This window comes from Fructobacillus cardui (assembly GCF_963580785.1).
GTDB lineage: Bacteria > Bacillota > Bacilli > Lactobacillales > Lactobacillaceae > Fructobacillus > Fructobacillus cardui.
In genome coordinates this window covers 57033-107078 of sequence record NZ_CAUZLS010000006.1, presented here as the reverse complement: position 1 = coordinate 107078, position 50046 = coordinate 57033, and the positions used below count along the sequence as shown (strand labels likewise).

Annotated in this window: 51 protein-coding genes, 2 tRNA genes and 1 pseudogene (1 of these 54 cut by a window edge); 38 read left to right on the top strand and 16 right to left on the bottom strand. The window is 43.1% G+C overall.

All coding sequences use genetic code 11. The annotated features are described in order from the left end of the window. From AABI20_RS07610 to AABI20_RS06345, 3 genes and pseudogenes are all read left to right on the top strand, one after another. A pseudogene (locus AABI20_RS07610) lies at positions 1-102 on the top strand (IS30 family transposase); the annotation flags it as partial. A 75-nt stretch (positions 103-177) separates the two neighbouring features. Continuing rightward, entirely contained in the window at positions 178-612 is a 435-nt protein-coding gene (locus AABI20_RS06350) for a response regulator (protein WP_338347147.1), read from the top strand. Next, positions 515-934, top strand: coding sequence for a LytTR family transcriptional regulator DNA-binding domain-containing protein (locus AABI20_RS06345; protein ID WP_338347145.1), 420 nt, complete (start codon positions 515-517; stop codon positions 932-934). Before AABI20_RS06350 ends, AABI20_RS06345 begins: the two co-directional genes overlap by 98 nt. A gap of 100 nt (positions 935-1034) precedes the next feature. Here AABI20_RS06345 and AABI20_RS06340 read toward each other — a convergent pair whose 3' ends face one another. The 10 genes from AABI20_RS06340 to dnaA all read right to left on the bottom strand — a co-directional run bounded on the left by AABI20_RS06340 (position 1035) and on the right by dnaA (position 13462). Further along, the gene (locus AABI20_RS06340; protein ID WP_047975506.1) at positions 1035-1874 is read right to left on the bottom strand and encodes a transporter substrate-binding domain-containing protein; all 840 of its coding nucleotides are present in this window, start codon (positions 1872-1874) and stop codon (positions 1035-1037) included. A gap of 45 nt (positions 1875-1919) precedes the next feature. Further along, a complete protein-coding gene (locus AABI20_RS06335; RefSeq protein WP_338347142.1) occupies positions 1920-2660 on the bottom strand; it encodes an amino acid ABC transporter ATP-binding protein in 741 nt (246 codons plus the stop codon). Continuing rightward, positions 2650-3333: an amino acid ABC transporter permease gene (locus AABI20_RS06330; protein ID WP_047975508.1), complete on the bottom strand. Its 684-nt coding sequence runs from the start codon at positions 3331-3333 to the stop codon at positions 2650-2652. Before AABI20_RS06330 ends, AABI20_RS06335 begins: the two co-directional genes overlap by 11 nt. Next, positions 3314-3970, bottom strand: a complete 657-nt coding sequence (locus AABI20_RS06325; protein ID WP_047975509.1) for an amino acid ABC transporter permease — start codon at positions 3968-3970, stop codon at positions 3314-3316. Before AABI20_RS06325 ends, AABI20_RS06330 begins: the two co-directional genes overlap by 20 nt. A 458-nt stretch (positions 3971-4428) precedes the next feature. Further along, the gene (gyrA, locus tag AABI20_RS06320; protein WP_047975510.1) at positions 4429-7005 is read right to left on the bottom strand and encodes a DNA gyrase subunit A; all 2577 of its coding nucleotides are present in this window, start codon (positions 7003-7005) and stop codon (positions 4429-4431) included. A 32-nt stretch (positions 7006-7037) separates the two neighbouring features. Continuing rightward, positions 7038-9032 carry a DNA topoisomerase (ATP-hydrolyzing) subunit B gene (gene gyrB / locus AABI20_RS06315; protein ID WP_288847067.1) on the bottom strand — a complete coding sequence of 665 codons (1995 nt, stop codon included), beginning with the start codon at positions 9030-9032 and terminating at the stop codon, positions 7038-7040. Positions 9033-9055: 23 nt separating this feature from the next. After that, positions 9056-10174, bottom strand: coding sequence for a DNA replication/repair protein RecF (gene recF / locus AABI20_RS06310; protein WP_047975512.1), 1119 nt, complete (start codon positions 10172-10174; stop codon positions 9056-9058). Continuing rightward, positions 10165-10566 carry a S4 domain-containing protein YaaA gene (gene yaaA / locus AABI20_RS06305; protein WP_047975513.1) on the bottom strand — a complete coding sequence of 134 codons (402 nt, stop codon included), beginning with the start codon at positions 10564-10566 and terminating at the stop codon, positions 10165-10167. The genes recF and yaaA overlap by 10 nt, the downstream gene beginning before the upstream one ends. 205 nt (positions 10567-10771) lie before the next feature. Further along, complete coding sequence (dnaN, locus tag AABI20_RS06300) at positions 10772-11905, bottom strand: DNA polymerase III subunit beta (RefSeq protein ID WP_047975514.1); 1134 nt, start codon at positions 11903-11905, stop codon at positions 10772-10774. A 177-nt stretch (positions 11906-12082) separates the two neighbouring features. Beyond that, on the bottom strand, positions 12083-13462 hold the full coding sequence (gene dnaA / locus AABI20_RS06295; protein ID WP_047975515.1) for a chromosomal replication initiator protein DnaA: 1380 nt from the start codon (positions 13460-13462) through the stop codon (positions 12083-12085). 508 nt (positions 13463-13970) lie between these two features. Here dnaA and rpmH point away from each other — a divergent pair. From rpmH to AABI20_RS06260, 7 genes are all read left to right on the top strand, one after another. Beyond that, positions 13971-14105 (top strand): 50S ribosomal protein L34, encoded by a 135-nt coding sequence (gene rpmH / locus AABI20_RS06290; protein ID WP_047975516.1) that lies wholly within the window; start codon positions 13971-13973, stop codon positions 14103-14105. A 97-nt stretch (positions 14106-14202) separates the two neighbouring features. Next, positions 14203-14565 (top strand): ribonuclease P protein component, encoded by a 363-nt coding sequence (gene rnpA, locus AABI20_RS06285; protein ID WP_047975517.1) that lies wholly within the window; start codon positions 14203-14205, stop codon positions 14563-14565. After that, positions 14549-15397, top strand: a complete 849-nt coding sequence (locus AABI20_RS06280) for a membrane protein insertase YidC (protein ID WP_288847035.1) — start codon at positions 14549-14551, stop codon at positions 15395-15397. The genes rnpA and AABI20_RS06280 overlap by 17 nt, the downstream gene beginning before the upstream one ends. Positions 15398-15582: 185 nt before the next feature. After that, positions 15583-16506 carry a magnesium transporter CorA family protein gene (locus tag AABI20_RS06275; protein ID WP_047975519.1) on the top strand — a complete coding sequence of 308 codons (924 nt, stop codon included), beginning with the start codon at positions 15583-15585 and terminating at the stop codon, positions 16504-16506. A 78-nt stretch (positions 16507-16584) separates the two neighbouring features. Next, complete coding sequence (locus AABI20_RS06270) at positions 16585-17091, top strand: MscL family protein (protein WP_047975520.1); 507 nt, start codon at positions 16585-16587, stop codon at positions 17089-17091. Between the two features lie 22 nt (positions 17092-17113). Then, positions 17114-17287, top strand: coding sequence for a hypothetical protein (locus tag AABI20_RS06265; protein ID WP_200898281.1), 174 nt, complete (start codon positions 17114-17116; stop codon positions 17285-17287). Positions 17288-17418: 131 nt separating this feature from the next. Then, a complete protein-coding gene (locus tag AABI20_RS06260) occupies positions 17419-18312 on the top strand; it encodes a prolyl oligopeptidase family serine peptidase (protein ID WP_338347140.1) in 894 nt (297 codons plus the stop codon). 62 nt (positions 18313-18374) lie between these two features. Here the strand turns inward: AABI20_RS06260 and AABI20_RS06255 are convergent, their stop codons facing one another. Beyond that, complete coding sequence (locus tag AABI20_RS06255; protein WP_047975714.1) at positions 18375-20228, bottom strand: FAD/NAD(P)-binding protein; 1854 nt, start codon at positions 20226-20228, stop codon at positions 18375-18377. Between the two features lie 472 nt (positions 20229-20700). Between AABI20_RS06255 and tyrS the strand changes: the two genes are divergently transcribed. The 5 genes from tyrS to AABI20_RS06230 all read left to right on the top strand — a co-directional run bounded on the left by tyrS (position 20701) and on the right by AABI20_RS06230 (position 25331). After that, a complete protein-coding gene (tyrS, locus tag AABI20_RS06250; RefSeq protein ID WP_338345116.1) occupies positions 20701-21948 on the top strand; it encodes a tyrosine--tRNA ligase in 1248 nt (415 codons plus the stop codon). A gap of 428 nt (positions 21949-22376) precedes the next feature. Then, positions 22377-23288, top strand: a complete 912-nt coding sequence (locus AABI20_RS06245) for an ABC transporter ATP-binding protein (RefSeq protein WP_047975196.1) — start codon at positions 22377-22379, stop codon at positions 23286-23288. Positions 23289-23305: 17 nt separating this feature from the next. Continuing rightward, positions 23306-24094: an ABC transporter permease subunit gene (locus tag AABI20_RS06240; protein ID WP_288847039.1), complete on the top strand. Its 789-nt coding sequence runs from the start codon at positions 23306-23308 to the stop codon at positions 24092-24094. Positions 24095-24211: 117 nt separating this feature from the next. Beyond that, entirely contained in the window at positions 24212-24514 is a 303-nt protein-coding gene (locus AABI20_RS06235; protein WP_047975194.1) for a hypothetical protein, read from the top strand. Between the two features lie 472 nt (positions 24515-24986). Continuing rightward, positions 24987-25331 (top strand): hypothetical protein, encoded by a 345-nt coding sequence (locus tag AABI20_RS06230; protein WP_338347135.1) that lies wholly within the window; start codon positions 24987-24989, stop codon positions 25329-25331. Between the two features lie 140 nt (positions 25332-25471). On the opposite strand, the gene AABI20_RS06225 is transcribed toward AABI20_RS06230, so the two are convergent. The 4 genes from AABI20_RS06225 to AABI20_RS06210 form a co-directional block, all read right to left on the bottom strand. Beyond that, the gene (locus tag AABI20_RS06225; protein ID WP_288847043.1) at positions 25472-26227 is read right to left on the bottom strand and encodes an ABC transporter ATP-binding protein; all 756 of its coding nucleotides are present in this window, start codon (positions 26225-26227) and stop codon (positions 25472-25474) included. Next, positions 26220-27119, bottom strand: a complete 900-nt coding sequence (locus AABI20_RS06220; RefSeq protein WP_047975191.1) for an ABC transporter permease — start codon at positions 27117-27119, stop codon at positions 26220-26222. Before AABI20_RS06220 ends, AABI20_RS06225 begins: the two co-directional genes overlap by 8 nt. After that, positions 27119-28120 (bottom strand): tryptophan ABC transporter substrate-binding protein, encoded by a 1002-nt coding sequence (gene trpX, locus AABI20_RS06215; protein WP_288847045.1) that lies wholly within the window; start codon positions 28118-28120, stop codon positions 27119-27121. Before trpX ends, AABI20_RS06220 begins: the two co-directional genes overlap by 1 nt. Positions 28121-28456: 336 nt before the next feature. Then, positions 28457-29062, bottom strand: a complete 606-nt coding sequence (locus tag AABI20_RS06210; protein ID WP_047975189.1) for a nitroreductase family protein — start codon at positions 29060-29062, stop codon at positions 28457-28459. A gap of 85 nt (positions 29063-29147) precedes the next feature. Here AABI20_RS06210 and AABI20_RS06205 point away from each other — a divergent pair, with 85 nt between their 5' ends. From AABI20_RS06205 to AABI20_RS06190, 4 genes are read left to right on the top strand one after another with little or no spacing between them, the layout of a single operon-like run. Next, on the top strand, positions 29148-29585 hold the full coding sequence (locus AABI20_RS06205) for an Rrf2 family transcriptional regulator (protein WP_047975188.1): 438 nt from the start codon (positions 29148-29150) through the stop codon (positions 29583-29585). A gap of 48 nt (positions 29586-29633) precedes the next feature. Further along, complete coding sequence (locus AABI20_RS06200; protein ID WP_047975187.1) at positions 29634-30050, top strand: fluoride efflux transporter FluC; 417 nt, start codon at positions 29634-29636, stop codon at positions 30048-30050. After that, entirely contained in the window at positions 30043-30393 is a 351-nt protein-coding gene (locus AABI20_RS06195) for a fluoride efflux transporter FluC (RefSeq protein WP_047975186.1), read from the top strand. Before AABI20_RS06200 ends, AABI20_RS06195 begins: the two co-directional genes overlap by 8 nt. 35 nt (positions 30394-30428) lie before the next feature. Beyond that, a complete protein-coding gene (locus tag AABI20_RS06190) occupies positions 30429-31322 on the top strand; it encodes a DegV family protein (RefSeq protein WP_288847047.1) in 894 nt (297 codons plus the stop codon). A gap of 94 nt (positions 31323-31416) precedes the next feature. Here the strand turns inward: AABI20_RS06190 and AABI20_RS06185 are convergent, their stop codons facing one another. Continuing rightward, complete coding sequence (locus AABI20_RS06185) at positions 31417-31764, bottom strand: iron-sulfur cluster biosynthesis family protein (protein ID WP_047975184.1); 348 nt, start codon at positions 31762-31764, stop codon at positions 31417-31419. A gap of 152 nt (positions 31765-31916) precedes the next feature. On the opposite strand from AABI20_RS06185, the gene trhA reads away from it, so the two are divergent. From trhA to atpA, 19 genes are all read left to right on the top strand, one after another. Further along, entirely contained in the window at positions 31917-32567 is a 651-nt protein-coding gene (trhA, locus tag AABI20_RS06180; RefSeq protein ID WP_288847049.1) for a PAQR family membrane homeostasis protein TrhA, read from the top strand. Between the two features lie 20 nt (positions 32568-32587). Continuing rightward, positions 32588-33235 carry a carbonic anhydrase family protein gene (locus tag AABI20_RS06175; RefSeq protein WP_288847050.1) on the top strand — a complete coding sequence of 216 codons (648 nt, stop codon included), beginning with the start codon at positions 32588-32590 and terminating at the stop codon, positions 33233-33235. 142 nt (positions 33236-33377) lie between these two features. Further along, a complete protein-coding gene (locus tag AABI20_RS06170; protein WP_338347133.1) occupies positions 33378-34766 on the top strand; it encodes an MFS transporter in 1389 nt (462 codons plus the stop codon). Between the two features lie 121 nt (positions 34767-34887). Further along, complete coding sequence (locus AABI20_RS06165) at positions 34888-36774, top strand: M13-type metalloendopeptidase (protein ID WP_338347132.1); 1887 nt, start codon at positions 34888-34890, stop codon at positions 36772-36774. A 264-nt stretch (positions 36775-37038) separates the two neighbouring features. After that, positions 37039-37121: transfer RNA gene (locus tag AABI20_RS06160), tRNA-Tyr, on the top strand. Positions 37122-37150: 29 nt separating this feature from the next. Beyond that, positions 37151-37222: transfer RNA gene (locus AABI20_RS06155), tRNA-Gln, on the top strand. A gap of 203 nt (positions 37223-37425) precedes the next feature. Then, on the top strand, positions 37426-38643 hold the full coding sequence (locus tag AABI20_RS06150; RefSeq protein WP_047975180.1) for a phosphoglycerate kinase: 1218 nt from the start codon (positions 37426-37428) through the stop codon (positions 38641-38643). A 201-nt stretch (positions 38644-38844) separates the two neighbouring features. After that, positions 38845-41214 (top strand): RNA polymerase recycling motor HelD, encoded by a 2370-nt coding sequence (gene helD / locus AABI20_RS06145; protein ID WP_338347130.1) that lies wholly within the window; start codon positions 38845-38847, stop codon positions 41212-41214. A gap of 2 nt (positions 41215-41216) precedes the next feature. Further along, positions 41217-41921, top strand: coding sequence for a nucleoside/nucleotide kinase family protein (locus AABI20_RS06140; protein WP_047975178.1), 705 nt, complete (start codon positions 41217-41219; stop codon positions 41919-41921). 145 nt (positions 41922-42066) lie between these two features. Beyond that, the gene (locus AABI20_RS06135) at positions 42067-43575 is read left to right on the top strand and encodes an MDR family MFS transporter (RefSeq protein WP_338345128.1); all 1509 of its coding nucleotides are present in this window, start codon (positions 42067-42069) and stop codon (positions 43573-43575) included. Between the two features lies 1 nt (position 43576). Beyond that, positions 43577-44248, top strand: coding sequence for a DUF4811 domain-containing protein (locus AABI20_RS06130; protein ID WP_288847056.1), 672 nt, complete (start codon positions 43577-43579; stop codon positions 44246-44248). Between the two features lie 206 nt (positions 44249-44454). Further along, on the top strand, positions 44455-44655 hold the full coding sequence (locus tag AABI20_RS06125; protein WP_047975175.1) for a cold-shock protein: 201 nt from the start codon (positions 44455-44457) through the stop codon (positions 44653-44655). 128 nt (positions 44656-44783) lie between these two features. After that, positions 44784-45497: a 2,3-diphosphoglycerate-dependent phosphoglycerate mutase gene (gpmA, locus tag AABI20_RS06120; RefSeq protein WP_047975174.1), complete on the top strand. Its 714-nt coding sequence runs from the start codon at positions 44784-44786 to the stop codon at positions 45495-45497. Between the two features lie 78 nt (positions 45498-45575). After that, positions 45576-46859: a solute carrier family 23 protein gene (locus tag AABI20_RS06115; RefSeq protein ID WP_338347128.1), complete on the top strand. Its 1284-nt coding sequence runs from the start codon at positions 45576-45578 to the stop codon at positions 46857-46859. Between the two features lie 204 nt (positions 46860-47063). Continuing rightward, a complete protein-coding gene (gene atpB / locus AABI20_RS06110; RefSeq protein ID WP_047975172.1) occupies positions 47064-47786 on the top strand; it encodes a F0F1 ATP synthase subunit A in 723 nt (240 codons plus the stop codon). Between the two features lie 102 nt (positions 47787-47888). After that, a complete protein-coding gene (atpE, locus tag AABI20_RS06105; protein ID WP_047975171.1) occupies positions 47889-48116 on the top strand; it encodes an ATP synthase F0 subunit C in 228 nt (75 codons plus the stop codon). Between the two features lie 24 nt (positions 48117-48140). Continuing rightward, the gene (gene atpF, locus AABI20_RS06100) at positions 48141-48647 is read left to right on the top strand and encodes a F0F1 ATP synthase subunit B (protein WP_421823415.1); all 507 of its coding nucleotides are present in this window, start codon (positions 48141-48143) and stop codon (positions 48645-48647) included. Positions 48648-48656: 9 nt separating this feature from the next. Beyond that, entirely contained in the window at positions 48657-49199 is a 543-nt protein-coding gene (gene atpH, locus AABI20_RS06095) for an ATP synthase F1 subunit delta (RefSeq protein ID WP_288847064.1), read from the top strand. A 12-nt stretch (positions 49200-49211) separates the two neighbouring features. Then, positions 49212-50046 carry the 5' portion of a F0F1 ATP synthase subunit alpha gene (gene atpA, locus AABI20_RS06090; protein WP_168778879.1) on the top strand. It continues 680 nt past the right edge of the window, so 835 of the gene's 1515 nt are visible here — the first part of the coding sequence; it begins with the start codon at positions 49212-49214; its stop codon lies beyond the right edge, outside the window.

Below are 50046 nucleotides of genomic sequence, written 5' to 3'. Positions count from 1 at the left end.
TTATATGAGGCGGTTGAACTCATTAACAAGCGGCCCATGAAATTACATCATTATCAAACACCATTGGAAGTTTTTACGGATGCGTTCGAATTAAACTTGTAATCTGCCTTAACTAATAGTACTTATCAATTTCATCCATTTATTTAGAAAGGTTTCTAAACGGGAAAGGAGGCGAATATGGCTTGCTATATTCTAACAACAAAGAAGCGTGACCAGCGCTTGTTCCGTAAAATTTTAACCGATCCACATATTTTTGAAACTCCACGAGAACTTTTACTCGCGATTCATTCAAATAAAAGAGGTCCAATTTTAATTATTGATTTGGAAATCCGTGGTCACGAAAAAATTGGCTTTCAAACTGCCGAATTAGTTAAGAAGAACAATCCCAACGCCCAAATCATTCTCTTAGCGGAAGACAGTCGATTGGCTAACTACTGTTTCGAGTACCAAGTAGGGGTTTTAGACTTCATTATTAAGAATGACCGTGATTTAGCTTTTCAAAAGCGTCTTTTACGTGCCATTGAAAAAGCTCAGTACAATCTTCACAAAATTTTTTTATACAAAACCAATTTTTGTGCGTTTTCCAAACGGAACACGGTCAATTTTAATTGACCTAACACATATCATTTATATCTCATGTGAAAAGGGGACTCATCACCTTATTTTGCATGAACACGACCGTATCACAAAAATCAGGGCCACACTTAAAACCGTTGTCCCACTCCATAAAGATATTTGTCAAATTCACTCAAGCTTTGCGATTAATTTAAACTACTTAAAGGACTACCAACCCAAGAAAAAAATTATTACGCTCTCAACCGGCAATGCCTTACCCGTTTCTCGTCGCTATGCAAGCGAAGTCCGAATGCACACGACTTGGTTTACTCAACCACCAAGCAAAGATGAAAATCCAAACTTCAAGCGCAATGATTAAAAAAAAAACATCACGACCACGGATAGTGTGGTTGTGATGTTTTTTTGAAAACTGATTTAAACGATTGGATAAACAAAGGGGAGGGATAAGTCATTCAAAATTACTTATTAATCGTAATATCACTTGCCTTAACATCATCCCCAAAGAACGGTGCCAAGTTCTGTTGATAATCGCCCGTAAAGAAGCCGTTGTTGTTCAACTTCTTAATTTCATCGTTAGTCCAATTCAAAACACTCTTGTTACCCTTTTGAACACCTGGGGCGATATAGGCTTGGTCACCTAATTGCTTAATGCCGACCTGATAGTCTGGGTGATCCTTAACCCAGGCAAAGAGATATGAATTATCATCCGTAATGGCATCTGCTCGTCCGTCGCTCAAGGCAGCAAACTGTTGTGTCTTTGAGTCAAACTTCAATAACTTGGCATTTTTGTACGTTTGCGTAAAGTATGTTTCAGCCGTTGTTCCCTTGTTGACAATCAAATTCTTACCGTTTAACTGATTAACGTTGGTAATTAAGCTTGCTTTCTTTGAAGCGACACCGATTGAAACCTTCATGTATGGTTTGGCAAAATCAATTACTTGCTTTCTTTCTGGCGTGACCGTGAAATTAGCGAGGGCAATGTCGGCCTTGCCAGAATTAAGAGCATCAACTCGGGCATTGGCGTTAACCTGCACGTACTTAACCTTAACGCCGAGGTCTTGGCCGATTTTCTTAGCCAAAGCAATATCGTATCCCTGACGATTACCGTTTTGATCAACCCAACCGTAAGGTTTCAAATCACCAAAGACAGCAATTTTAATTTCACCAGATTTTTTAATTTGCTGAATAGTGCGACCATTTTGACTTGAACTGTCCTTTGAGGTGAGCGCATGGACACTAAAAATACCAACAATAATAACCAACACAGCTACTAATGACCAAATAATTTTCTTTTTCATTGTTTTTCTCCTTATTAATCTTAATTAATACCTAGTTTCTTTGTTCTAAAAAGACATACTCTCCAAAAAAACGCGAGCCCGTTTTGTTTGTGGTTCCTGAAAGAATTTTTGCCCAGCTTGTTCTTCCACAATTTCACCGCTATCCAAAAAGATGACCTTGTCAGCAACTTGTTTGGCAAAATTCATTTCATGGGTGACCACAACCATCGTTAAGTCCTGCTCGGCTAATTGTTTGAGAATTCCCAAGACCCCACGAACCATTTCCGGATCAAGTGATGCCGTTACTTCATCAAAGAGCATTAGTTTTGGATTTAAAATCAGCGCACGCACTATGGCCACTCGTTGCTTTTGACCCCCGGATAATTGCCGTGGATAATAATTTTCAAATTTTTCTAATCCGACTTCAGCAAGTAATTGCCTTGCCTGGCCAAGAACTTCTTTTTCATTTCTTTTTTGAACTTTCAATGGTCCTAAGGTAATGTTTTGCATCACCGTTCGATTCGGAAAGAGATCATAACTTTGAAAGACCATGCCAATTTCATGTTTGATGACCGCAAAGGCTTTTTTATCATGTGGGTCAATCTTTTGACCGAAAATTTCTAAATCGCCGCTATCAAATGATTCGAGCCCATTAAAAGTACGAATCAACGTTGATTTCCCTGAACCAGATGGCCCCAGAACCACGGTTACCTTATTTTTGGGAATGGTGAGGTTAATATCTGTTAAAACGACTTTGTCGCCAAATTTTTTATTTAAGTGCCTTACTTGAATTATTTCATCTGTCATTAGCAACGACTTTCCTTTCAATTTTCTTGCTTAACCAGGTGAGGGTGCCATTGATTGAAAAATAAAAAAGGGCAATTAGACCGTAAACGACAAGTGGTACCGCTCGATTCGACGAATTGGCTTCAATGATTTGCTGGCCAACCGTAATGACTTCCGTCACAGATATCAATAACAAGATAGAAGTTGTCTTAATAATCCGCGTACTCAAATTAATATATGCTGGCAAGATATTGACCAAGCTTTGAGGTAGCAGGACGTAGCGATAACTCTGCCAAGTCGTCAGTCCAATTGCATAGGCACTTTCTTTTTGTCCCTTCGCAACCGACTGAACCGCGGCACGGACAATATCTGAAAATTCGGCGCCAAACCATAGTGAGAAAACCAAAACGCTCACTACTGTTGCGGGTAAATTGAAATTTAAATCCCGCGGAAAAGTGTAATAAAACAAAAAGAGCAGGGGAATCGTTGGCACGATTCGAAAAATTTCCAAATAAGTGCGGAAAAATCCTCGTTCAACCCCTGTAACGTTCGACCACAACAAACCCAAAAAGCCACCAAGAATTGTGCCAAAGAAAATGGACAAAAAAGAAATTTCAATCGTCACACCCAACCCCTCAATCAATCGACTAAGGTTCGTTCCAGCCAGAATAAGATTAATTGCTGAAGTTAACACGGCGCAGCCTCCTTTCAAACCAAGAAAGTCCCAGCGAAAGGGGAATTAAAATAATTGCATAACTAACAACCATCATTAATAAATATTCATTACTGCGATAATTTTGACCAATCAGGTCTAATGCCGTATTGGTAATCTCGGGAATGGCAATCACTGTAAAGATGGACGTTTCCTTAATTAAAAAAATAATATTGGCACCAATCGCTGGCAGCGAATACAAAATTCCTTGCGGAAAAATAACATATCGTGCCAGTTGCCAGGTACTTAATCCAACCACTTGCCCTGATTCCACCTGAATCTTAGGCACTGCCTCCAGGCCACCTAAGAAAGCATCGGCCATATAAGACCCACCTAGAAAAATCAGGCCAAGGATGGCTGTCTGCTCGGCCGGTATTTTTAAACCAATGCCCGGCAAGCCATAGTAAATAAAAAATAGTTGGATTAGTAACGGCGTATTTCGTGAGACGGCTATATAAAGCCGCAATACATGGTGGCCAATAACTTGATAGTAAAGCCAAAACGCAACAACAATTCCTAGCAAAAGGGCACCGATAATCCCAATGGTGGCCAATTTTAACGTTAGAAAAAAGCCGTTAATAAAAGCCGGAATTGCCTGTTGGATGTATATCCAAGACATAAAATTCTCCCTATTTCCACAACGAGAATCAACGGTATCCTCAAAAAAAAGCCACAAAAAAAGCAACTCCAAAAATTGAAGTTGCCTTTCAATCGCATCTTGCTCCATTCCAAAAGTCATCTAATACTACTGGTAGCTATTATCAAACAATGCAACGAAAATCTATGCGTAACTTATTTTGAGGACCATCTTCTCAACTTTTGTGTTTATCACGTTCTCGATATGTTCGTTGCATACACATTCGCATGAGTGGTCCTCCTCTTTTCTCTTAATCTAAAATGATTATATATTGATGAGTTTAAAATGTCAACTTTCTCATTTTTATCCAAAATAAAATCATTAGTTTTAGCAAAAGAAAAGAAGTCAAAACCCTTGATAAGCTTGACTTCTGGTAAAAAAAACCACGGTCTTTCAATCAAGGACGATTCATCCTTCAATACCGTGGCGTTTTATTTTAATTATTGTTCAGAATCTGTATCGTTTTGGTCAGCCTCTGCTCGAGCAACTAAGTCACTAACTTGGTCGCTAACGGGGGACTGGCTATTATCTGCTTCTTCCTGGCTTTCAACCAAAGCAGCTTCTGGACTCTCAGCGTCCATCTCAACCGGTTCCAATTTCGTCAAGGTTGCTACCTTACTGTCGTCTTCCAAACGAATCAAACGAACGCCTTGCGTTGCTCGACTAGTTTGACTAACCGTATCAACGCTGAAACGAATCATGACGCCTTGATCAGTCGTGACCATGATGTCCTCATCGCCATCAACCGTGACCATTCCGGCCAAAGGTCCGTTCTTTTCGGTAATGGTTGCTGTCTTAATTCCTTTACCACCACGGCCCTTCACAGGGTATTCTGTGGCAGCTGTTTGCTTTCCATAGCCTTTTTGACTAATCACAAAAACCTTAGAGTCTGGCGTTAGGATATCGGCACCAATTACTTCATCCCCGTCACGCAAGTTGATTCCTCGAACACCCGCGGCGCCACGACCCATGAGACGGACCGCTTCTTCCGCAAAGGTCACAGAGTAACCATTCATCGTGGCAATCACAATATTTTGCAAGCCATCTGTCTGCAAGACCTTCAAAATTTCATCATCGTCGCGAAGGGTCAAGGCCTTCAAACCGGACGTCCGGATATGGGCAAAGTCTTGCACCTGTGTTCGTTTGACAACACCCTTACGGGTGACAAAGAAAAGGTTATCCTGGCTTTCAGCCGGATTACCGTTAACAGAAAGAAGAGTTTGAATCTTTTCATCTTCTTCAAAGTTCAAAAGATTAATTACGGGGATTCCCTTGGCCTGACGACCGTATTCAGGAATTTCGTAACCCTTCATCCGATAGACCTTCCCCTTGTTGGTAAAGAAGAAGAGGGAATCGTGAGTTGAAAGGTTCACCAACTGGTCTACAAAGTCTTCATCATTCAGATTCATTCCCTGAACACCACGGCCACCACGGTTTTGTGCCTTGAATTCACTCGCTGGCACTCGCTTGATGTAGCCGTTATTGGTCAAAGTAACAATCACATCTTCTTCTTCAATCAAATCTTCGTCTTCGATGCTGGTCACATCACCGACTTGTAATTCAGTCCGACGTAGGTCACCAAAGCGGTTTTGAATTTCAAGTAATTCATCGTAAATCAACTGATCGATTCGTTCCTGGTGGGCCAAGATATCTTTCAAATCAGCAATTAAAGCAACCAACTTTTGGTATTCATCCTCTAACTTATCGCGTTCCAAACCGGTCAACCGGACCAAACGCATATCCAAAATAGCCTGTGACTGCTTGTCAGAAAGGTCGTAACCTTCAATCAAGCGCGTCTTGGCTTCATCAGATGTCTTAGATGAACGGATAATATTGATAATTGCATCAATGTGGTCGAGGGCAATGCGCAAGCCCTCTAAGATATGTGCCCGTGCTTCGGCCTTCTTTAAGTCAAAGATCGTCCGACGACGAATAACAGAACGCTGGTGGTTCAGATAAGCAACCAGGATTTCCTTCAAACTCAGTGTCTTAGGGGCACCATGGTCGATGGCCAACATGTTGAAAGAGAACCCAGTCTGCAAAAGGGTTTGCTTGTACAAGTTATTTAAAATAACTGAAGCGGAAGAATCCCGTCTAACGTCAATTGAAATTCGCAAGCCTTCACGATCGGTTTCATCGCGAATACCGGTAATGCCTTCAATCTTCTTATCGCGAGCTAACTCCGAAATTCGTTCAATCAAGCGCGCCTTGTTAACGGCATAGGGGAGTTCGGTTACAATAATCTGCTCCCGACCTGATTTTGTCGTTTCAATATCGACCTTGGCCCGAATCGTAATCGTCCCACGACCAGTTTCGTAGGCCTTTCGGATCCCAGCCTTACCCATCACGATACCGCCAGTTGGGAAATCAGGACCAGGCAATGCTTCCATCAAATCAGCGGTTGTTGCTTCCGGATTGTTCATCAAGATATGCAAGGCCGAAATAACTTCACCCAAATTGTGCGTTGGGATGTTGGTTGTCATTCCAACGGCGATTCCCGTTGCCCCGTTGACCAAGAGGTTTGGGATTCGAGCAGGCAAAACCTCTGGCTCGCGTTCTTCACCATCGTAGTTCGGCACAAAATCGACCGTATCTTTGTTCAGGTCACGGACCATTTCCATCGCCACTTTCGACAAACGTGCTTCGGTATATCGCATGGCAGCGGCACTATCACCATCGACAGAACCAAAGTTTCCGTGGCCGTCAACAAGCATGTAGCGGTATGAAAAATCCTGTGCCATCCGGACCATTGATTCATAAATTGCTGAATCACCGTGAGGGTGGTATTTACCCATAACATCCCCGACGATACGGGCTGATTTCTTATGGGGCTTATCCGGCGTATTGCCTTGTTCAATCATCGAATACAAAATTCGACGATGAACGGGCTTCATTCCATCGCGGACATCAGGCAATGCCCGGGCCACGATTACTGACATGGCATAGGACAAGAATGATGTCTTCATTTGCTCGGACAAATGCGTATTTTGAATCCGAGTATCCATTTCTTCTGGCATTTCGTTTACTCCTCGTCAAACACGACCGACAATTAAATATCGAGGTCTTGAACAAAGACCGCGTTATCCTCGATAAACTGACGCCGTGGTGGCACATCGCCACCCATTAACATATCAATCACAGCATCGGCTTCTTCGGCATCGGCCGGGTCAACCCGTAACAACCGTCGATTAGCAGGGTCCATCGTTGTATCCGCTAACTGATCATAATCCATCTCTCCAAGACCCTTATACCGCTGAACCTTTGGCTTAGCATTACTTGGTAATTGAGCCAAGTAGTCTTCTAGTTCTTTATCGGAATCCAAATAAGTCATATTCTTGGAATTTCCCAAAGAAACACCGTACAAAGGTGGCTGGGCGATATAAATATAGCCAGCATCAACCATTGGACGCATGTAGCGGTAGAACAGCGTCAACAACAATGTTCGAATATGAGCGCCATCGACATCGGCATCCGTCATGATAATAATCTTGTGGTAATTGGCCTTTTCAACATTAAAGTCATCCCCAAAACCAGAACCCAAGGCTGTAAAGAGGGAACGAATTTCTTCGTTGGCCAGAACCCGGTCAAGCGTTGCTTTCCCAACGTTCAAGATTTTTCCACGAATTGGCAAAATAGCCTGTGTCAAGCGGTTACGACCTTGTTTAGCAGAACCACCGGCGGAATCACCCTCGACAATAAAGAGTTCTGAAATTTCAGGATCCTTTGAAGTATTATCGGCTAATTTACCAGGCAAGTTTGAAATTTCCAAACCAGACTGCTTTCGGGTCATTTCGCGAGCTCGCTTGGCTGATAAACGAGCCCGTTGTGCTAGCGAACCTTTTTCAACGATTTGCTTAGCGACAGCTGGGTTTTCCATCATAAAGCGTGAAAAAGTCTCAGAGAACATCCGATCAGTTGCCTGACGGGCATCCGAATTTCCCAACTTTGTCTTTGTTTGACCCTCAAACTGAGGGTCTGGGTGCTTAATTGAAACAATGGCCGTCATACCTTCCCGGACATCTTCTCCGGTTAATGATTCGGCCCCTTCTTTAATAATCTTTTGCTTCCGAGCATAGTCGTTAATCACGCGAGTCAAAGCTGTCTTAAAGCCGGTTTCATGCGTACCACCTTCATAGGTGTTGATGTTATTGGTAAATGTCTTCAGGTTTTCTTTGACACCAGTTGTGTATTGCAAGGCAACTTCAACGACGATGCCGTTTTCTTCACCTTCAACATAGACTGGTTGATCAAACAAAGCTTGCTTGTCTTCATCAAGGAAAGAAACGTATTCCTTAATACCACCCTCAAAATGGAAAGATTCCTTCAGTGGTTCATCCGAGCGCTTATCCTCGATTGAAATCCGCAACCCTTTGTTCAAGAAGGCTAATTCGCGAACTCGTGTTAACAAAGTTTGATAATTATAAACGGTTGTTTCTTGGAAAATATCAGCATCGGGCTTGAAGTGAACGATTGTACCTCGTTCGATTGGCAATGGCCCATCTTTTTTTGTCATCGGGGTTTTGACATGACCCGTTTGGAAATCCATATAGTAGAGTTGGCCATCACGAACAACTTGGACATCCAGTGACGTTGAAAGGGCATTAACAACAGAGGCTCCAACACCGTGAAGACCACCAGAAACCTTATACCCGCCGCCGCCAAACTTTCCACCGGCATGCAAAATCGTAAAGACGGTTTCCAAGGCTGGCTTGCCCGTCTTTGACTGGATATCAACCGGAATTCCACGACCATCATCTGTGACGGTGATGGAGTTATCCTTCTCGATTGTCACGGTAATATGGCTAGCAAAACCAGCAAGGGCTTCATCAATTCCATTATCGACAATTTCCCAAACGAGGTGGTGCAAACCTTGCGCCGTCGTTGTCCCAATATACATCCCTGGACGCTTTCGAACGGCCTCTAAGCCTTCCAAAACTTGAATTTGGTCCGCATTATAGGCATCCGCATCCGTATGCATTTGACTTGTTTCTTCTGGATTTACTGCGGCAACTTCTTGATTTTCTGGATACTCTTGCTCTGCCATCATTCTCCTTTACGCCATCATGGCTACTCTTCCACTTGAACATGACCGGCCTTGACGATAAAAATTTTAGGTTCCTTAATCAACTGACGAGCCACTTCCGTTAGGGAAGGAGCTGTGATAAAGGTTTGAACCTTGTCTTGAATGGCCATTAAGAGGTGTGTCTGCCGGTTGGCATCCAACTCACTTAAAACATCATCCAAGAGCAAAACGGGGTATTCACCCGTTTCTTGATGCATCAACTCGATTTCACCAAGTTTTAGGGCAAGGGCCGCCGTTCGCTGTTGTCCTTGTGACCCAAAAACCGCCACATTGGCTTGGTTCACATCAATAATAAAATCATCTCGATGTGGTCCTGCCAAAGTAGTGCCTTGCCGCTTCTCTCGATCGGCATTCTTCTCAAAGACCAACGAAAGGGCCTCTTGTACTTGGTCTTTTTGCATATCCTCTTCAACTGAAATCGCCGTTTGGTAATGCAAGGTCAAAACTTCTTTTTGACTCGCTACTTCCTGATGAATCTGATTTGCCTGAGCTTCTAATTTGTTTAAAAATTTCTGTCGCGCCAAAATAATTTGACTAGCGACGTCAATTAGCTGCTCCGTTAAGACATCTAAAAAGATTTGGTCACGCTGGCCACCCTGTGCCCAAGCCTTCAGATAGGCGTTACGATCTTTGAGAATTTTTTTATACTGGCTACTTTGCTGTAAATAGAGTTTGTTCATCTGTCCAAACTCGATATCGATAAAACGGCGCCTAACCGTCGGCGCTCCCTTAACCAAGTCCAGGTCTTCCGGAGCAAATAAAATGACGTTTAGTTGGCCAATGTAAGTTGACAGCCGGGATTGATCGAGGTGATTAACCCGAGCCTGCTTGCCTTTAGCCGACCAAGAAAGGGAAAGGGGGGTTTGACCGAAGCGATTTTTGATTCGCCCAGTAATTTTGGCCTCTTTTTGTCCCCACTGAATTAAATCCTTATCGGTTTTTGTTCGGTGAGAGCGGGCCAATGCCAGCGCGTAGATGCTTTCCAAGAGGTTCGTTTTTCCCTGGGCGTTTTCCCCTAAAAAGACGTTAATCCCGCTTTGGAAATGCAAATCAGTTTGATCGTAATTACGAAAATGGCTGAGGGACAGCTCGCTTAGTTCCAAGAGCCTGGTCCACTCGGCTTTTGATTCGATGACCGCTGAGCCGCTTTTTTATTCGCCCGTTGTTGACGAGAAATCGCTGTTTGGCGTTTCTTTTCCTTGTGCGCTGCTTGCTTTTGGCCAGCAGCAAACCGAGCTAAGATTGCCTGTTTTTCAGCCTCTTCGGCATCTTCCTCTGCGCTTTGATGATCAATCAAATAGCGCGCTCCTTGGAAGTCAACCTGGTCACCTGGGTACAATTTCTTGCCCCGACGATTTTCTTCTTCGCCATTTAACAACACTGATTGCTCAGCGAGAAAAGCTTTTGCCTGCCCACCAGAAGCAATAATGTTTTCCATTTTAAGCAACTGGGCCAGGGTAATATAAGCGGTTTTAATTGCTACGCGTTCAGCCATCGTTTTCCCCGATTTCTTGGTAAATACTTACCCCGTTATTATACCATACTTACGCTAATTTGCCCCTGAGAGCCGTTTTTAGCTCAATTTCTTTCTTTTGGGCATTCACACTAAACAAATAAAAAAGCAGTAGAAGGCTTTTTTGTGCAAAATGGCACAAAAAAAGACGGCCATCAGAATGAGCCGTCTTTTTCTAAAAAATTGATTAAAATGTGCGGACTGGTGTTACCAACTGAAGTTGTTTATTATCGGTTTCACCCTCAGGAATAATGATGAAGGGCCGTAAGTTCGTTGTAAACTTCAATTCAACAGTCTTTCCCTGCAAAACGCGCAAGGCATCACGAACATAATCCGGGTTAAAGGAAATTTCCAAATCTTCGCCAACAACCTTTTCAGCTGTTAACTCTTCTTTCACTTGACCAACTTCTTGTGAATTTCCAGAAAGTTGTGCTTGACCATCTTTAATGGTCAGCAAAATCACGTTATTGCGTGATTCGTGTGACAGCAGGGAAGCACGATCGATAGCACCTGATAAAGCAGCGGCATCAATTTGCAGTTCGGTAGTTGCTTCACTTGGAATCAAGCGATCAGTTTCTGGATAATTCCCTTCCAACAAGCGTGAATAGAAAGTTGTCTTGCCAAAGATAAAAGCAGCCTGGTTACTTGAAAGCTTAATTTCAACACGGTTTTGTCCATCTAACAACGATTGCAATTCATTAAAGGCTTTTGCTGGAATAATCACGGATACCTTATCGGTATTTTCAGTGCCAGTTAGCGTTACGATTCGTTGCGATAAACGGTGTGAATCAGTTGTGACGGCTTTAATTTGATTCCCATCCAACGTTAAATGGATTCCCGTTAAGATTGGCCGACTTTCTTGCGTTGAAGCCGAAATTTTTGTTTGCGCAATAATTTCAACTAATTGAGCAGCTGAAACTTTTAATGATTTGCTTTCTGATAATTCAGGTAATTTTGGATAAGCGGAACTTGGTTGGCCATTAATCTTAAATGATGCTGAGCCAGAAGTAATCAAAGCTTGCAAACCATCAATTTCAAGTGTCATCTTGTCGGCAGGCAAATGCTTCACGATATTAATAAAGAAAGTTGCTGGTAAAGTAATGCCACCTGTACTTTCAACAACCAATTCATTGGTGGTATCACTGGCTTCCAGTGCAATCTTAATCGAGATATCAGCATTTGATCCAGTTAAGACAAGATCTTCCTCAGTCAAATCCAATTTAATGTTTGTCAAAATCGGAATGGTTGTTCGAGATGAAATTGCGCGAGCAACATCATTTAAAGCTTTGATAAAGGCTTGACGGTTAATCGAAAATTTCATGGCGCACGGCCTCCTTTATGGTCGGTACATCTATATTATATTAGTATTATTTAACTAGTAGTAATAATAAGGGCTGTGGAAACGGGGGATTGATGAATGAGGCCTAATTTACTCACTTTTTGCCTGTTGATAACTTCGGGACTAACTTGAAAGAAAAGAAAGTGTTATCCACAAGGCTTATTTCCCGTTTTTTATCTCGTTTGCGAGGTCTTCAATCAGTTCCTTTGTTTTTGGTTCCGTTTCAACCTGTTCGGCTACCTTGTTGTAGGCGTGCGAAATGGATGAGTGATCGCGGCCACCAAATGATCGGCCAATATCGGGTAATGATTTGTTTGTCATGGTACGGGTGAGGTAAATGGCGATATGTCTTGCCGTGACTAAATCAGCCTGGCGTCGGGATCCCTGCATATCGGCAATTGTTTGCATAAAGTAGTTGGCGACGGTTTCTTGAATCCGTTCCACCGTAATCTTTTTGCCTTGGTCGATATTCAACTCGGTTAAGATTGATTGGGCCGTTTCAATGGTTGCCGGCTTGTTCATGAAGCGAATCTTGGCTTCAAACTTGTGAAAGGCTCCTTCCAAAGAACGGACGTTGGTATCAATTTTTTCGCCAATTAATTCCAGGACCTCGTTTGGAATATCGAGATCATTACGTTCCTGCAAGTTCCGCAAAATAGCGACTCGGGTTGGCAAATCAGGCTTTTGAATGTCCTGAGTAATGCCAGCTTCAAAGCGAGAGGTTAACCTAGTCAGCAAGTCAGGAATATCGGTTGGGTATCGGTCAGAAGTCATCACAATTTGCTTGCCGGCCTTCGTTAGGGCATTAAAGGTGTTGAAGAACTCTTCTTGCACTTTTTCCTTACCCGACCAAAACTGAATATCATCAATTAAAAGCATATCGAGCGATCGGTATGTTTTTTTAAATTTAGCCGTTGCATTGGAATCGGCCTTGTTTCCTTCACGAAGTGAATCTGTAAAGTCATTTAAAAAGTCTTCTGCTGTCGCATATTTGATGCTGGCATTTGGATGGGTAGTGGCGTATTCGTTACCAATGGACTGCATTAAATGTGTCTTACCCAAACCAACCCCTCCATAAATAAGGAAGGGGTTGTAAACTTTGCCGGGTGCTTCAGCAACAGCCAAGGCCACTGCTAAGGCGTTTTCGTTCCCGGCACCTTTGACGAATTTATCAAATGTAAAATCAGAATTTAAATCGTTTTCTTGGGAGAAAGGAATTTGGGTGGGTTCGTTGTAGCCGTTGAAATGAGCGTTTGTTTCGGATTCGCTGTCTTCTTCGACCTTTAGTTCTGGCCGAATGAAGTCACCGGTAATTTCGTTGGCATGTTGGACGAAGTCCATGGCATATTGTTGTGTATTCCATGCCTGGATGATATCAGCGGCATGGTCGGCAGGGACAGATAAAACAAGTTTGCCATCTTTAAAGCCAATTGGCGTAAGTGGGGCGATCATTGCTTCAAAACTGACAGGACCGGTTGTTTTGTAAAGTCTGAGACTGACCTCTTTCCAGAGGACGTCGGGATCAAGTTGTTTTGACATGTAAATCTCCAAGAAAAATTAGATAACGGATGAAGCTATGCTGAATATTATAGCAAAAAAAAGGGGGAAAGACTAGTTATCCACAGGAAAGCGAATAAAAAGAAAGTTATCCCGCTTGGGGACTAATAACTGTCTGTCATGTGGAGAAGAAAGGGAACAAATTTTCGGGTTATCCACATATCAACAAAGTTATCAACGTCGAAAAGGGGATTATGCTCGTTTTTCCTGACTTTTTCAACGTTATCCCCAGAAAGCAGTCCCCAACCTGTGGATATGTGGATAAGTCGGGCATAAGGTGTGAAAAGACAGTTATTGTCCCCTTGTGTCCACAACCTTGTGGTTTTCTTTTGGATAAAGCCGTGGAAAGCTGATTTGACCCGATTTTAAAATTTTTAGTATTTTAGCTGGAGACTTTGGTGCAAAACTTGCCTCAAAGGCGGATCCGTGGTATGCTTAGTCTCGAATTGCAAGAAATTTTGCAGACAAATTATTAATGGAGGAAATATAGATGAAGCGTACATTCCAACCAAAGAAGCGTCATCGCGAACGCGTACACGGTTTCCGTAAGCGTATGAGCACTAGCAATGGCCGTAAGGTATTGGCTCGCCGTCGTGCTAAGGGCCGTAAGGTATTATCTGCCTAATCAGGTCGCTGCATGCAGTGGCCTTTTTATTTTTATTGGATTTTTAATGCAGGGTTTTCCTGTGTACATAAGTGAACGGTGATTTAGGTAAGAGACCATGCGCAAGACATTTCGGATTAAAAAACCAGCCGAATTTCAAAACGTCTTTGACCACCATCAATCGGTGGCAAATAAGTATTTTGTCTTATATCGGTTAAAAAAACAGAATCAAAAACATTTCCGTCTTGGGCTTTCAGTTGGTAAAAAAGTCGGCAAGGCTCATGACCGGGTTTTTGTTAAAAGACGAATTCGACAAGCTTTTTTGGAATTAAAACCAAAGTTGGATTCACATGTTGATATTTTAGTGATTGCCAGACCAGCTGCAGCACACCAGTCCCAAGCTTTTATTAAGAAACAACTTGAACATGTTCTAAAGCTTGCGAAACTTTTAAAGGATGAAAATCATGACTCGAATCAATAAATGGGTAAAAACAATTGGTTTTTTGCCATTGCTCTTAGCAGCATTGGCCATTGTTGGCATTGTTCTTGCTGACCTTTCATATAGCGGCCATGTTGCCGGTTCTGGCCTGTGGGGTGGCTTTGTGGCCATCTTTATTCGCTCGATTTTGGGCGTTTCTTCTTGGTTCTCATCTTCATATGGACTTGGAATCATTGTTTTTACGGTCTTTGTTCGTTTCCTGATTTTGCCATTGATGGTTTATCAGGTCGATTCCATGAAGAAGATGCAGGGCTTGCAAGATGAAATTAAGGTCTTGCAGGATACTTATCCTGGTCGTGATACTGAGAGTCGACAGTTGTTAGCTGCCGCCCAGCAGCAACTTTACAAGGATCGTGGTATTTCCCCTTTTGCCTCAATGCTGCCTTTGTTAGTTCAAATGCCGGTTTTGATTGCCTTATACCAGGGAATTCATAATTCACCTGTGTTGCGTTCAGGTTCTTTCCTTTGGTTGAATTTGGGTCACCAAGATCCTTATCTCATCTTACCGATTTTGGCTGCCTTGTTTACCTTTGGTTCTTCTTGGCTGTCGACGCAGGCTAACCCTCAGCAAAACGCGATGACAAAGGCAATGCCATATGTCTTTCCATTCCTAATTTTGTTTACGGCTTTGGCTGTTCCTTCTGCCGTTTCTCTTTACTGGGTGGTTGGAAACTTGTTCCAGATGGTACAAACATTCTTCTTGCAAAACCCATTCAAGATGCGCCGCGAACGTGAAGAAGCCTTGGCTTTGGAAAAAGAAAAGGCGCGTAAGGTTCGCAAAGCCCAACGTTCAAAGAAGCGTAAAAAGCGTTAATTTTTATTGTTTAAATGAAATCACAGCAATGACTTGCTGTGGTTTTTTTCTTTGATTACTTTTATAGTAAAGAAGAGCGTTTGATGGTCTTAAAAGTTTGACGAACGATGGTTTAATTAGACTGTTTTTTTTGCTATGATATCTAATGTTATTTTTTTTGAAAATTAGTGAGGGGGAGGGTCATCATGATTGAGATGTTAAAGCAGACACCGAAGTTTTCTTGGTACCATATCACTGATATGAGTCCTGCAGACGAGAAAACTCTTTTGGACGACCATGGTTTAACAGAACAAATGATTGGCTATGCGGATGACCATAACGAAAGTGTTCGAATGGAATTTGATCCTGAAGCGGATGAGGCCTTGATTATTTTAGATGTCATCTCAGCTGAACCGGAACCAGTTTTGACCCGTCCTTTAGGGATTGTTTTGGTTAATGGTAATTTATACACTTTTGCGCATCGACCAACGGACTACATTAAGAAAAATTTTTTAACTGGTGATGCTACCTTTCATCGTTCGGATGATGATGAAATGTCGGTCTTTGAATTTATGGTGACGGGTATTTACCCATTAATGACGATGTTTGGTGATGAAATTACCGAGATTAACCGACAACGACGGGCGATTCAAGCACAGTTTAGTAGCCGTAAGCAACTAACGAAGCACACTAATGATTTATTGCATCTGCAAATTCAGATGATTTACCTCCAAAATTCGTTGGCAAACGATTTAATTATGTTTGACCAAATCCGACGTTCATATGAAAATCACGTTTTAGAAGCTGATTTGGATCGATTAGATGCCGTTCGGGTCGAGGTTGAGCAGGCGCGGGACATGGCTGGTTTAGCAATGGAAGTGATTAATGCTGTTGCAGATGCGACAGGATCACTGGGAAATCGGGATTTGAACTGGACGATGAAGGTCTTAACTGTCTATTCAATTGTCTTTACGATTCCAACGATTGTTTCCGGTTTTTATGGTGAAAACGTCGATTATCTGCCTTTTGCTCATGGTGCTTCGGGCTGGTGGGTGACCATCATTATCATGTTCTTAATGATGATTGGTGCGACCTATTTGTTCTATCATTATGGTTTTTTGAAAAAGTAGACAAAGACCCTGATTTTTATATCACATTGCCGTATAATAAATTTATAACAAGAATATTGCAAATGTTGTGAGGATATTATGTCGAGAAAAAAACGGAAAAATGAATTTATCGAGCAGCGAGATTTACTGTTTGAGAAGTCTTCTGCTGGCTGGGTTTCTTTCCGTCGCTTTTTGTTTGCACCGAATCTGTTGACCTTTGTGATTTCGGTCGTTGTTGGTAATGCTTTTGGTGGAGCAATCAAAGACTTAGTGAGCTTGTTAGCTAGCTTTATTTCCTTTGTTTGGCGATGGCTCTTTACCCCAAACCATCCGATGTACTTTGCGGCAACGCAACAAGCTTGGTCAGCGTTTATCACTTCGTTTTTAACAATGATTTCGATTGCGTTGGCGGTTTATTATACAATCCAATTTATTAATAATAAGTTAATTAATTCGGAGAGTGAAAAATGGGGTTATGATGAACCCCATGAGGATATGATGGCTTTGCAAAAATTGCAGCGAGAAAACAACGATTTGATTAAAAAGAATAATGAGCTGCAGGAAAAGGTTTTGCAGGCACTAGCAGAAAGCAAGCAAAAGAGTTAGTCTAAAAGGAGAGTGAAGAAGGATGAAGCAAACAACAGTTATTGTCACGATTGTCGCGTTGGTTTTGATGTTTATTTCGATTGCAAGTTGGATTTTCAAGCAGGAAGGTTTTTCTCTGGTTTGCGCCAATTTAGGGACGGTCATTTTGTTGATCGCCTATTTGTGGGATAATCGTCGCAAGGATGAAATTGATTAAGAAAAAGTAAAGAACATTGATATTTCTTAAAGCTAAGATTCTTTCTTGGCTTTTTCTTTACTTTTCTTTGATGGCGTTTCACGTGAAACATTTTCCGGCTGTTTCACGTGAAACACAGAAAGGATGGGGGAATGTTATTTAAAGATGCACAGGTGACAATCGATCCTGTTGAGATTCCTGATTACGTTGACCGTGTGATCAAAAATCAAAAGTACGGTTCAGAAGATTATCAGCTTTTCGATTTGTATCTACCAGCGGGTGACGGGTTGCACCCAATCATTTTGGACCTTCAGGGAGGCGGATTAGTTCGAGGGATGAAGTCATCCTTTAAATTAGGACCTTCATTGAAATTTGTTAAAGAAGGTTATGCCGTTATTTCAATGAATTATGCACTAATCTCGACCAAATCATTTTCTTTTCCAAAACAAGTAGCAGAAATTCGAGCGGTGTTGGCAAAAGCTAAAAAAGATGCAGAAAAGTATCAATTAGAAGCCAATAGTGTTGATTTGATCGGAGAATCTTCAGGCGCACAGCTGGCAATGCTGACAGCCTCATCCGTAACGGCCAAAGTGAAGTTAGGACGGATTGCAGCACCCGATGATTTAACTGATTTGCCAGAAATTAAACATGTAATTGCCAATTATGGACCTTATGAATTTGATCAATTCGCCCGACAGTTTCAAGAAGAGGGCATTCAACCTAAATATGCCGAATCTGGTCAAGCAATTTCGTTTGAAGGATTAGCCTTAGCAGGTTTAGCAGTCGATGGAAACCCAATCGGTGTTAGCCAGGCAAATCCAGCCAACTACTTCACTAAAAAGACGCCAGCTGTATTAGCTTATGCAGGCAGTGCTGATCAAGTTGTGCCTCATCAGCAAAGCCTTGATTTGATTGCTCGGTATCAGAAAATGACAGGAAAAAAAGCCATCTGCCATATCATCTCAGGTGGCCACCATGGTATTTTTGATTATGATACACCAACTATTTACCAAGAAAAAATGGCTTTCTTGAAAGATAAAGATTGAAACAACGGTTAAAAAGATTTTAGAACATAAAAAGAAGGTAGGAATTAAATCCTACCTTCTTTTTATTGGTTTAAAATTTGGTGAACGACGGTAGCTGCTTCAGTGAAAGCGATTGTTTGCACGTGTGGTCGGGGGATTACTGTAGTGAACCAACTTTGGCCTTCTAGAGGAACGCCAGTGACAAACAGGTTAGGAATTAACTGATTTTCCTTGTTATAAACAGTAAATGTTTTCAGATTAACTTTAATGGTATTAGCTAAAGGAGCAGTACCATCCTGGTTAATAATTCGATTATCACCAACAATTAAGCCGTGCTGACGGAGAGATTTTAGCAACGGACTTTTAGCTGTGCGGAAATCAGGCCGGCCGAGTCGTGCCTCAATGAGGGCAGTCCCTTGATAATGCTCATCAAATCGGTCAGTTGCGGTAAAGAATTGTTGATCATGATCGACACTGAAATTTGGACCGGCAATAGTGACTTGCTTAGCTTTAATTAAGGCCAAAAGTTGCCGTATTCGAATTAATGGCGGCCCAACCGATAGCTGTGAATCAAAAAGCTTGAAGTCAGTTAAGAGTTTTTGATAATCATCTTCATCAAAAAGACGGTCATTATAAAGTGTTCGTACAGTACCACGAACATCACGAAGAATGTCATAGGCGCCTGTTAGGGGTGATTTATCATTACCTAAGGCGGCAGAATCAATATCTTCTTTTAAGTGTTGAACGAAGAATTTCCGGAAAGCAGAAAGAGAAGTCACGTCACGGGAAGGGGTTGCTTCCTTTTCCCAAGAAATGTGCACATCTAATTTTAGATGAAACTTTTCGTTAACATGCTGCCAATTTTTTGGATTTTCTAGAAAATCTAAAATTTCTTCTTTTTCTGTATCAGAAAGCTTATCAAGCAGGTTTACTTGGTTAGTTAGATACTTGTAGGTCATCTCTTGATCTAAGACATGGCGGAAAGTATTGTAGGGTAGGTGACCACCGCAATCTTTCGCAATGCGCTGCATGCGTTCGAGCGTGAAGAATCGTGGTTGATACAGCTCGTTTGCTCCTTTTTGATTAAGCCCATGTGCTCGGGGTGGCAGGCCAGATCCAGAACCAATGATCAAATGTGGCTCATGACCAGATGGATGGTAAACAAGTGATCCATCTTTTTTAGTCAAAAAGGAACCACCTTTACCAGCTGTCAAAGACAAGAGATCATCAAAAAAGGAGAGACCAAGGCCTTGAACCAAAACAGTATCATTTTCGTTCAGGTTAGAAAAGTCATTTTCCGCCGGGTGAGAGGCAGGATAATAGTGAAAGCCTTTTTCTTTTGCAAACTTTTCCAAATCTTTCTTCTTTTCACTTAACTCGGCATCAAGGTGACCAAGTGCCAAGACGACTTTGTCAGCAAAAAAATGATTATAATCGGTAGTCGTGATGTTAAAACCTGGATTAGCTTCTAATAAGCTTTTGACGGCGACCTGGTGAAAGCGCACGGAAAGATTACTTGGGCAGTTTTTTAGAATTTCTTCAAAGAACCAAGCCGCATAGACACCCATTAAACCGCGGGAAGCATAGGCAGTCATTGATGTTAGTGATAAAACTTCCTCACGATAAGCCATTGGATATTCGTGATGTTGTTTTAAGAAGGCCAGGGCATAAGATTGGGCCCAAGTAAGCAGGTTTGGCGTTAAATCATCACCGCGACGTTGACCAATATCATAATCATTAAATAACGTCACCTGGTTGGGATTCGTATTCATTAAATAAGTTTGATTATTTTCAAAAAAAGGATTCCAAACGCGACCACCAACCGGGTAAGGGTCGAAAATATTAATTGTTAAGGCCTGGTTTGAATCAGCTTTTTGAATAAGGCGGTCGAGAATAGCAAGATTTCTCGGACCCGCTCCAATTAAAGCAATTTGCATGGGGACTCCTGTATCAAGTAAAAATAAAAAGCCAATGATAAAGTAAGCGCAAGCTATGAAAATGAATTTTTGAAAAAAATAAGTTAGAAACATTACAACTAATGTGTCTAAAATTTATAATATTTCTTGAACTAATTCTACTCTAAATATGTTTGAAAAAAAAGGTGACTAATCAAAGTAAATCCCAAATAAAAAAGGAATTTGTTATAATAGACCTATCATCTGTTGGCAAAAGTTTACTTCCATGGAAAAAGCAGAAAGTTAGCGGTCGCTGTAAGCTAACCCATTCTTAAACTGAGTTACACAACAGGAAACGATGACGTCGAGTCGCGTTAAGACTAAATGAGTGGCCTTAAAGAGGCAATTTAGGTGGTACCGCGGACAATTCGCCCTAATCAGTGATGATTAGGGCTTTTTTGTCCTGATTTTTAGCTGAGACGAACTTGCCGGTAATCAAATGGAGGAAAGTAAAATGAATTTTATTGAAGATTTGAAGTGGCGTGGGGCGTTAAACCAGGTTACTGATGAAGAGGGGCTGTTGAAGGCAATGAAAGCCGGCCAAATCGGGGCGTATGTCGGCACTGATCCAACGGCCGACTCCCTGCACTTGGGACATTTGATTCCATTTATGGTTTTGAAGCGTTTCCAAAAAGCCGGTGGGAAAGCCGTGATTATTGTTGGTGGGGCAACTGGATCAATTGGGGACCCTCGACCAACAACTGAACGTCAATTGCTATCAGAAGAACAGTTGAAAGTGAATGAAAAGGGCATTGCAGCTCAAGTGACTAAGTTATTTGGTTCCGACGATACAACAATCGTTAATAATGCCGATTGGTTGAGCCCAATGACCTTGCCAGAATTTCTGCGAGATTACGGCAAGCTGTTCTCCGTTAATGTCATGCTAAAGAAGGATGTCGTTGCTTCTCGTTTGGAAACGGGTATTTCTTATACGGAATTTACTTACCAGATTTTACAAGCGATTGACTTCTTGCATCTTTGGCGCGAAGAAAATGTGCGTTTGCAAATCGGTGGTTCCGACCAGTGGGGGAACATCACTGCCGGTGTTGATTTGATTCATACGGTTGAAGGTTCCGATGCACCAGCTTTTGGATTGACCATTCCATTGATGACGGATTCTACTGGAAAGAAGTTCGGAAAATCAGAAGGGAATGCCATTTGGTTGAACGCAGAAAAGACATCACCATATACGTTCTACCAGTTCTGGTATAACCAGCGTGATGAAGACGTCGTAAAGTATCTAAAGTATTTCACGTTCTTGAGCCCCGAAGAAATTGCTGATTTGGAAAAGGAAGTTGCTGAAAATCCTGGTGCTCGTCTTGGCCAAAAGCGCTTAGCGGAAGAAGTGACAGCATTTGTTCACGGTCAAGCAGCCGTGGAAGAGGCAGAAGCGCTGTCCAAGGCATTGTTCTCGGGTGATGTTGCAGCACTTTCTGTCCAACAAATTCGCGATGTTTTTGCGGGTGTTCCAGGATTTGAAACAACTAGTGCTAAGCAAAATGTAGTTGACTTCTTAGTTGACGCTGGTATTGAAAAGTCTAAGCGTCAGGCCCGTGAAGACGTGACGAACGGTGCGATTACTATTAATGGTCAAAAGGAAACAGACGTTGAAGCCGAAGTTGATCCAAGCGCCAATTATGATGGTCAATATATCTTAGTACGACGCGGTAAGAAGAAGTATTTCTTGGGAACGGTTAAGTAAGAAAAGTGGATTATAAAGCCTTAAGGGCCTTTTTTCTTTTAAAAAAAATAAATAAAAAGAATTTTTTTCTTTAATTTTAGTTTAATCTCAATTTCCTATACTTACATTATCGATATAGCGATATATCGGACATCAAAAACTTCATCTCGGCACATCTATAAATACTTCTCTCTAAACCTAATTTATACCTTCTCTCCCGTGCCGAGGTGGAGGTTCAGCAGATGGACGACCCCCTGATTTTTATCAGGGGGCCTTTTACTACCTGAAACTTTATTGGCGATGGGTGCTGGGCTTTTGAATGCGTGCGAGTCTTTGTTATAATGGGCGAAGAGACTGATTTTTGCGACAGTGTTAAAATTGTCAAAAACAAAGACCGGTAGCGCAAAAATTATCCTCAGATCAGTATCAAGACAAAGGAGACATAGTTAATGTCATTACTAGAACTGCATCACGTGTCAAAGAACTTCGGTTCTTACCAGGCTTTGGATAACGTTTCGTTTTCCGTAGAACCTGGGCGAATTGTTGGGTTGATTGGTCCTAACGGGGCTGGGAAGTCGACAGCAATGCGCGCCATTACTGGATTAATGTCTTATAGCGATGGGGAAATCATTTTTGATGATGAACGCATCCGCTTTGCCAAGAATAAGTCATTGGCAAAGATGGGTAATTTGATTGAATATCCAGCAATTTATCCTAATTTCACTGCACGTGACCATATGACATACTATGCCATGGATGCCAAGGATCATGCAGACATCGATGAATTGATGAAGATTACTGGAATCGACGGCGAAAAGTTTGGTAAGCGCAAGGCAAAGAAGTTCTCATTAGGAATGAAGCAACGCCTGGGGATTGCTATCGCCTTAATCCGTAATCCAAAATTTGTTGTTTTGGATGAACCAATGAACGGTTTGGATCCACAGTCTGTTCATGACATTCGTGCCTTGATTCGTTCACTAGCTGACAAGGGTGTAGCCTTCTTGATTTCTTCACACTTGTTGGATGAATTGCAACGTTTGGCTGATGATGTCGTGATCATTAATAAGGGAAAAGTCTTACGTCGTGAAAAGATGGTGGATTTCTTGGCCGAAGGAAAGACCCAGGTTAAGGTTCAAACGAGTGATAATGATAAGATGTTGGCTGTAGCCAAGGCTGCGGGTTGGGATGCCTCAATGGGCGATGACCGTGTCTTGATTGCTGTTCAAGGCGATGTGACAGCACAAAAGGTGCTGAAATTAGCCACTGATGAAGGGCTTGAAGTGACGGATATTCAAACGGGTCAAGGAAACTTGGAAGATCATTTGTTATCTGTATTGTCAACTGACGCCACTCGTGCCTAGTCAACGAAGGAGAATTCATGTTTACGTTATTAAAGCAAGAAGCAATGAAGGCCTGGAAGCAAAACCGGGTCTATATCTGGGCGATTATCGCCTTTGTTCTACCAATTATTACTTTGACTAGTTTTGTGCCAATGGCTAGTCAGGCATCAGCATATGGTTCCTTGGGTGGTTCAAGTATCATCATTACGATTGGCATGTTGGTCTTAACAGCCCTATCATTTACGCAGGAATTTACTTTTGGAACAATTCGTCCCTTATTGTCACGTCAGTATTCACGACTTCAAATCTTTTTAGCTAAGATTATTACGGTCATTGTTGAATACTTCCTCTTGATTGTTTTCTCACTCGCAGGAACAGCGATTGGTCGGTTAATTTACCGGGCAATGCATGATGGCTCAACTGAAAAGGTTTACACCACTTATTACACAAGCCTTGATTGGAAGTCATTCTTATTTGCATTGTTGATGAGCTTTGTTGGTTCATTATTCTTAATGGCCATTGTTCTTTTGGTTTCAAACATCGCTAAGTCTTCTGCAGCAGCAATTTCTCTTGGAATTGTGATGTCAGTTGCAACTAGTATCTTGTCAGCAGTGACTTCTTCATTGATTCAACTTTGGGCCCCATTAAAGTGGAATCCATTGACTGTTCAGAACGTTGTTTCTTACTACAGTGGTACTTCCGATTTTAATAAAAGCATCCAGTCCTACTTCGGCGCTGGTGCCTGGGTACTGTTCGTCATTTATGGTGCCTATGTCTTGGTTATGTACGCCTTGGCTTATTGGATTTTTAACCGACGCTCTGTCTAATTTAAAAATAAAAAAGACTGCTTCAGCAGTCTTTTTTAGTACATACATGCGAATAATTCTAAAAACAAGTCTTTTCTTTCTGTTTGGCTTTGATAAAATAGGGTTAGGAGAAATCTTATGTCAAGAAAACCACCAGCATATAATGACAAGCAACGGATTTTACGTCTTTATTCCGTCCTGATTTCCAAGCAATCAATGGGCGTAGATGAAATCGAAAACCTCTTTTTCGTTGGTCGCAAGACCGTTCAGCGTGATATTGCCGCGATTCGTGAGTTTCTGGCGGACTTGCAGGTCGAAGATGAGGTTAAATCAGAAATCATCTTTGATCGCAAAAGTAAAAAGTACCGATTAACCGAGCGAGAACATCTTTTTGAGGTTTTTGATCGGATTAATACTAATGGATCTGGAATGGAATTTTAAAAAGTAAAAAGTGGTGCGTCCCTCAAGATAAGGGGATGTCAGTGAATACCCTTTAGGACTGATGCCCGATATTTAATCGGTCTTAGTCCTTTTACTTTGCTCTCGAGATCCGAGACCATGGAAAACTTGATGATAGAAGTTATATTACTGAGTTTCTTTTTGTAGTCATTCGAAATAAGATAGACAATCATCAATATTTTAATAGTTTATATGAAAAGAAGTGATTTTAAGATAGTGGGGGTTTAATGAAAAAATTGTTGTTGTGCTAACCATGATTGTACTGACATGTGGGACTGTTCTTTTGGCTATTGGCAATGCAAAGAATGCAAAAAAGGTTGTATCTTCTGTAGCCAATTCAAACAGTGTATCCCCAGTTTCCTCTGCGGATAATGCTAGCAGTACTGGAAATAGCGCGAGTGCTGGCGAATCTTCCGCATCTTCGATGACGAATGCAAACAGCGCTAGAGAGGGTATGAGTGCCAGCGAACCTTCCGCATCTTCGACGGCCAATGCCAGCAGTACTGGAAATAGTGCAAGTGCAGGTGAATTAAACGCCTCAGATGTACCATCAGCAACCATAGAGGGCCAAGGGCATGCTGTTAGCAATGGTCAGGATGCGGTTGATGTTATTAAGGAAGCTTATAGGTCGGTTGGATCAGACTTAAATGCTTTGGAATTTGATGTATTCAATGATGAAAGTAATCCAAAAGATTTCATTGTCAAGTTGATTATTAAAGCTTATCGGTTAGATGGAGGCACAGGTACAGCGGGTCTTTATCGGGTGGAGCCTTCAGGACATTACACATTGATTACTTAAAATCGTCTAGACAAATTCTGATAAATAAAAAAGCTCCGATTGTGATTCGGAGCTTTTTAAGAAAATATGTCTTCTTTTTATTTTTGATGTAGTGAGTACCAATCAAAATGGTTATTACTGATTATTTGTGAAGCCTCATTTTAGTGAACAAAGTATTCGAGGAGGTCCTCTTCACTGAGGTCTTTTTTTTCTTGGTCTTTAACGTCTAAGACAATTTTACCAGCGTTTAAGACAATCAAGCGATTGCCATAGGTGAGGGCGTCCGCCAAATTATGGGTAATCATCAACGCCGTTAGGTGATTATCGACGACCTGATGGTTTGTGGCATCCATTAGTTGTGCAGAGGTCTTGGGATCTAAAGCGGCTGTATGCTCGTCTAAGAGCAGAAGTTCTGGCTTAACCTGAATGGCCATCAAAAAGGATAGTGCTTGTCGTTGCCCCCCAGAAAGGGAACCAGCAGCTGTCTGCAAGCGATCTTCAAGGTTGTTGCCCATCTTTTCCGTGATTTCATGATAAAAATTCAGTTTTTGGCTGGTAAGGTGACGGTTTCTTAATGTCCGTTTTGAACCACGCTTCTCAGCCAAGAGGAGGTTTTCAGCAACCGTCATCCGGGGTGCTGTTCCCATCTTTGGGTCCTGGAAAACACGAGCCAGAAAGGCAGTTCGCTTAACTGCTGGCAGAGAGGTAATGTCTTTACCTTGATGGTAGACAGCTCCGGAGTTAAGTGCGAGGTCACCAGAAATGGCGTTGAACAAAGTCGACTTCCCAGCCCCATTGGTCCCTAAGACAGTGATAAAATCACCGGGATAAATTTCTAGGTTGAGCTGCTTTAAAATTTCGGTTTGATTGCCGACGGTAACGGTTGCATCTTTTAGTGTAATCACGGGTTTAGTCATGGTGCTGTCCTCCTAACTGCAAAATTTTGTCTAATTTCAAATAATGGCGCACTTGAGGCAAAACCATCGCGATGGCCAGAATAATGGATGAAATCAGGTTCAAGTCATTGGTTGAGAAGCCAAGTTGCAAGACGGCCAGCAAAACCAGGCGATAGATAATGGAACCAATGATAACAGCAACCAGGCGCTGATTTAATGACAAATCACCAAAGGCAACTTCACCAATAATAATTGAAGCTAGGGCAATGACGATGATGCCGATTCCCATGTTAATATCCGCAAAGCCGTTGTTTTGGGCAATAACGGCGCCACCAAAGGCGATCATGGCGTTTGAGACCATCAGACCCATAATGATCATTTGGTCAGTTTTAATACCAAAAGCAGCAGCCATTTTTGCGTTATCACCTGTTGCGATGAAGGCTTGGCCGAGTTCCGTTTGTAGGAACCAGATTAAGGCGAGGGTAATCAAAACAATAATAATCAGGCCCACAAAGACGCCGTCAAAGTATTTTGGTAGACCTTCTAAGAATGGTGACGAGAAGATTGTCTTTTGGTTCAAGAGGGAAATATTGGCAGAGCCCATAATCCGGAGGTTAATGGACAGGCAGGCTGTCATCACCAAAATCCCGGATAGCAAAATCGGTATCTTACCTTTGGTATACAAAAGACCAGTTACTAAACCAGCTAGTGCACCAACGAAGACGGCGGCTAATGTTGCCAGATAGGGGTTGGTCCCATGGGCAATCAGGGTAACAGCGGTCGCACCACCAAGTGGGAAGGAACCTTCAACCGTCATATCAGCGAAGTTTAAAATTCTAAAGGTTAAGAACAGGGCCAGGCCCAAAACGGCCCACAAGATCCCTTGAGAAATACTTGAAACAACAATTGACATTAGAAGACCTCCCCAGCTTTTTCAGCCTCTGCAACGATATCGGCAGGCAATATAATGCCAAGCGTTTTCGCTGTTTGTTGGTTGATGACGTAATTTCCCTTAGTAACGTTGTAAACCGGCATCGTGGCCGTTTTCTTCTTGCCACTAAGGACTTGGGCAGCCATCCGACCAGCCTGATAACCAATTTCATACTGTGAATTAGAGAAAGTAACCAAACCACCGTCTTTCACCATTGAGTCTGCAGCCGGAATAACAGCTACATGCGCTTGGTTAGCGACGGCAACCAAAGTCTTCATCGCCGTGGCGACACCATTATCTTGTGGTGCGTAAACAGCGTCGACTTGGCTGACCATGGTGGTTGCAACCTGTTGCATGTCATTAGTGGAAGCAATCGTATAGTTTTTGACTTGATAACCGGCCTTTTTTAATGCATTAGCCATTTTTTTCGCATTATAAGTACCACCAGCATCAGAAGAAGTGGAAATGATTCCGACTGTCTTGGCCTTTGGTAAGACTTCCTTGAAGACAGCAACTTGCTTTTCATAAGGAGAGTCACCACCGACCCCAGTAATGTTAGCGCCAGGATGAGCATCTGATTTCACCAACTTAGAGCCGCTAGGGTTGGTAATTCCTGCTAGGATAACGGGGGTCTTACCATCGGCTGCCTTGGCCAAAGAAAGGGCTGCTGGCGTAGCGATTCCAACGGTTAAGTCTTCATTCTTATTGGCAAAATTTTGCGCCATTGTTTTCAAATTAGCTTGGTCCGCTTGCGCATTTTGATAGTCGATCTTCACGTTTTTGCCGGCTTTGTAACCACCATCAGCCAGCCCGGCCACCACTCCTTGGTGAATTTGATCCAAGGCAGGGTGAGTGACTAATTGCAAAATACCCACGGTGGGGATGCCTTTTTTCGTACTCGTGTTGCTATTGTCCGTGGTGAAAAAGGCAACGACTAGGAAAAGGGCGATGAATGATGTCACGGTTAGTAGACGTTTATTCATTTTTTACTCCTTCAAACTTCTAATATACTGGCCCAGACAAGTTTTAGACAAAAAGAAAAGCCTGCCTGGGTATTGTGATTAAACCCAAACAGACTTTTAATGAATTGCAGTATTGCAAAAGAGCCGGTTGGGACAAAACTGTTGTCACAGCTTGTCCAATCGACGAGCTGCTTTCCTACCGGCGCCACCATTGGCGGTTAGATTGTAAAGCAAACTGACGCATACGCGACTCCTTAAAACATCTAAAAGTTAAGTTAAGCATACAAGACGGGACTAGGCCTGTCAAGAAAAAATGAAAAAGTTATCAGAAAAGTCTACAATAACGTTAAGAGAAAATTAGTCTTGGAAGAAACGGAAACGAACGTCTTCTGCTAAGTAGTCCTTGTCGCCTGCAGGAGCAACGATTGAACCAAATGGCATTTGACCACGCAAAGTCCAGTTTTCAGGCAAGTTGAATTCCTTGGCAACGGCTGCATCAATCAATGGGTTGTAGTGTTGCAATGAAGCCCCAATGCCTTCTTCAGCTAAGCGCAACCAAACGGCGTAAAGTGAGATACCAACTGCTTCTTCTGCCCAATCAGGGAAGTTGTTAGCGTAAAGTGGGAAGCCCTCTTGCAAGCCCTTGACGATGGTTGTGTCAGTATAGAACAAAACAGTACCAAAGCCGGCCTTGAAAGCACCGTCAACCTTGGCCTTCGTAGCAGCAAAGGCTTCTTCATCAGCAGAAACCTTCTTCAATTCAGCTAATGTGATATCCCACAAACGATCGTGTGCTGCACCAGTCAAAACAACGGCTTGTGTTGATTGTGAGTTAAAGGCTGATGGTGTGTTTTCAATGGCTTCTTTAATAATTGAATTAAGTTCTTCAGGAGTTTGTTGAACGTCCTTACCAAGGGCGTAAATTGAACGACGCTTCTTTTGTAAATCGATGAATTCTGACATATTTCTGTCTCCTTGTTGGTTGTATTTTTTAAAAGTACAACACTATGTTATAATAGACTTTAGAAAAATACAAGGACTAATTTTTATGAAACCATCATTACGATTAACAAATGCGCTCCACATCCTTGTTTATGTGGCAACCGCGCGCCCAACAGATTCATTAAGCTCCGCTACGATTGCGGATTCCATTAATACCAACCCGTCACGCGTGCGAGCACTTTTAGCTGAATTGCAGAATGCTGATATTTTGTGTCGGCAGGGTCCTTATCCAGGCCGTCCTGTGCTGGCAAAAGATAGTAAGGACATTACCTTTGCAGAAGTCTTGCAGGCCGTTGAGGACTGTGCAGCCGTTTTTGCCTTGGATAAGCACACCAACCCTGACTGTCCAGTCGGTTCTTCAATTGGTTCGGCCCTGTCAAAGTATTATGGTGAAATCGATCAAGCGGTGATGGCCGTTATGGGTGAGATGACGCTTTTTGATCTTGTCGAAGACGTCAAAAAGAACCAAACGCTGCCAATTTGAGCATTGATTGCGTGATAGAATTTTCTTATATAGAAAGTAGGCGACATCATGACAGTTGAAACGAATCGAAAAATTGAAGGATTGGTGGTTTTCCTTGGAGGTGCGATTGGGGGCCTGTTCCGCTATTTATTAAGCTTTGTGCCAGTCATTGGCGAATGGCCACTGACGACGATGCTGATTAACTGGCTGGGCGCCTTTTTGCTGGCCTTCTTGGGCGCTTATTTGATTGGGAAGATGGAACGCCCCGCTTACTGGCAATCATTTTTGGGTACCGGCATCATGGGTGGGTTTACAACCTTTGGAACCATGATTTTACAAACCGTCCATCTTGGCTTGCATCAACCATTTTTGGCCTTTTCTTATCTTTTCCTTTCGCTTTTTGGTGGTCTAGCATTGGTGATTGCCGGACAGTTGACCGCTCGGGTCGTTTTGAATCCAAATCAGAAGGGGGTCAGCCATGCTTGAAAACTACCTGCTCGTGATGATTGGGGCTGGGCTCGGGGCCCTTTTACGCTATCTGTTACTGATTTGGTGGCCGCAACGGTTTGATTTGTTTACCGGAGTCTGGGCGGTTAATATCCTAGGATCGTTTTTACTTGGTATTCTTTCAAGTATCGGTCAAGGTTCCCATGCCGTCTTGTTGACGCAAACTGGTTTTTTGGGTGGATTGACCACCTTTTCAACGATGATGACCCAGGCGAAGCAAAGAGATGGCCTCTTTAAGCAACTACTTTATTTATTCGTGCAGGTTCTCGCAGGGGCCATTGCTTTCCTCTTAGGTCAAGTCCTAGCAGGGGCCGTTCGTTAGTATGGTAAAATAGCCCTTAGGATTAGGAGCAACTTATGACAAAGAAAACAGCAGTAATCGTGGATTCATCGGCGGCGTTGCCGGCCGAAATCCGCCGTTCATATGGAATTGAGGAAGTGTCAATTCCGATTTTATTTGGCCAAGAAACTTATATGGGTGGCCAGGATTTAACTTCTCTAGCTGATTTGGTTGAATTAATGACTAAAAAAGATGTTTTGCCAACGACATCGCAACCAAGTCCAGCTGAATGGGAACAGGCTTTGAACCAGGCCGTCCAGGCTGGCTATACAGAAGCCATCATCATTACCCTGTCTTCAGGAATTTCAGGTGCCTTGCAAACGGCAAAGCTGGTTGCTGATGGTTTCGATGGCCTTGAAGAAATTCTTGTAGTCGATTCCAAATTGACTAACATGGGGCAGGCCAGTCAAGCTTTGTTGGCCGCTAAATTAGCCGAAAAGGGCTGTACTTTGGTCGAAATTGACCAAGCGCTCGCGGCTTTCCGTGAGGACCTGGGCGTTCGTTTGGTCGTCAACGATATTTCGCATTTGAAGCGGACAGGCCGCCTATCGCGCGGCCAAGCTTTGATTGGCGGCTTATTGAATATTAAGCCAATCTTGTCCTTTGATATTGTCGGGGATGGGAAGATTGGCGCCGTTGGCAAAGCACGAAAGATGTCCGGGGCAAAGGAGCAGATTCAAGAAGCCTTTGAAGACTACCTTCGGGCTGCTGATTTCCCAGTGCGCGCCTACATCATTGATGGTAATAATGCCAAATTAGGGGACAAATGGCTGAAAGATTTTCAGGCGAAGTACCCAACGGTTGCCTTTGAACGCGCCAGCATGGATCCTGTCATTGGTGTGCATACTGGTGATGGGGCGATGGCCGTTATTTGGTCACATGACTGGCAAGACATGGCAAAAGAAGACTGAAATAGTCATTTAGAGTAAATAAAAAAGGCCAGCCGAACGGCTGACTTTTTAGTAAGCAGATAAATATTGGTTAATGCCTGACTATCAAGATGGGTTAGGCAATTTTTTTGATACCCAAGGCAGGGTCCAATTCGCCACCGCGACCAGCCAATGAGTAACGCAAGTACTTTTCATTGACGTCAACGGTCATTTCTTCGTCCATTTGATCGGTTGAATAAGGCTTAGCATAGATTTCACCAAGGTTTGAGTCAATCTTAGCACCAAATTCGGACAAATCAGTATCCTTATTGACGAACACGAGGTTAAATGACAAAGCCAAGGTGCAGTTTGCTTCGTCTGAGAATGGGCCAACGCCGTCGTCAAAGTCCAAGACCATCTTGACATCGTCGCCTAAGAACTTCTGCAAACGGTCAGCTGCTGCTGGTGTAAAAGTCAATTTCATAAAATATTCCTCCAATTCATCTTTAAGTAACAAGATTAGTATATAATGTTTAACAATGTTTGTCAATTGGTATAGTTGTTATTTTATTTATTTTCACGATGACAATAGAGAAAATTCATGCGACAGACAACTTTTAAGGGGTTTTATAAAAAATGGAAATCAAAAAACATGGAAAAGCTTATCAGATTGTCTATGAGGTTTTAAATGCCGTTACCCATGGTCTTGGCTTTATCTTAGCTATTATTGCCAGTGTCTTTTTAGCGCTGAAAATGGTCGGTGATGGGCAGACGAGTGGCATTGAAATCGCGGCGGTCAGTATTTATTTGACCTCGGTATCACTGTTTTTACTGGCTTCGACACTTTTTCACTCACTGGTCTTTACTAGAGCGGCCAAGATTTTTCAATTTATGGATCATGCCGGTATTTACTTTGTGATATTAGGGTCCTACACGCCCTATACTTGGTTAGTTTTGAAGGGCGGTTGGGGGATTGGTATCTGGTCCGCCATTCTATTGATGACCATTGCTGGTCTGGTTTATGACTTGTTTCTGGTTGGTCGCTTTCCTTGGTTATCTGTCCTGATTTACCTGGTGATGGGCTGGCTGATTATTATTGCTATGCCGTTATTGTGGACTGCTTTATCACCGGCTGCCTTTTGGTTACTATTAGCCGGCGGTGTGGTATACTCTCTTGGAACCATTTTTTACCTCGTACCAAAAATTCCCATGGGCCATGTTTACTGGCACGTTTTTGTTCTTGTTGGTGCCGGACTCATGTACTGCTCAATATATCTAACTCTTTAGATTGAAAGAAGGTCAAAAAGATGGAAAAGCTGGATTATCGCTTTCAAAGTGCCTGGACAGCCACTGCGTTAAGCAACCTAGAGTCGCCAATTGCGATTGAAAAATCAGCCGTTGTCACAGGTGATGACTGGCAGGTTGATTGGACTGATTTTCAAAACACACCGGTCAAGAAGAGTCCGGAAGTGATTGGTGATCAATTTTATTGCCAGGGCCAGCTGATTTTAAACCAGCAAGCTTGGAATGTCGTTCGTTTTCATATTCATGATGGCGCTGAACACCTGATTGATGGTCAGCGCGATGCGGCTGAGATTCACATCGTTTGTCAAAATCAGCTTGGCCAAACCTTGGTGGTCGGGGCCTTTGCCGAAGTCGACGAAAAGCACCCTGTCATCTTCGCTCCGCTTTTTTCGGAAGAAAAAAAGACCGTTAATTTGCAGGATTTGTTGCCTGTGGAAAAGACGGGCTGCTTTAGCTATATGGGGTCGTTAACCACACCGCCGTTGAAAAAAGACATTAATTGGTTCTTGTTAGACAAACCGGTGGGGATAAACCCTAAAGATTTGGCAACTTTTGCCGAAGCCTATCCGGATAACTACCGAAATTGCCAGCCTTTATCCGGGCGGACGGTGGTTTATCACCACTTATCAACGGTGAAAAAATCAAAGTAAGTGCAAAAGCCCTTCGGGCTTTTTTCAATGCCGTTTGTCTTCTTTTTGATCTAAGGCTAAAATTAATAGATGTAAAGTGAGCTTCTCTAACAAATGAGGAGCTTCTTTGATTTCATTCGTCATTTAAAAGGGGATTTTTTTTATGACCAGTAATTCGCAAATGAATTTTTCGCAGATGAAACAGGCGGCCTTGGTCGTAGCTGCCGCACTGTTTATGCAAATGCTTGATTCAACCATTGTCACAACAGCGCTACCACAGATTGCAACTGATTTGAAAGTGGCCCAAAGCACGGCCTCATTGCTCGTGTCGGTTTATATGCTGTTTTCCGCTATCTTTATTCCATTATCTGGTTGGTTAGCCAAAAAGGTTCGCCGCAAGAACTTATTTTTGATTGCCGTGGGTCTTTTCACGGTTTCATCCGTGCTGGCCGGGCTCTTTAACAACTTGACCTATTTGTTGGTCATGCGGGCTATCCAGGGGATGTCCGGGGCCTTGATGGTACCCGTCGGCCGCTTAATTATTTTGGAAAATACAGAACCAAAGAAAATGCTCCAAATCCTGTCTTACCTGGTTTGGCCGGCACTCTTGGCACCGGCGATTGCTCCTTTACTTGGGGGTTACGTCATTGCTAGTTTGTCCTGGCATTGGATTTTCTTTTTGAACCTGCCAATTGGCCTGTTAATCATCTTAACGGGTGCGTTCTTTATTTTGGATGATAACGAACGGGAAGACTTGCCCTTTGATTTATTTGGTTTCTTGCTTGTGGCGGTTGCCGGTGGGGGGCTTTTGATTGCTTCTGAAATTCTGTCACGTGGATTGTCACTCTTTTTCTGGGGCTTCTTGGTGCTGTTCGTAGCACTCGTCTTTTTGGCCTTGGCCTGGCACCATCTTTCAGCTAGCGACCAACCGCTCTTTTCGCTAGAACCTCTGAAGGTCAAAACTTTCCGTGTCTATGAATCGGGTGGATCAATCTTTTGGATGACGATTGGCGCTTTGCCATACCTTTTGACCTTGGTCTTGCAGGTCGCCTTCCATTGGTCACCAATCATGGCTGGAACCTATGTCATCTTTATTTTCGTCGGCAATATCGCCATTAAGCCGTTTACCACCGTGATTATTCGCTGTTTAGGCTACAAGTACGCCTTGGTGGTGGCTCTGAGCCTAGCTAGTTTAGCAACATTTTTGATGGCTGCCTTTCACGCCGATAGCGCCAAGGCATGGATTGCCTTTGTTGCCTTTGTATCAGGTATCGGTCGCTCATTAGCTTTGACGTCTTACAATTCATTGTCTTTCTCGGAGCTTTCAAAGGAACAGAAGAATTCAGCTAATACCTTAACTTCAGTCCTCCAAATGCTGTCACAAGCTTTGGGTGTCGGGATTGTCGCAACGATTTTGGCTTTGCTTGGTCAGGTTATGAAAACCACGCTGGCCTATCAAATCACCTTCTTGATTGTGGGATTGGTTTCCATGTACCCGCTTTTGGAGGTTTTAACCTTACCAAAAGATGCCGGGGCGCAAACTCTTAGTTAAATTTAATAAAAGAAAGCCAAACAGCGCTTTGTTTGGCTTTTTTTATGAAGAAATTTGCTTTTTAGAAGTGGTCTAGTGGATAATGATGAATAACGAAATTGACAATTATTAGGAGGCGCACATGGTAGCAAAGTATCAAGATGATTTTTATCAGGCGGTCAACCAGGAGTGGCTCAATCGGGCCGAAATTCCGGCCGATAAGCCCGTCACCGGTGGTTTTTATGACTTGGCGGATAAGATTGAAGATTTGGAACGGGCCACGGTCAAAGAAATTGAAGCCGGTCAAAAGGCAGTCGCCGCTTTGGACCAGTTTGTTGCCCTCCACCAGTTGACCAAGGACTGGGACCGTCGCGGCCAAGATGAGGCGGCTCAAGTACAGCAATTCTTGCAACCGTTGCTCAAAATTGAAAACTGGGATGACTTCCAAGCAGCCGAAGGCCAATTGATTTTGGATTCTTATACGACACCACTGGCATTGACGGTTAGTCCGGATTCAAAGAATACGGCTCGTAACGAATTGTGGTTGGCCAATCCGGGGCTGATTTTGCCTGATACAACCAGTTATCAGGACGAAGACAGCAAAAAGGATCTGTTGAGAACTTGGTCAACAATGGTTGCTGGGCTCTTGCAACGGTTTGGTTTTGCAGAAAAAGAGGCGCAAAAATTAGTTGATGAGACTTTGGCGTTTGACCAAATTTTGGCGGATAGTGAGAGTTCTCGTGAAACGTTGTCGGATTACTGGAAGAATTACCATCCAACGGCCTTGGCTGATTTGACAGAACAATTCACCGACTATCGAATTGCTGCGGTGATTGAAAAGGTACTAGGACAAAAGCCTGAAAAGGTGATCATCTTTGATGGGGCATTCTTTGATAAGGCGAACGCTATTTATCAAGAAAAGAATTTTGATTTGATCAAGTCTTGGTCAATTGTTCAAAATATGCTTGATATTGTCAAATTATTGGGGAACCAAAGCCGAATCGATGCCGGTGTCTTTGGCCGAAAGTTGTCTGGTGCCAAGGAAGCGGTGGATGCAGACAAGGCTGCCTTCCGCCAGGCTCGAGCATTCTTTGCCCAAATCGTTGGTCGTTGGTACGGTCAAACTTATTTTGGTGAGGCTGCTAAAAAAGATGTCGAGAAGATGGTCCAGGATTTGATTGGCGTATATGAAGGCCGCTTTGACCAACAAAAGTGGTTGTCGGCTGCGACGCGTGAAAAGGCAAAGGTGAAGTTAGCTGCCTTGCAAGTTAAGGTTGGTTACCCGGATCAGATTCCTGCCTACTTGGAGAAGCGAAAAGTCGATGTTCACAAGTCGCTTTTGGAAAACGTGGAAGACTTTTCTAAGGCCGCGGTGGCTGATCACTTTAGTCAGTGGGGACAGGCACCAGATACGAGTCGCTGGGAAATGCCAGGGGACCTGGTGAACGCCTATTATTCACCTGAATTCAATCAAATTGTCTTTCCAGCTGCTATTTTGCAAGCGCCATTTTACGATTACCATCAATCATCCAGCCAAAACTTTGGTGGGATTGGGACCGTCATTGCCCACGAAATTACCCACGCCTTTGACACTAACGGCGCCCGTTACGATGAACATGGAAACTTGAAGGAGTGGTGGACAAAGGAAGACTTCGAACACTTCGAACAGAAGACCCAAGCGGTTGTTGCTGCTTTTGATGGTCAGGATTCAGCCGGGGCTAAGATTAATGGTCACTTGACTGTTTCTGAAAACGTTGCTGATTTGGGTGGAGTTTCCGCCGCTTTGGCAGCCGCTAAGGAACAAAAGGACTTTGATGCAAAAGCCTTCTTTGAAAACTTTGCCACATTGTGGCGGCAAAAGGCAGCACCGGCTTACCTTGCCATGTTAGCGAAGATTGATGTCCATGCACCAGCGAAGTTGCGAACAAACGTTATCTTGCCAAACTTTGATGATTTCCACCAAACTTATGGCATTCAGGCAGGGGATGGCATGTGGTTGGATCCTGAAAAGCGCATTCAAATTTGGTAATACGTTTAGGTTTTTTCCTCAATTAAATAAAGCGGGGTGAAGGCTGTTCACCTTGTTCGAAAAAATAGAAAAAGTTAGTTACAGATCTGGCCACGAAACATTCGTGTGGGTAAATTCTTGTAATTGGCTTTTTCTTTTTGTTTTGCATTAACGGCGAAATTGCGTTGTTTTTTGGAATAATCGCCTAAAAATAATCAAAAAAATAGAAAAAAGACTTGCCACCTGCAATAATTCTTGTTATTATAGAATAGTTGTTTAGCAAATGGGAGTGTAGCGAAGTCTGGCTAAACGCGACGGACTGTAACTCCGTTCCTTCGGGTTCGTAGGTTCGAATCCTACCGCTCCCATTGCCTCGCTTCAGGCAAAATAGAAGCATTGCCCCTTGGCCAAGTGGTAAGGCAGAGGTTTTTGGTACCTCCATGCGCTGGTTCGATCCCAGCAGGGGCAACTAAGACGCCGGTTCAGTGATGAGCCGGTTTTTTTGTCGCCTTTTTTCTGATTTTCTTAAAAAATCAGTTTTGGTGAGCATCTGATTTAGAACCGTTATTTTTTGACGTCTTTCGACAATAAAATTCTATGAGACCCCAAGACATTTACAGCTTTTTGCTTTATAATTGGTCTTGTTTAAACAAAGAATATTTGGAGGCAATTATGGCAAAATTAGCAGTAACTGACTTGGCCGTGAGCGGCAAGAAGGTTTTGATGCGTGTGGACTTTAATGTCCCTATCAAAGATGGTGTAATTGGTAACGATAACCGAATCGTAGCCGCATTACCAACAATCAAGCACGTTATCGCCGAAAACGGCCGTGCAATCTTGTTCTCACACTTGGGTCGAATCAAGTCAGAAGAAGACAAGCCAGGTTTGTCACTTGAACCAGTAGCAAAGCGCTTGGGCGAATTGCTTGGACAAGAAGTTATTTTTGTTCCTGAAACACGTGGTGCTCAATTGGAACAAGCGATTGCTGATTTGAAGGACGGTCAAGTATTGATGGTCCAAAACACTCGTTATGAAGATGTTCATGACGGTGAGCAAGTTAAGCTTGAATCAAAGAACGACCCTGAATTGGGTAAGTATTGGGCTTCACTTGGTGATGATATGTTCATCAACGATGCCTTTGGAACTGCTCACCGTGCCCATGCTTCAAACGTTGGAATCGCTTCAAACGTTGACCAAGCTGCAGCCGGCTTCTTGATGGAAAAGGAAATCAAGTTCTTGGGTGACGCTGTTGATACACCAAAGCGTCCATTCGTTGCCATCATTGGTGGTGCTAAGGTTTCTGACAAGATTGAAGTTGTTCAATCATTGTTGAAGAAGGCCGACAAGGTTATCATCGGTGGTGGAATGGCTTATACTTTCGATGCTGCCAAGGGCAACAAGATTGGAAAGTCATTGTTTGAAGCCGACAAGGTTGACTTGGCTAAGGAATTGATGGAAGAAGCAGGGGACAAGTTGGTTTTGCCAATCGATGCCGTTGCTGCTGACAACTTTGCCAACGATGCTAAGACAGTGACTGTTGATTCAGACGCTGGTATCCCTGACGGTTACATGGGCTTGGACATTGGTCCTAAGTCAATTGACTTGTTCAAGAAGGTTTTGTCAAATGCCAAGACGGTCGTATGGAACGGCCCAATGGGTGTCTTTGAAATGGAAAACTTTGCCAAGGGAACTTTGGCAATCGGAAACGCCTTGGTTGATGTAACCAAGAATGGTGGTACAACCATCGTTGGTGGTGGTGACTCAACTGCTGCCGTTCAAGCTTTGGGTGTTGCTGACCAATTGTCACACATCTCAACTGGTGGTGGCGCATCTTTGGAATACTTGGAAGGTAAGACTTTGCCAGGTATCCAGTCATTGACTGACAAGTAAAAAATGATTTGAAACCAAGCCATTTTGTGCTTGGTTTTTTTATACATAAAATCCGAATTCTTCCTAATAAGTCTGTTAAAATAGAAGCTAATCGTGGGAGAGAAAACGAACAAAAAGTTTGAATTTGTTTGTTATTTATACTCTTTATAAATAGAAGAAATTAGCGTATAATGACAACAACTTATTTTCGAGAGGTGCACCGTGTCAAAAGAGCAATTAGTCAATGAACAAGCCTATTTAGACCAAACCCTGGGAAAGATTACCGATTCCCTGGAAAGTACCAAAGAGGAGATTAAAAAATCCAAAGGGTCACTGGCAGACGTCGCCAGCGCCTGGGACGATGTCCGGGTCAAAACCAGTACCTATTCTGGCATTGTTGAAACGGCCATGTCCGTCCGTCAACAGCAACAAGCCATTGCAGAGCGTGAAGCAGCCCAGTCACGGGCTGAAGTCCGCTATCAGACCTTATCGAAGCAAATTGTTAAGCCATATTTTGCTCGCATCGACTTTACTGATCCCAGTGAGGAGAATCAAGAGCCTGAGTCAATCTATATTGGTTTAGCTTCTTATTCCGATGATAATGGTCGTTTCTACATTTATGATTGGCGGACCCCGGTTGCCTCCATCTACTATGATGGTGGCTTGGGTGATGTCGAATACTTGACGCCAGTCGGCCCACAAAAAGCTGATGTTTCTTTGAAGCGTCAGTTTGAAATTGAAAATGGGGTCATTGTGACTCTCTTTGATACCGAAGAGGCCATCGGGGATGCCATGCTCTTAAACGCCTTGTCCGGTGAGTCTTCCACTAAGATGAAGTCGATTGTCACGACGATTCAAAAGGAACAAAACAAAATCATCCGAAATACGGATGCTGATTTGCTCTTCGTACAGGGGGCAGCCGGTTCTGGAAAGACGGCCGCCATTATGCAACGAGTGGCTTACTTGCTTTACCGTTATCGCGGTAAGTTGAATTCTGGCCAGGTGGTGATGTTCTCGCCTAACCAGTTGTTCAACGACTATGTTGACCAAGTTTTGCCCGAATTAGGGGAACAGAACCTGGTTCAGTTGACCTTCTTCCAATACGCTTCCCGGCGCCTGCCTCGGTTCTCAGTTCAGACCTTGGCAGAACGGTTTGAAAAATCAGTGGAACACGAAAAGATTGAGCGGATGCTTGGATCTTTGCAAATGTTTGAAGCAACAAAAGCCTACGCGGAATCTCTCAATGAAAAGGGACTGGCTGCTCGTAGCTTGAACTTCCGTGGCGAACCACTGATTTCCAAGGAAAAAATCTTAGAAATCTACTATCAATATAATAGCAATTACAAGTTGTCACAGCGCTTGGAAGCTACTCAGGATTCCTTGTTGCGGTCACTGCGAGCCCAAGTCAGTCACCAGATGAAGCAGGACTGGGTCGAATTAGCCATTGAAAACCTCTCTAAGGAAGAATATGACGAATTGGTTGGCGCTGGTGCTACCCGTTTGGGGGATGACCAGGAAGGCGACGCCGCAGCAATGACTCGTCGTCACCAACTTGGTGCCGGTCCGCAGGAGCGCGAGTTTAAATCAGATAAGCAGGAAAGAAATTTCCTCGCCAAGAAGATTACGACACAGGCTTTGCGCCCCTTGGCCAAGAAGATTCGTCGCTCTGGCTTTATCAACATCAACACGCAGTTTGTTGACTTCTTAAAGGCCTTGCCAAAGTTCTTGTCCTTAGCTGATTTTGGCGTAACAGAAGACGAATGGCAGTCATATCTGAACGAAGTCGTAGCAAACTTAAAGAAGCACGAATTAACGTTGGCAAACACAACGATTTACCTGTATTTGTATGACTTAATTACTGGTAAGCATGGTCAACGCGATATTCGCTACCTCTTTATCGATGAAATTCAGGACTATACGCCATTCCAGCTGGCCTTCTTGAAGTTCTCCTTCCCAAATGCTAAATTTACCGTTTTGGGTGACTTAAACCAGGCCATTTTCACACAAGACTGGGCAAACAGCCTTGAAGAAGACTTTGCCTCACTCTTCGATCCCGCTAAGGTGGAATTGATTGATTTAACTCAGACCTACCGGTCAACGGAACAAATCACGAATTTTTCCAAGGAATTGTTGGCCAATGGAAAGGCCATTGAAGCCTTTAACCGTGAGGGTGAATTGCCCGTCTTGAAGATGGCCAAAACGACTGATCAGGCTGTTGACTTGGTCAAGGAACAACTGGCCGAAAACGCGGCTGATGGTGAAAAAACGGCGATTATCACTCAAACACTGGATGCTGCAAGAGAATTGGCTCAGCAGCTGTCTGACACGAAGGTAACGTTGATTCACTCGGAAAATCAGCGCTTGGCGCCAGGTGCCGTGATTATTCCATCGTACCTGGCCAAGGGCTTGGAGTTTGATGCGGTGATCATTTGGCAGGCGGATGCTGCTCACTACGAAAAGGAAGACCAGCAGCGCTTGCTTTATACGGTCGCCTCTCGCGCAATGCACCGTCTAACGATGATTGGTCAGGGTCAGGTGTCACCATTGATTGCTACAGTACCAAAGGCCCTTTACGCCACAGTGGAGGAGTAAGCATGACAAATTTAGTTGAAAAAATTTATGAGGCCCATCATGGGTCTTTTTTAACGGTTGGAATGACCGGATCAGTTGCTGTTGGTAAATCGACTTTGGCAGCGGAATTGGCTCAGGGTCTGCAAAAAAAGGGGCTGGTGGCCACCGTCATTTCCACAGATGACTTTTTGAAAACCAACCAAGTCTTAAAAGATGAGGGGATTTTTGATCAAAAGGGTTTCCCGCAAAGTTATTATTTGCAGGATTTAGTCCAGTTGATTGAAAATTTTAAGGCTGGCATGAAAAGTCAGGTCATTAACCGCTATTCACAAACTTGGGCCGATATTGTGCCGGGTGAAAAGCAAGAAATTAGTCGACCGGACATCTTAATTATTGAGGGTGTCGTTGCCCTCCAGTTACCGGCAGAAAACCTTGATCAAACGGTTTTTGTCGAAGCGGATATCAACGATATTAAGGACTGGTACTTGGAACGTAACTTCTTGGCAACGGTGAAGGCAAGCAGCCAGCCGCAGTCTTGGCGTTACCAGTATAAGGACATGGCGATTAAGGACTTTTACGACCTTGCCTTATCCGTTTGGGAGCAGACAAATCAGGTCAATTATGATCGCTATATCCAAAAAACACGGGCGGATGCCGACCTGATTTTACAGCTTGATCGCTACCATCATCCTGTTTCTTTAACGATGGGTTCTCGATCACAGAACTAGAAGACCGAATGTTCGGAAATTTGACAGGGGCCATTTCCATTGGTAAGATTGTTGCTTGGGTTTAGAATATTAGAAAAATAACAAATTATGGGTTAAAGTATCCATAGGCAACAAATTTTATTTGCACAACAAATGGAGGAAAAACATGGCAGAAAATACTGACATGAATGGAAAGCCGATTAATCGCGCGGCCATGATGGCCCTGTTGATGATTGGATCTTTTATCATTATTATCATGCAGACGTCATTGGGAACAGCTTTGCCAACCCTGATGACTGCCTTTAATGTCGATACGGCGACGGTTCAATGGCTGACAACTATCTTTTTGATGGTCAACGGTATTATGGTGCCCGTTTCCGCCTTTTTGACGACGAGAATTCCAACGAAGTATCTGTATCTATCTGCTTTGGTGGTCTATACGATTGGTACGGCAGTGGCTTACGTGACGCCAACGAATGCCTTTTGGTTGTTAATGGTCGCTCGTGCATTGCAGGCGATTGCCGCTGGAATCGTGATGCCATTGATGCAGGTTGTGGCGCTAACACTTTTTGATGCCAAGTCCCGTGGTAAGGCATTGGGAATGGTTGGTTTGGTGATTGGAATGGCTCCAGCTATCGGCCCAACATTGACTGGTTGGATTTTGGATTCAAAGCATGATGTCTTGGGGATGACTGTTGGTGGTGACTGGCGGTCAATCTTCGGTATGGTCTTGCCACTGGCTGTGATTGTCTTAGTTTTGTCAGTCATTTACTTCCGTAATGTTTTGGAAACGCGTAAGGTTAGTTTGGATATCCGTTCATTGATTGAATCGACTGTTGGTTTCGGTTTGGTTTTGTTTGGATCAGCCATGGTTTCAAACTATTCATGGACAAACTTTACTTGGGTTTTGGCACCAATGATTGTTGGGGTCTTAGTGATTGCTGAGTTCGTGCGTCACCAACTTCACATGGAAAAGCCATTTTTGGACGTTTCTGTCTTTAAAAATAAGCAATTTGCTTTGACGTCAGCCTTGGTTGCCTTGACCTTTATCGCCATGATTGGTGTTGAAATGGTCTTGCCAATCTATATGCAACAGGTTCGTGGCTTGTCAGCCTTAAATTCAGGTCTGACACTCTTGCCTGGTGCTTTGATGATTGGGGTCATGTCACCAATTGCTGGCTATTTCTATGATCTTTACGGAGCAAAACGCTTGGCAGCCTTTGGTTTTGCCATGATTTTGCTGGGAACGATTCCGTTCCAATTCTTGACTGAAACAACACCAACGATTTATATCACGGCCTTGTACATGGTTCGAATGATGGGTGTCGGGATTACGATGATGCCATTAACGTCATCTGCTATGGGGGCTTTGCACCTCAATCAAACGGCGCAGGGAACTGCGGTTAACAACACGGCTCGTCAGATTGCGGCCTCATTGGGAACAGCAATTCTTGCTTCCGTGATGCAGTCACAAATTAATAGTAACTTGCCAAGCGATTCTTTGAAGACGGCCGATCCGATTGCCTATGGCTCAAAGGCCTTACAGGCCAGCTTGGACGGTTTCCATGCGTCCTTCCTCTTGGCCGCTTGCTTTGCTTTGCTAGCCTTTGCGCTGTCATTTTTGATGCATAAGGGTAAGGTTGAGCCAAAATCAGCAGCAGGAAAGGAGAACTAAGATGATTATCTTTATTCTATTTATTTTTGTTATCTTAGCTTTTGTCTCACTGATGATGATTCAGGATATGAGAAAGCGGATTGTTGCTGTTGCTGTTTCTTTTCTAATCGTGATTACTTCAGTTGTTTTAATCATTGTCAATATGCATGATCATTTTGGGATGAAGGTGCAAACAACGACGACCAAGCAGCAAATTTATTCTGTTCAGGGTCAAAATATCTATGGCGTTTTGTCCTACCAACAAGTGGGCACTTCTGGTAATGAAAAGGTCTTTATTTACCGAGACACTTCGACAAGTACAACGCCAACGGTGGCCAAGCCTGATTTGAAGACTAAGACGGCTATCCAAAATGTTCAAGGAAATCAAGCCTTTAAGGTGACAACTTCTAAGAACTATGTTTACCGCAACGGCTTCTATAAGTTTATGTTTGCCATCTCGGGTAATAACCATGACTTGAAGTCACGTCAGGTAACTTACCAAGTACCACCAACATGGTTGGCACTCTCATCACAAGATGGAGAACGATTGAAGAGCATTGTTTCGGGAATGGCTAACCAAGCGGACTTTATTCAATGGTTCCAACAGGTTAAGTCACAATCCCAAACCGATCCGGATGGGGCAGCGCAAACTGCTGTTTCTTATTATCAAAATCTCTTAGCTAATAATCATTAAAAATTAGTTAAAAGGAAACTGTACTTTTTAATTAAACTAGTATGATTCCACCTAAATTAAGTGAAAAATATTGCTTAGTCTTGATTTCTATGTTACAGTAACAGTGTAATTTAGGTTTTGATTTTGATTTGTTTTTTTCGGAAGGCGTCATACCAACAATTCTTAATTACAACTACAATTTTGGGATGACCCAAGGAGAAACAATCATGGAAAAAGGCACTGTAAAGTGGTTTAACAGCGAAAAGGGCTACGGCTTCATCACACGCGAATCAGGCGAAGATGTGTTTGCACACTTCTCAGCAATCCAAGGCGACGGATTCAAGACTTTGGAAGACGGCCAAGCCGTAACTTTCGATGTTGAAAACTCAGACCGCGGTTTGCAAGCTGTTAACATCAACAAGGACTAATTACTTAGTCTTTGTCTAAAAACTCGGGAGATTTTTCCCGGGTTTTTTCTTTGGAATAAATTCAATTCAAAGAACAAATGTTGTATAATAGCATGGAATCTTATTGTAATAATCAAAGGAGCATGGAAATGGCAAAATTAGTTTTGATCCGTCACGGTCAAAGTGAATGGAACGCATTAAACCTCTTTAACGGTTGGATTGACACCAAGTTGTCTGACAAGGGAATTGACCAAGCTAAGCAAGCTGGAGCACTCTTGAAGGAAGAAGGGTTGGTTTTTGACCAAGCTTATACTTCTGTTTTGACACGTGCTATCACGACTTTGCACTACGCATTGGAAGAAGCTGGCCAATTGTACGTCCCAGAAGAAAAGTCATGGCGTTTGAACGAACGTCACTATGGCGCTTTGCAAGGACAAAACAAGGCAGAAGCCGCTGAAAAGTGGGGCGACGATCAAGTGCACATCTGGCGTCGTTCATACGATGTTTTGCCTCCATTGCTTGAAAACTATGAAGAAACAGTTGAAGTTCAGGGTAAGACTTATCCTGCCTTTGACGCCCGTTATGCTGATGTTCCTTTCGGAGAATTGCCATTAGGTGAAAACTTGAAGGTTACTTTGGAACGAGTATTGCCATTCTACGAAGCCAAGATCAAGAAGGACTTGGAAGAAGGCAAGAACGTTGTGATTGCAGCTCACGGTAACTCATTGCGTGCCTTGGCTAAGCACTTGGAAAAGATTTCAGATGATGACATCTTGAACCTTGAAATTGCTAACGGCCAACCAATCGTTTATGACTTGGCAGATGATTTGTCAATCAAGTCAAAGAAGACATTGGGCGCATAAAGTCAACAAAAAGCCTGTCTGGGAAGAGTATTCCCCGGTGGGCTTTTTATTAGGATTTTTTAGATAAAGGTAAAAAATATGGAAGAAAAACAGCAAAGGCAGCCGATTTACGACTTACATGAACGGCCTCCGTTTTTTCAATTAATTGGGTTGTCACTACAACACTTGTTTTCAATGTTTGGGGCGACGATTTTAGTGCCGCTTTTGGTTGGTTTAAATCCTGGTGTCGCCCTTTTTTCATCAGGTGTTGGAACATTAATTCACTTGCTAACAACTAAAGGTAAGGTTCCCGCTTATATGGGATCTTCTTTTGCTTTTATCATCCCAATGGCTTCAATGATGAAAACCATTGGCTATCCGGCCGTTGGTCAGGGCGTTGTTTCAGTTGGAATTGTTTACTTGATTATTTCATTGATTGTTTGGCGAGTTGGTTCTGCTTGGATTGACAAGATTTTCCCACCAGAAGTTGTTGGACCAGTGATTTTGGTGATTGGTCTTTCATTGGCTGCGACAGCGGCCCAATCAGCGACGGAACTTAATGGCCACTATGATATCAAGGTCTTTCTAGTTGCTGGCGCAACGTTGTTAGTCACGATTTTTGCCAATATGTATCTCGGTGGCTTTTTGGGTCTAATTCCAGTGTTAATTGGCATTATCTTTGGTTACTTGTTGGCTTTAGCACTTGGCTTAGTGGACCTGAGTCCTGTTGCAAGCGCCCACTGGTTTGCGTTACCAAAGTTTGACTTTCTCTTTTCCGACCATAATGGCCTTTCTTGGCACTTTTATCCAATGGCCGTCTTGACCATGGCCCCCTTAGTTTTGGTGACCTTATCGGAGCATTTAGGCCACTTATTGGTTCTTGCTAAAATTACTGGTCAAGATTTCTTTGACAATCCTGGTTTACATAAGACATTGGCCGGTGATGGAGCAGCTTCTGTCTTTGCTGGTTTGGTTGGCGGTCCAGCCGTTACCTCTTACGGTGAAAATATTGGAGTGATGCAGCTTTCACGTGTTTACTCTGTCTGGGTGATTGGTGGTGCTGCCGTCTTAGCTGCTGGATTTGCCTTCATTGGTAAGCTGTTGGCTTTGATTGGAACGGTCCCTGGTGCCGTCACTGGAGGTGTTGGTTTTATGCTGTATGGGGTAATTGCTGCAGCTGGCTTGCAAGTTATTGTCGACAATAAAGTTGATTATGGACAAAAGCGGAACTTAATGATTGCCGGTCCAGTGATGGTTGTTGGAATTGGAAACTTCCATTTAGCGCTTGGTTCACAAGTGGACTTCTCCGGTGTCGCATTAGCGACTGTTCTCGGAATCATTCTGAATTTGATTTTACCTAAGGTGGCAAAATCAGACCGCTAAAGTCCTAATTTAACGGAGTCTTATCAACACTTTTCTTATTTTGTTGTTTAATTAGGTTACGATTAAAACAAAATAAAAAATGTTGTGAAATTCCAACAAAGTTGCTTGTATTTGAGAACTTTGACGAGTATTATTGGGGATATATTTTGAGGAGTGCGCCCAACGCCTTGCATCAAAATAAGTTCTTTAGAAAGGAGAAAATCGATGGATGAACCAACATCAACCTTTACCTTGTTGGGTCTAACCTTTAACTGGACGACGATTATTTCAACGCTTTTGGCAATGTCAATCGTGGTTTTGGTAGCGGTTTTGATGACTCGAAAAGTGGGTATTCGTCCAAGCCGAGGGCAGAACGCAATTGAGTATGTCTTAGATTTTGTTCGCGGAATCTTAGGCGACCAGTTGCCGGCCAATTTGGCCCGACAATTCGGTCTCTATTCCTTCACCCTTTTCTTGTTTTTGATTGTTGCAAACGAGATGGGCTTGCTGTTGCAAGTTAAGATGGGTAATGGCGTTACTTATGTTAAGTCGCCAACAGCTGACCCATTATTTGCCTTTACATTGGCGATTATGTCGTTGATGCTTGCCCATGGAACAGGTGTGAAGACACTTGGTTTGGGTGGTTATCTGAAGAACATGTTCTTCGAACCCTACGTTGCGATGTTTCCTTTGAATGTGGTTGAGCAGTTTACGAACTTCTTGACCCTTGCTTTGCGGCTCTTTGGAAATATCTTCGCCGGCGAATTGATGTTAAATTTGCTCGCAAGCATGGCTTGGGGAACTCACCTAAATGGGTTCTGGATTATCCTAGCCTTCCCATTGGAAATTGCATGGCAGGGATTCTCACTACTAATTGGTGGAATTCAAGCCTATGTCTTTGTCATGTTGACCGCCGTCTTTACGGCTCAGTTATCTGGCAATGAATAGGATTGACTTGGTCTAGCACAGCGTTAGGCCACACGCGGGAGCGTTATCATCCAAACCGAAAGAAAAAAACGCGGAGCGTTTTAGCATTAAAGGAGAATTACAATGGATTTACACAACTTAGGCGTAATCGCAGCCGGGATTGCCTTTGCGGGATCTGCCATCGGTGGTGGTATCGGGGTCGGTGTGATGTACTCACAGTTCTTAGCTGGAATGTCTCGCCAACCTGAATTGGCTAACAAGCTTTTGTCACGTGCCTTCTTGGGATTGGCCTTGGCTGAAGCCACACCAATTATCGTTTTGGGTATGGCCTTCACACTTATCAACAAGTAATAGTCCCAGAGGGAGGAAAAAATGATGGTTCCAACACTATCAATGACAAAGGCCATGCCTTTAGGTGATATGGTCTTCATTATCGTCGCTTTCCTTACTCTGATGGTCATCTTGAAGCACGTTGCTTACGGTCCTTTAACGAAGGCATTGGATGCACGTGCAGATAAAATTAACAACGATTTGGATAGTGCAAAAAAGGCAAACGAAGATGCAGCCAAGTTGGCTGCACAACGCGAACAGGAATTGGCTGACGGCAAAGACCAAGCCAGTCAAGTGATTAGCGCTGCTAAGAAATCAGCTAAGGACCAGTCAGAAGCTCTCTTGAAGACTGCTAATGACCAGGCCTTAAGCTTGCGTAAAGCAGCTGAAAATGATGCTGATCAGTTGAAGACTGAGGCGTTGGCTTCTGCCAAGAAGGATGTGGCAGACTTGTCTGTAACGATTGCATCTAAATTGATTCAAAAGAATTTATCTGCTGATGATCAGCGGTCTTTGATTGATGCCTATTTGGCAGACTTAGACCAGCAGTAAGGGGGGCGTATGGCCAAGCAAAAAGAAAAAATTGTTAACCAATACGCCCAAGCAATCTTGGCTTATGCAGACGAACACAATGTTTTAGAAAACATTAGTGCAGACTTGCTAGCCATTCGTTCAGTGGTTGTCGCTGAACCAAAATTAACTTCTTTGTTAACAGCACAGACAATTTCTGATGCTGACCAAGGTGGGTTAGTTGATGCGCTGACGCAAGGCGCAGATAATGCAGTGGTGAACTTGGTTAAAATTCTTTTGGCCCACCACCATTTCGCATATTTGCCTGCAGTAGTTGATCGTTTCTTTGACCTTTACCAGCAAAGTCAGGGCATTCAAGCCGTGACCATCACCACAGCGGTGGAAGCTGATGAAGACCAAAAAGAGCGGTTGTCAAATGCTTTTAAGAAGCAAAGTGGCGCAAAGAAAATCCAAGCAACCTATAAAGTCAATCAAGACATTATTGGGGGCGTGGTAATGCAATCGAAGTCGTTGTTAATTGACGGCTCATTGCAGTCAAAGATTGCCAAAATGAGGGCAGAGTTACTAGGTTAGTGAGGAAAAGACATGGCGATTCAAGCTGAAGAAATTTCTGCTTTAATTAAGCAGCAGCTCGAAAAGTTTGACACAAAACTGACTGTAGAAGAAATTGGTACTGTTACCTATATCGGAGATGGAATTGCACGAGCTACTGGTTTGGCAAATGCCCTTTCTGGTGAATTGGTCGAATTTACAAACGGCGAATTCGGAATGGTCCAAAACTTGGAAGAGAGCGAAGTCGGAATTATCGTTTTGGGTAGTTCAGATGGTATCCGCCAAGGTGATACAGTTAAGCGAACTGGACACATCATGGAAGTGCCAGTTGGTGAAGAACTTATCGGGCGCGTCGTCAACGCATTGGGACAACCAATTGACGGATTAGGCGACTTGAAAACAACGAAGACACGACCAATCGAAGTAAAGGCTCCTGGTGTCATGGAACGTAAGTCCGTTTCAGAACCTTTGCAAACTGGAATTAAGGCCATTGATGCCTTGGTTCCAATCGGACGTGGACAACGTGAATTGATCATTGGTGATCGTAAGACTGGAAAGACTTCAATCGCCATTGATACAATTTTGAACCAAAAAGACCAAGACATGATTGTTGTTTATGTCGCTATTGGTCAAAAGGATTCAACTGTTCGTGAACAGGTTGAAACTTTGAAGAAGATGGGCGCAATGGATTACACGATTGTTGTTAATGCTGGCCCATCTGAAGCTGCCGCTTTGTTGTACTTGGCTCCTTATGCCGGTGCAGCCATGGGTGAAGAATTCATGTACAACGGCAAGCACGTCTTGATTGTCTTTGATGATTTGTCAAAGCAAGCAACGGCCTACCGTGAGATATCTTTGATCTTGCGTC

Coding starts and splice junctions, on each gene's coding strand:
- AABI20_RS06350 (WP_338347147.1), top strand. CDS start 178: ATGGCTTGCTATATTCTAACAACAAAGAAGCGTGACCAGCGCTTGTTC.
- AABI20_RS06340 (WP_047975506.1), bottom strand. CDS start 1,874: ATGAAAAAGAAAATTATTTGGTCATTAGTAGCTGTGTTGGTTATTATT.
- AABI20_RS06335 (WP_338347142.1), bottom strand. CDS start 2,660: ATGACAGATGAAATAATTCAAGTAAGGCACTTAAATAAAAAATTTGGC.
- AABI20_RS06325 (WP_047975509.1), bottom strand. CDS start 3,970: ATGTCTTGGATATACATCCAACAGGCAATTCCGGCTTTTATTAACGGC.
- gyrA (WP_047975510.1), bottom strand. CDS start 7,005: ATGCCAGAAGAAATGGATACTCGGATTCAAAATACGCATTTGTCCGAG.
- gyrB (WP_288847067.1), bottom strand. CDS start 9,032: ATGGCAGAGCAAGAGTATCCAGAAAATCAAGAAGTTGCCGCAGTAAAT.
- yaaA (WP_047975513.1), bottom strand. CDS start 10,566: ATGGCTGAACGCGTAGCAATTAAAACCGCTTATATTACCCTGGCCCAG.
- dnaN (WP_047975514.1), bottom strand. CDS start 11,905: ATGAAATTTTCGATTAACCGTCAAGCCTTTATCAAAGCTTTAAATGAT.
- dnaA (WP_047975515.1), bottom strand. CDS start 13,462: ATGTCAAAACAACTTGATCCCGACGTCCTCTGGAAAGAGGTCAGTCTC.
- rpmH (WP_047975516.1), top strand. CDS start 13,971: ATGAAGCGTACATTCCAACCAAAGAAGCGTCATCGCGAACGCGTACAC.
- rnpA (WP_047975517.1), top strand. CDS start 14,203: ATGCGCAAGACATTTCGGATTAAAAAACCAGCCGAATTTCAAAACGTC.
- AABI20_RS06280 (WP_288847035.1), top strand. CDS start 14,549: ATGACTCGAATCAATAAATGGGTAAAAACAATTGGTTTTTTGCCATTG.
- AABI20_RS06275 (WP_047975519.1), top strand. CDS start 15,583: ATGATTGAGATGTTAAAGCAGACACCGAAGTTTTCTTGGTACCATATC.
- AABI20_RS06270 (WP_047975520.1), top strand. CDS start 16,585: ATGTCGAGAAAAAAACGGAAAAATGAATTTATCGAGCAGCGAGATTTA.
- AABI20_RS06265 (WP_200898281.1), top strand. CDS start 17,114: ATGAAGCAAACAACAGTTATTGTCACGATTGTCGCGTTGGTTTTGATG.
- AABI20_RS06260 (WP_338347140.1), top strand. CDS start 17,419: ATGTTATTTAAAGATGCACAGGTGACAATCGATCCTGTTGAGATTCCT.
- AABI20_RS06255 (WP_047975714.1), bottom strand. CDS start 20,228: ATGCAAATTGCTTTAATTGGAGCGGGTCCGAGAAATCTTGCTATTCTC.
- tyrS (WP_338345116.1), top strand. CDS start 20,701: ATGAATTTTATTGAAGATTTGAAGTGGCGTGGGGCGTTAAACCAGGTT.
- AABI20_RS06245 (WP_047975196.1), top strand. CDS start 22,377: ATGTCATTACTAGAACTGCATCACGTGTCAAAGAACTTCGGTTCTTAC.
- AABI20_RS06240 (WP_288847039.1), top strand. CDS start 23,306: ATGTTTACGTTATTAAAGCAAGAAGCAATGAAGGCCTGGAAGCAAAAC.
- AABI20_RS06235 (WP_047975194.1), top strand. CDS start 24,212: ATGTCAAGAAAACCACCAGCATATAATGACAAGCAACGGATTTTACGT.
- AABI20_RS06230 (WP_338347135.1), top strand. CDS start 24,987: ATGAGTGCCAGCGAACCTTCCGCATCTTCGACGGCCAATGCCAGCAGT.
- AABI20_RS06225 (WP_288847043.1), bottom strand. CDS start 26,227: ATGACTAAACCCGTGATTACACTAAAAGATGCAACCGTTACCGTCGGC.
- AABI20_RS06220 (WP_047975191.1), bottom strand. CDS start 27,119: ATGTCAATTGTTGTTTCAAGTATTTCTCAAGGGATCTTGTGGGCCGTT.
- trpX (WP_288847045.1), bottom strand. CDS start 28,120: ATGAATAAACGTCTACTAACCGTGACATCATTCATCGCCCTTTTCCTA.
- AABI20_RS06210 (WP_047975189.1), bottom strand. CDS start 29,062: ATGTCAGAATTCATCGATTTACAAAAGAAGCGTCGTTCAATTTACGCC.
- AABI20_RS06205 (WP_047975188.1), top strand. CDS start 29,148: ATGAAACCATCATTACGATTAACAAATGCGCTCCACATCCTTGTTTAT.
- AABI20_RS06200 (WP_047975187.1), top strand. CDS start 29,634: ATGACAGTTGAAACGAATCGAAAAATTGAAGGATTGGTGGTTTTCCTT.
- AABI20_RS06195 (WP_047975186.1), top strand. CDS start 30,043: ATGCTTGAAAACTACCTGCTCGTGATGATTGGGGCTGGGCTCGGGGCC.
- AABI20_RS06190 (WP_288847047.1), top strand. CDS start 30,429: ATGACAAAGAAAACAGCAGTAATCGTGGATTCATCGGCGGCGTTGCCG.
- AABI20_RS06185 (WP_047975184.1), bottom strand. CDS start 31,764: ATGAAATTGACTTTTACACCAGCAGCAGCTGACCGTTTGCAGAAGTTC.
- trhA (WP_288847049.1), top strand. CDS start 31,917: ATGGAAATCAAAAAACATGGAAAAGCTTATCAGATTGTCTATGAGGTT.
- AABI20_RS06175 (WP_288847050.1), top strand. CDS start 32,588: ATGGAAAAGCTGGATTATCGCTTTCAAAGTGCCTGGACAGCCACTGCG.
- AABI20_RS06170 (WP_338347133.1), top strand. CDS start 33,378: ATGACCAGTAATTCGCAAATGAATTTTTCGCAGATGAAACAGGCGGCC.
- AABI20_RS06165 (WP_338347132.1), top strand. CDS start 34,888: ATGGTAGCAAAGTATCAAGATGATTTTTATCAGGCGGTCAACCAGGAG.
- AABI20_RS06150 (WP_047975180.1), top strand. CDS start 37,426: ATGGCAAAATTAGCAGTAACTGACTTGGCCGTGAGCGGCAAGAAGGTT.
- AABI20_RS06140 (WP_047975178.1), top strand. CDS start 41,217: ATGACAAATTTAGTTGAAAAAATTTATGAGGCCCATCATGGGTCTTTT.
- AABI20_RS06135 (WP_338345128.1), top strand. CDS start 42,067: ATGGCAGAAAATACTGACATGAATGGAAAGCCGATTAATCGCGCGGCC.
- AABI20_RS06130 (WP_288847056.1), top strand. CDS start 43,577: ATGATTATCTTTATTCTATTTATTTTTGTTATCTTAGCTTTTGTCTCA.
- AABI20_RS06125 (WP_047975175.1), top strand. CDS start 44,455: ATGGAAAAAGGCACTGTAAAGTGGTTTAACAGCGAAAAGGGCTACGGC.
- gpmA (WP_047975174.1), top strand. CDS start 44,784: ATGGCAAAATTAGTTTTGATCCGTCACGGTCAAAGTGAATGGAACGCA.
- AABI20_RS06115 (WP_338347128.1), top strand. CDS start 45,576: ATGGAAGAAAAACAGCAAAGGCAGCCGATTTACGACTTACATGAACGG.
- atpB (WP_047975172.1), top strand. CDS start 47,064: ATGGATGAACCAACATCAACCTTTACCTTGTTGGGTCTAACCTTTAAC.
- atpE (WP_047975171.1), top strand. CDS start 47,889: ATGGATTTACACAACTTAGGCGTAATCGCAGCCGGGATTGCCTTTGCG.
- atpF (WP_421823415.1), top strand. CDS start 48,141: ATGGTTCCAACACTATCAATGACAAAGGCCATGCCTTTAGGTGATATG.
- atpH (WP_288847064.1), top strand. CDS start 48,657: ATGGCCAAGCAAAAAGAAAAAATTGTTAACCAATACGCCCAAGCAATC.